The 57,671-nt window shown below is 33.9% G+C and carries 44 protein-coding genes (2 of these 44 cut by a window edge); 30 read left to right on the top strand and 14 right to left on the bottom strand.

Annotation, left to right across the window (positions count from 1 at the left end):
* Positions 1-106, bottom strand: partial view of a response regulator gene (locus L3049_RS16860; protein WP_275110991.1) — the 5' portion only. The gene continues 257 nt to the left of window position 1, outside the view; 106 of the gene's 363 nt are visible here — the first part of the coding sequence; it begins with the start codon at positions 104-106; the stop codon falls past the left edge of the window.
* Between the two features lie 533 nt (positions 107-639).
* Between L3049_RS16860 and L3049_RS16855 the strand changes: the two genes are divergently transcribed.
* From L3049_RS16855 to L3049_RS16785, 15 genes are all read left to right on the top strand, one after another.
* The gene (locus tag L3049_RS16855; RefSeq protein ID WP_275110990.1) at positions 640-4,989 is read left to right on the top strand and encodes a CusA/CzcA family heavy metal efflux RND transporter; all 4,350 of its coding nucleotides are present in this window, start codon (positions 640-642) and stop codon (positions 4,987-4,989) included.
* Between the two features lie 11 nt (positions 4,990-5,000).
* Complete coding sequence (locus L3049_RS16850) at positions 5,001-6,125, top strand: efflux RND transporter periplasmic adaptor subunit (protein WP_275110989.1); 1,125 nt, start codon at positions 5,001-5,003, stop codon at positions 6,123-6,125.
* A gap of 95 nt (positions 6,126-6,220) precedes the next feature.
* Positions 6,221-6,844 (top strand): methyltransferase family protein, encoded by a 624-nt coding sequence (locus tag L3049_RS16845; protein ID WP_275110988.1) that lies wholly within the window; start codon positions 6,221-6,223, stop codon positions 6,842-6,844.
* A gap of 3 nt (positions 6,845-6,847) precedes the next feature.
* Positions 6,848-7,735, top strand: coding sequence for a LysR family transcriptional regulator (locus L3049_RS16840; RefSeq protein WP_275110987.1), 888 nt, complete (start codon positions 6,848-6,850; stop codon positions 7,733-7,735).
* A gap of 141 nt (positions 7,736-7,876) precedes the next feature.
* A complete protein-coding gene (locus tag L3049_RS16835; protein ID WP_275110986.1) occupies positions 7,877-8,740 on the top strand; it encodes a YeiH family protein in 864 nt (287 codons plus the stop codon).
* 360 nt (positions 8,741-9,100) lie between these two features.
* A complete protein-coding gene (locus L3049_RS16830) occupies positions 9,101-9,604 on the top strand; it encodes a nitrogen regulation protein NR(II) (protein WP_275110985.1) in 504 nt (167 codons plus the stop codon).
* 498 nt (positions 9,605-10,102) lie between these two features.
* Positions 10,103-10,654 (top strand): carboxymuconolactone decarboxylase family protein, encoded by a 552-nt coding sequence (locus tag L3049_RS16825; RefSeq protein WP_275110984.1) that lies wholly within the window; start codon positions 10,103-10,105, stop codon positions 10,652-10,654.
* Between the two features lie 184 nt (positions 10,655-10,838).
* Positions 10,839-11,492, top strand: coding sequence for a DsbA family oxidoreductase (locus tag L3049_RS16820; RefSeq protein ID WP_275110983.1), 654 nt, complete (start codon positions 10,839-10,841; stop codon positions 11,490-11,492).
* A 30-nt stretch (positions 11,493-11,522) separates the two neighbouring features.
* Positions 11,523-11,858, top strand: a complete 336-nt coding sequence (locus tag L3049_RS16815; RefSeq protein WP_275110982.1) for a DsrE family protein — start codon at positions 11,523-11,525, stop codon at positions 11,856-11,858.
* Between the two features lie 341 nt (positions 11,859-12,199).
* Positions 12,200-14,569 carry a PAS domain-containing hybrid sensor histidine kinase/response regulator gene (locus L3049_RS16810; protein ID WP_275110981.1) on the top strand — a complete coding sequence of 790 codons (2,370 nt, stop codon included), beginning with the start codon at positions 12,200-12,202 and terminating at the stop codon, positions 14,567-14,569.
* A 140-nt stretch (positions 14,570-14,709) separates the two neighbouring features.
* Positions 14,710-15,825, top strand: coding sequence for an aminotransferase class I/II-fold pyridoxal phosphate-dependent enzyme (locus L3049_RS16805; protein WP_275110980.1), 1,116 nt, complete (start codon positions 14,710-14,712; stop codon positions 15,823-15,825).
* Between the two features lie 338 nt (positions 15,826-16,163).
* Positions 16,164-17,495 (top strand): cytochrome ubiquinol oxidase subunit I, encoded by a 1,332-nt coding sequence (locus L3049_RS16800; RefSeq protein WP_275110979.1) that lies wholly within the window; start codon positions 16,164-16,166, stop codon positions 17,493-17,495.
* A gap of 2 nt (positions 17,496-17,497) precedes the next feature.
* Entirely contained in the window at positions 17,498-18,571 is a 1,074-nt protein-coding gene (gene cydB, locus L3049_RS16795) for a cytochrome d ubiquinol oxidase subunit II (protein ID WP_275110978.1), read from the top strand.
* Positions 18,572-18,587: 16 nt separating this feature from the next.
* On the top strand, positions 18,588-18,899 hold the full coding sequence (locus L3049_RS16790; protein WP_275110977.1) for a hypothetical protein: 312 nt from the start codon (positions 18,588-18,590) through the stop codon (positions 18,897-18,899).
* A 406-nt stretch (positions 18,900-19,305) separates the two neighbouring features.
* Positions 19,306-25,290 (top strand): carboxypeptidase-like regulatory domain-containing protein, encoded by a 5,985-nt coding sequence (locus L3049_RS16785; RefSeq protein ID WP_275110976.1) that lies wholly within the window; start codon positions 19,306-19,308, stop codon positions 25,288-25,290.
* A gap of 436 nt (positions 25,291-25,726) precedes the next feature.
* Here the strand turns inward: L3049_RS16785 and L3049_RS16780 are convergent, their stop codons facing one another.
* From L3049_RS16780 to L3049_RS16735, 10 genes are all read right to left on the bottom strand, one after another.
* On the bottom strand, positions 25,727-26,458 hold the full coding sequence (locus L3049_RS16780) for a LytR/AlgR family response regulator transcription factor (RefSeq protein WP_275110975.1): 732 nt from the start codon (positions 26,456-26,458) through the stop codon (positions 25,727-25,729).
* Entirely contained in the window at positions 26,451-27,524 is a 1,074-nt protein-coding gene (locus L3049_RS16775) for a sensor histidine kinase (protein WP_275110974.1), read from the bottom strand. The genes L3049_RS16780 and L3049_RS16775 overlap by 8 nt, the downstream gene beginning before the upstream one ends.
* A 56-nt stretch (positions 27,525-27,580) precedes the next feature.
* Entirely contained in the window at positions 27,581-28,801 is a 1,221-nt protein-coding gene (locus tag L3049_RS16770) for an ABC transporter permease (protein ID WP_275110973.1), read from the bottom strand.
* Positions 28,802-28,827: 26 nt separating this feature from the next.
* Positions 28,828-29,586 (bottom strand): ABC transporter ATP-binding protein, encoded by a 759-nt coding sequence (locus L3049_RS16765; RefSeq protein ID WP_275110972.1) that lies wholly within the window; start codon positions 29,584-29,586, stop codon positions 28,828-28,830.
* A 144-nt stretch (positions 29,587-29,730) separates the two neighbouring features.
* Entirely contained in the window at positions 29,731-31,041 is a 1,311-nt protein-coding gene (locus L3049_RS16760; protein ID WP_275110971.1) for an efflux RND transporter periplasmic adaptor subunit, read from the bottom strand.
* Positions 31,042-31,210: 169 nt separating this feature from the next.
* Positions 31,211-32,545, bottom strand: coding sequence for a TolC family protein (locus L3049_RS16755; protein WP_275110970.1), 1,335 nt, complete (start codon positions 32,543-32,545; stop codon positions 31,211-31,213).
* A gap of 284 nt (positions 32,546-32,829) precedes the next feature.
* The gene (locus L3049_RS16750) at positions 32,830-34,053 is read right to left on the bottom strand and encodes a hypothetical protein (RefSeq protein ID WP_275110969.1); all 1,224 of its coding nucleotides are present in this window, start codon (positions 34,051-34,053) and stop codon (positions 32,830-32,832) included.
* Between the two features lie 277 nt (positions 34,054-34,330).
* A complete protein-coding gene (locus L3049_RS16745) occupies positions 34,331-34,801 on the bottom strand; it encodes a hypothetical protein (RefSeq protein ID WP_275110968.1) in 471 nt (156 codons plus the stop codon).
* Between the two features lie 164 nt (positions 34,802-34,965).
* Positions 34,966-35,508 carry a DUF4348 domain-containing protein gene (locus L3049_RS16740; protein ID WP_275110967.1) on the bottom strand — a complete coding sequence of 181 codons (543 nt, stop codon included), beginning with the start codon at positions 35,506-35,508 and terminating at the stop codon, positions 34,966-34,968.
* 256 nt (positions 35,509-35,764) lie between these two features.
* A complete protein-coding gene (locus tag L3049_RS16735) occupies positions 35,765-36,718 on the bottom strand; it encodes a tetratricopeptide repeat protein (RefSeq protein WP_275110966.1) in 954 nt (317 codons plus the stop codon).
* 368 nt (positions 36,719-37,086) lie between these two features.
* Between L3049_RS16735 and L3049_RS16730 the strand changes: the two genes are divergently transcribed.
* The 12 genes from L3049_RS16730 (at position 37,087) to katG (ending at position 49,625) form a co-directional block, all read left to right on the top strand.
* Positions 37,087-37,329 carry a hypothetical protein gene (locus tag L3049_RS16730; protein ID WP_275111111.1) on the top strand — a complete coding sequence of 81 codons (243 nt, stop codon included), beginning with the start codon at positions 37,087-37,089 and terminating at the stop codon, positions 37,327-37,329.
* Positions 37,266-37,451 (top strand): DUF3788 family protein, encoded by a 186-nt coding sequence (locus L3049_RS16725; protein ID WP_275110965.1) that lies wholly within the window; start codon positions 37,266-37,268, stop codon positions 37,449-37,451. Before L3049_RS16730 ends, L3049_RS16725 begins: the two co-directional genes overlap by 64 nt.
* A 52-nt stretch (positions 37,452-37,503) precedes the next feature.
* Positions 37,504-38,217, top strand: coding sequence for a TerC family protein (locus L3049_RS16720; protein WP_275110964.1), 714 nt, complete (start codon positions 37,504-37,506; stop codon positions 38,215-38,217).
* A 58-nt stretch (positions 38,218-38,275) separates the two neighbouring features.
* Complete coding sequence (locus L3049_RS16715; protein ID WP_275110963.1) at positions 38,276-39,040, top strand: SOS response-associated peptidase; 765 nt, start codon at positions 38,276-38,278, stop codon at positions 39,038-39,040.
* Between the two features lie 218 nt (positions 39,041-39,258).
* On the top strand, positions 39,259-39,861 hold the full coding sequence (locus tag L3049_RS16710; RefSeq protein WP_275110962.1) for a rubredoxin-like domain-containing protein: 603 nt from the start codon (positions 39,259-39,261) through the stop codon (positions 39,859-39,861).
* 213 nt (positions 39,862-40,074) lie between these two features.
* Positions 40,075-40,692: a hypothetical protein gene (locus tag L3049_RS16705; RefSeq protein ID WP_275110961.1), complete on the top strand. Its 618-nt coding sequence runs from the start codon at positions 40,075-40,077 to the stop codon at positions 40,690-40,692.
* A complete protein-coding gene (locus tag L3049_RS16700) occupies positions 40,689-40,979 on the top strand; it encodes a winged helix-turn-helix domain-containing protein (RefSeq protein WP_275110960.1) in 291 nt (96 codons plus the stop codon). Before L3049_RS16705 ends, L3049_RS16700 begins: the two co-directional genes overlap by 4 nt.
* A gap of 53 nt (positions 40,980-41,032) precedes the next feature.
* Positions 41,033-42,388 carry a cell envelope integrity protein CreD gene (creD, locus tag L3049_RS16695; protein WP_275110959.1) on the top strand — a complete coding sequence of 452 codons (1,356 nt, stop codon included), beginning with the start codon at positions 41,033-41,035 and terminating at the stop codon, positions 42,386-42,388.
* A 150-nt stretch (positions 42,389-42,538) separates the two neighbouring features.
* Complete coding sequence (gene xrtK, locus L3049_RS21680) at positions 42,539-43,072, top strand: exosortase K (protein WP_425440822.1); 534 nt, start codon at positions 42,539-42,541, stop codon at positions 43,070-43,072.
* Complete coding sequence (locus L3049_RS16690; protein ID WP_275110958.1) at positions 43,056-45,857, top strand: MSEP-CTERM sorting domain-containing protein; 2,802 nt, start codon at positions 43,056-43,058, stop codon at positions 45,855-45,857. The genes xrtK and L3049_RS16690 overlap by 17 nt, the downstream gene beginning before the upstream one ends.
* 243 nt (positions 45,858-46,100) lie before the next feature.
* Positions 46,101-47,069 (top strand): DUF6695 family protein, encoded by a 969-nt coding sequence (locus tag L3049_RS16685; protein ID WP_275110957.1) that lies wholly within the window; start codon positions 46,101-46,103, stop codon positions 47,067-47,069.
* Positions 47,070-47,411: 342 nt separating this feature from the next.
* Positions 47,412-49,625, top strand: a complete 2,214-nt coding sequence (katG, locus tag L3049_RS16680) for a catalase/peroxidase HPI (protein ID WP_275110956.1) — start codon at positions 47,412-47,414, stop codon at positions 49,623-49,625.
* Between the two features lie 252 nt (positions 49,626-49,877).
* On the opposite strand, the gene L3049_RS16675 is transcribed toward katG, so the two are convergent.
* Positions 49,878-51,938, bottom strand: coding sequence for a TonB-dependent receptor plug domain-containing protein (locus L3049_RS16675; RefSeq protein ID WP_275110955.1), 2,061 nt, complete (start codon positions 51,936-51,938; stop codon positions 49,878-49,880).
* Between the two features lie 318 nt (positions 51,939-52,256).
* Here L3049_RS16675 and L3049_RS16670 point away from each other — a divergent pair, with 318 nt between their 5' ends.
* Both L3049_RS16670 and L3049_RS16665 read left to right on the top strand, forming a co-directional pair.
* On the top strand, positions 52,257-52,637 hold the full coding sequence (locus L3049_RS16670) for a VOC family protein (RefSeq protein ID WP_275110954.1): 381 nt from the start codon (positions 52,257-52,259) through the stop codon (positions 52,635-52,637).
* Positions 52,638-52,715: 78 nt separating this feature from the next.
* Positions 52,716-53,153, top strand: coding sequence for an SRPBCC family protein (locus L3049_RS16665; protein WP_275110953.1), 438 nt, complete (start codon positions 52,716-52,718; stop codon positions 53,151-53,153).
* A 59-nt stretch (positions 53,154-53,212) separates the two neighbouring features.
* Here the strand turns inward: L3049_RS16665 and L3049_RS16660 are convergent, their stop codons facing one another.
* Positions 53,213-54,820, bottom strand: a complete 1,608-nt coding sequence (locus L3049_RS16660) for a dipeptidase (protein WP_275110952.1) — start codon at positions 54,818-54,820, stop codon at positions 53,213-53,215.
* A gap of 206 nt (positions 54,821-55,026) precedes the next feature.
* Here L3049_RS16660 and truA point away from each other — a divergent pair, with 206 nt between their 5' ends.
* The gene (truA, locus tag L3049_RS16655; protein ID WP_275110951.1) at positions 55,027-55,833 is read left to right on the top strand and encodes a tRNA pseudouridine(38-40) synthase TruA; all 807 of its coding nucleotides are present in this window, start codon (positions 55,027-55,029) and stop codon (positions 55,831-55,833) included.
* On the opposite strand, the gene L3049_RS16650 is transcribed toward truA, so the two are convergent.
* Positions 55,830-57,671, bottom strand: the 3' portion of a protein-coding gene (locus L3049_RS16650; protein ID WP_275110950.1) for a PAS domain-containing hybrid sensor histidine kinase/response regulator. Its footprint extends 297 nt past the window's final position; only the last 1,842 of its 2,139 coding nucleotides appear in the window; its start codon lies off the right edge, out of view — the gene reads right to left on this strand; its stop codon occupies positions 55,830-55,832. The two genes, truA and L3049_RS16650, sit on opposite strands and share 4 nt — an antisense overlap.

The raw sequence follows: 57,671 nt of genomic DNA, 5'->3' as shown, positions 1-57,671 counted from the left end.
CTTGCAAACCATCTTCTTTTGTGGTTACATCAAATGAATTTTGTAGAAATCGAACCATTAATTGGCTCATGGAAGGTTTGTCGTCAACAACTAAAATTTTCTTCATAAGTGAATATTAAATTGCTTTCTAGTGAAAGCATGAGTCTGATTTAATTAAATAGCGATTTAATTCTAATCCTTTCAGATATAAATTCTACAACCAATTTACGGCAGAATGCCTTTTTTGTTACTTTTTCATACTATAAACACAAGAAATTTCATTCAAAAAAAACACGCATACACATAACCTGTTTGTGCTGAAAACAATATACGTTTAATAAAAATTAATATTTTTCACATTAATTATTACACCACTCACACTAACTTAACTCTTATTAGTCTAAAATCTAATTGAATCACCAGATTTTTCTACCAAATCATAATTTATCGATTTACTTAACAAAAAACAAATCATTTCACCCTTATGTTATATTTTCATAACATTCAATATTATTAATAATTCTTTCGCTTGGTTCATTTAGAAGAGTTCATCAACGAAAAATTGAGAATATTCTTAATTGATTTCAATTAAACTCAAAATTTTATATAATAATCCTTAAATTTAAATATCATTATTTATTACTAACAATCACAAGCCCAATGTCAATGTTAGAAAAGATCATCAATTTCAGTATCCGAAATAAACTTATTGTAATTCTATTTACGCTCTCTATTGTTCTATTTGGATGTTACTCAATTTTAAAAATCCCAATTGGCGCTGTTCCCGACATTACCAACAATCAGGTTCAGGTAATTACTACTTCGGGAAATCTATCCACACAGGAAATAGAGCAATTCATTACCGCTCCTGTTGAGTTGGAAATGGCAAACCTTCCTGGAGTTGAAGAAATTAGATCAATTTCGAAATTTGGCTTATCCGTTGTTACCATTGTATTTAATGATGAAATTGGCACTTATCTTCCCCGCCAACTAATTGCAGAAAAAATTAAGGCAGCATCAGCGAATATTCCTGAAGGGTTTGGTTCTCCAGAAATGGGACCAATAACCACTGGATTAGGCGAAATTTACCAATACATACTGGATGTTAAACCCGGATTTGAAAATCGATATTCTGCAATGGATTTACGAACTGTTCAGGATTGGATTGTTAGAAGACAATTATCCGGAATTTCAGGAGTAGTTGAAGTAAACAGCTGGGGCGGATTTTTAAAGCAATACGAGGTCGCAATTGATCCAACTCGATTAAGATCCATGGATCTTAACTTGATGGAAGTTTTTGAAGCTTTACAAAACAACAACAGCATTTCTGGTGGTGCCTACATCGAAAAAACCAATCAATCCTACTTTATCCGTGGCGACGGGCAAGTAAAGTCCATTCAGGATATTGAAAATATTGTGGTTAAGAATAACAGCGGTATTCCCATTTTGGTTAGAGATATTGCCACGGTTCATTTTGGATATGCCAATCGTTTTGGAGCTATCACGGCAAACGGTCAGGGAGAAAAAGTTCTGGGTCAAGTCATGATGCTGAAAAATGCCAACTCCAAATTGGTGATTAATGAAGTAAAGGATAGAGTTGCTGAAATCCAGAAAAATCTGCCCGAAGGTGTTTTTATTAATCCAATATTAGAGCGAAGTGAATTAATAGGCAAAACCACGACTACTGTTGTCGAAAATTTGGTTTTGGGTTGCTTGATTGTAATGCTAATCGTCTTTGTATTACTTGGAAATATACGATCGGCATTGGTTATTGCTTCAATGATTCCTTTGGCACTTCTCTTCACGCTTTCCTTGATGTACATTTTTGGTATTGATGCTAATTTAATGAGCTTGGGAGCTCTCGACTTTGGAATTATAATTGATGGAGCCGTTATCATTGTCGAATACATTGCCATTCGGATCAATGTGAAAACTGATGAATTCAATCAAGCAAACAAAGAAGAAAAGAAAACCCTTATTGATAAAATCACCTTTACCGGAGCATCCAAAATGATGAATTCTGCCATTTTTGGGCAAATAATTATTCTCATCGTTTTTATTCCAATTCTATCTCTACAAGGAGTGGAAGGTAAAATGTTTAGACCAATGGCTCTTTCGTTTAGTTTTGCGATAATTGGTGCTATGATATTAGGCTTTACTTGGCTTCCTGTTGCCTCTTCCCTCTTCTTAAAACCTGAAAAAAAAGGCAAATGGAATATTGCGGATAAAATCATGAATTTAACCTATCAATCGTATATTCCCGTTATGAAATGGTCTTGCGGTCACAAGAGATTCGTTTTAGGAGCCTCACTGGCAGCACTTATTTTTACGGGTGTTTTGTTCTCGAAAATGGGAGGTGAATTTGTTCCTACACTTGATGAAGGTGATTTTGTGATTCAACCGGTTCTAAAAACAGGCACTTCTCTGTCAAAAACCGTTGAAATCTGCACCCAAATGGAAAACATCCTAATCGATAGTTTTCCCGAGGTAGATCAAATTGTTTGTCGTATTGGAGCAGCCGAAGTTCCAACAGATCCAATGTCGATGGAAGAAATTGATATGATTATAAAACTAAATCCTCGACATGAATGGACGTCCGCAAAAAATAAGGAAGAACTGGCAGATCTATTTAAAGAAGCTCTATCGATTATTCCCGGCATTGAATATGAGTTCACTCAGCCTATCGAAATGCGATTTAATGAACTATTGACAGGAGTTCGTGAAGATATTGCCATCAAGCTGTTTGGTGAAGATTTGGCATATTTAAATGAAAAAGCCAGTGAGATCAAGAAATTAATTGAAGATGTGCCTGGTGCGGCTGATATTATTTTAGAAAAAACAGAAGGATTGCCGCAAATGAGCGTAATCTACAAACGCAATAAAATAGCTCATTATGGTTTGGATATGAAAACGCTAAACTCCTATTTGGCAATGGCTTTTGGAGGAGAATCTAGTGGCAGTGTTTTCGAAGGTGAAAAACGTTTCGAACTAGTCGTTCGACTTCAAAAAGAAAATCGGGTGGACATCGAAAATGTTCAACAATTAATGATTCCTCTCCCAAATGGAAATCAAATTCCTATGAACGAACTGGCCGACATCTCTTTCTCGGAAGGTCCTGCAAAAATATCCCGTGAGAACACACATCGTATGATGTCGGTTAGTGTGAATGTTAGAAATCGTGACTTACAGTCAGTCGTTGAAGACATACAAAGTAGAATTGAGGGTACAATTAAACTGGAACCGGGAAATTACATTGTTTATGGCGGTCAGTTTGAAAATCTTCAGAATGCGTCTAAGCGCTTACTGTTTGCTGTTCCACTTGCCTTACTTCTGATCTTTATCTTCCTGCACTTTGCTTTTGGGTCGTTTAAAGATGCAGCTCTAATCTTTACCGCGGTTCCCTTATCTACCGTTGGTGGTGTTCTTTTTTTATGGATAAGAGGTATGCCTTTTAGTGTATCTGCAGGAATAGGCTTTATAGCTCTTTTTGGCATTGCAGTTTTAAATGGAATTGTGTTGATTGAACATCTTAAAGATTTGCAAGAAAAAGGAATGACCAGTATGCGAGAATTGATACTCACTGGCACAAAAGATCGACTTCGTCCGGTAATGCTAACAGCTGCGGCGGCGGCAATGGGATTCTTGCCAATGGCTATTTCGACAGGTGCTGGAGCTGAAGTACAACGCCCTTTGGCAACTGTCGTTATCGGAGGTCTTATTACATCTACCATGCTAACTATGATTGCCTTGCCTTTACTATTTGAAATCTTTTATAATGTCATCGGCATTCAATGGAGACCACTTCGATTCATCCGATCTAAATCTGCAATTACCGGCATCCTCATTGCCTTTTTATCGCTTACGGCAACTGCACAAACGAAGGAATTGAGCCTTGAAAATGCAATTGAAATTGCAATGGATAACAATAAGCAACTTCAAGCTTTCAAACTTGCCATAAAACAAAGTGAAGCCTTAAAAGCAAGTGCTTTTTCTATAGACAAAACATATTTCTATTACGAATACGATCAAAACAACATTGCGGAAAATGGTCATCCTCTCAAAATTTTTGGTGTAGAACAAACATTTAGTTTCCCAAGTGTTTACAGCGCACAATTGAAGGTGAATAAAAGAAATGTATCAATTACGGAAACCAATTATTACCGACAAAAACAGATGGTTTCCAAAAGTGTATCTCAAGCATATAATCAAATCCTCTATCTGCAACACAAACTAAAAGTATTTTTCAAAATAGACTCTTTATATACTAATTTTAGAAAAAGTGCTGAGATCAGATTTGAAAAAGGAGACATCAGTCAGATAGATTTATTAAATGCCAAGGCCAAACAACAACAAATAGCTACTGTTATCCAACAACTGAAGCACAATCTGGATATCGCCAATGAAAAAATGAAAGCTATTTTGCAACAGGATAGTGCATTTACAATTCCACTGCAGGAATTGAATAGAATTCCTATCGAGAACAATCTCGTTGAATCTAGTTCCGATTTACAAATTATGAAACTACAACGCGAACAACAATATGCCTTGCTTGGATTAGAGAAAAACAAGCTACTTCCAGATATTTCACTTGGCTATTACAGAGGAAGCAATAAGTATGCTAAGGCTCAAACCTACCAAGGTTTTCAAATTGGATTAGCAGTGCCACTATTTTTCGGAGAACAAAAAGCACGAATAAAAGCCAACAAAATTGCCTTAGACATTAATCAAAACATGCGAAGTAATTTTCTAATTAATCGCGAAGCAAAACAGGAAGAATTGCAAATAGAGTTGATGAAATTTGAAGAATCCATCCAAAACTATGAAGATTCAGGTCGGAAATTGAGTGAAGAAATCATAAGAATAGCTCAAAAATCATATCAAATGGGTGAACTGGACTTTTTCCAGTATGTTGTAAGCATTGAAAATGCATTAAATCTGACCCTAAATTATCTCGATAATCTTGCTCGGTACAATAATCTTGCTCTTGAAGCCAACTATCTTAATAAATAAAACCTAATATCATGAAAAGCTATATCCTACTCGCCAATATACTATTAACAATGTGTTTTTTTGCATGCAAGCCAAAAACACCTCCCATTAATCCCATCATTAACGAGAGCGAACAATTAATTCAGATTTCCAAGCAACAATTCATAACCGAAAAAATGGAAATTGGCAGGGCGACTACGCATTGCTTTGAGGACTTAATCTCCTGCAACGGATCCATTTCAGCACCTCCAAATGGAATTGCCAATATAAGCACACCTATTTCAGGTATTGTAAAGAGTATTCATTTCACAACTGGCGATTATGTGAAAAAAGGTCAAGTGTTGTGTCAAATTGAATCCAATGAATTGATTTCCCTTCAGCAAGATTTCGCGGAAATCTCAGCCCACATTCCAAGTATTAAGGCGGCTTACGAAAGAAACAAAGCGCTGTACAACGAAAAAATTGGCGCCAAGAAAAACCTTAACTCCTCTGAAAGCACCTACAAATCAGCAAAAGCAAAATATGAAAGTTTAGAGTTGAAATTAAAGATTTTACATCTCGACACAAATAAAATAAAAGAAGGCGACTTTTACTCTTCTCTTTCATTAACAGCTCCAATAGATGGCTTTATTACCAATTACAATATGATTCTTGGTGAATTCGCCGAACAACAAAAATCCTTACTTGAAATTGTGAATACCAATCTGCTCCAAGTTCAAATTTCGGTATTCGAAAAGGATATTCAACGGCTAAAAATAGGACAGATTGTACATTTTAAAACCCTAAGTAATTCTGATAAAATACATACCGCACATATAAGTGCAATTGGAAAAGGAATCGATCCGAAAACTAAAACCATTCTCTGTTTGGCTAAAATTGAAGAAGAGGCAAAAGGGAAATTATACAATGGATCATTTATCGAAGCTGAAATTATTACAAATGAAAAAGATGCAAAGGCACTTCCGAGTCAGGCAATTCTTAAATCAGGCCCCGACCGATATGTTTTTGTAATTGATAAAAGTGACGGACAAAACTATTATCTGCGCAAAGAAAAAATAAAAACTGGAAGTGAATCTAAAGGATTTACAGAAATTGTAGGTTCTCAAAACCTAGCTAAGATTCTGACTAAAGGAGCTTACAACATTTCCCTTAATTAGAGATAATTGATAAAAAGACCTTTTTCCGATGTATATCATTTAGAAAGTAAGAAATAGTTCTCTTTCAAACAGAATCTATTTCTTACTTTTACCTGATGATTTCAACACAACATCTTCTCCTCTCATTATTATTAGTACTCTGGTGCATTTTTCACAGCAGTTTAATTTCCAACCGTTTTCTCGCATATATTGAACCAAAATTGGGTAAACACTTTCGAACTTATCGGATACTTTACAATTTGTTCTCTCTGATTACATTTCTACCACTTATTTTGTTTTCCTATTCATTAAAAAGTGAAATGATTTTTGACTGGTCGGGATATTTTCAAATTGGCCGTATACTAATCTTACTAACCTGCTTTTTTCTGTTTTTTGCAGGTTCGAAATCATACGATTTATTATCCTTTTTAGGCTTTCGCCAGATTCAGCAATCAGAACATCATAAAACAATGTCTGATGATGGAAATTTAAGCACTGCAGGAATACTCAGCATCATTCGTCATCCTTGGTATACGGCAACTTTTTTATTTATTTGGTCAAGAAATATAGATATAAGTGCATTAATTGTAAATGCAATATTTAGCATTTATCTGATTGTTGGTTGCTATCTGGAGGAAAAAAAACTAGTCCTCGAATACGGAGAGGAATATCGAATTTACCAGCAGAATGTATCAATGCTATTTCCCTGGAAATGGTTGAAAACAACACTAATTGGATAAAATATGGATTATCGTGATGAAGTATTTATTGCAGTAGCAGAAAACCTTAATTTCTCAAAAGCAGCCGAAGAACTATTCATAAGCCAACCTGCAGTTACCAAACACATTAAGGAGTTAGAAAGCAAATTAGAAACTGCTCTTTTCGAACGAAAAGGAAACAAGGTTTACCTAACTAAATCGGGTAAATTGGTGTATCGTAGCCTTAAACAAATCAAACAGCAATACCGTGATTTGGATTACGAACTGGGCAGATTAAGCGAGGCATTTAATGGTTCTTTACGGATTGGTGCCAGCTCAACCATTTCTCAATACCTTATTCCATCGGTTATTGCATCTTTTCATAGGCGTTATCCAAAAATAAAATTGGATTTATTCAACGGTAATTCTTTTGAGATGGAGCAAAAACTACTCGATAATGAAATTGATTTGGCTTTGGTGGAAAATGAAAAATCTAATTCGAACATCAAATACATGGATTTTTTGGATGATGAAATTGTTGTAGTTACAGGAACACAAAGTGTGTATGCCAAACGCAAAAACATTAAATTAAGCGATATCCAGGAAATACCTTTGGTGCTTCGCGAAAAAGGCTCTGGAAGCCTTCAGGTAATTCAGAAAGCCCTTGCCAAACAAAACATAGATCTGGAAAAATTAAACATTCTAATTCACTTGGGAAGTACCGAAGCCATTAAAAATTTCCTTTGTAATTTTGATGGTATTGCCTTGATCTCAGAAAAGTCGATTGAGAAAGAAATAAAGCTAAAAAGTCTTTGTAAACTAAACGTTAGTGAATTGAATATTCATCGAAAATTAAGAATGGCATTGCGTAAAGGACCTGAATTAAAAATTCCTGGATTATTTATTGATTTTCTGAATCACTATAACTTTTAGCTATAATTAATAACATTTTACAATTTCCACAAGCTATTAATTAGCTGTATTTTTGTTTTACAAAACAAAGAACAAAAACGAATGCAGCTATTCTCTAAAAAATCAAGTTATCTATTCTTCATTGGGATTATTCTCTGCTTTGTGCCAGGATTTTCACCGGCGATTGCTTTAATTATGGGACTCTTCTTTTCCATGTTTGGAATTAAAACCAATCGGTTTACCAAACACACATCTTCAGTATTGCAAGCTTCCATTGTACTAATGGGTTTTGGCATGAATCTAAGCATGGTAATGGAAGCATCAAAATCAGGTTTTGGTTTTACTGCAGTTTCGGTAATTGCAACCATTAGTATTGGATTACTATTGGGTAAACTTTTAAGGGTTGAGAAAGCAACCACCATATTAATTGCTGCAGGAACGGCCATATGCGGTGGCAGTGCAATAGCTGCAGTTGCGCCAGTAATTAATGCAAAAAACAAACAGGTTTTGTTCGCAATGGCAGTTGTTTTTGTTCTTAATTCGCTCGCACTAATGCTATTTCCTATTATTGGTCATTATTTTGAAATGAGTCAGGAAACATTTGGTTTTTGGTCTGCAATCGCAATTCACGATACCAGCTCAGTAGTAGGTGCATCAGCAGCCTATGGAGAGCAAGCTTTAGAAATTGCCACTACCGTTAAATTAACTCGTGCACTTTGGATCATTCCTGTTTCAATTGTATTCGCAATTTTCAATAAAAACTCTGACTCAGGTAAAATAAAAATACCTTGGTTTATTGGAGTCTTTGTATTGGCAATTATAGTTGCTCATCTGTTCCCTCAATGGCAAGAAGGTTTTGCACATTTAAAGTGGTTAGGCAAAAAAGGAATGGTCATTGCTTTACTATTTATCGGTTCAAGTATTTCTGTTTCTGAAATCAAGGAAACGGGTGGTAATACTTTTTTATTGGGAATTATCACTTGGATTATAATCGGAGGATCATCACTCTATTTCTTGCAATTTTAGATCAAAAGAATTACACTAAATCAGCAATTACATCTGGAACACCTTCCATGACATTCTATTAATCTTCCTTTAGCATGTTAAAACTTTACAAGCAAAGACTCCGATTTCTAATTCACTTGTAATTCGAGACAATACAAAAACATTTGTCTCAAAAGCATTTCACTCCAACTCTACTAAGCCAATGAGTGAACAAAAAAATCCACTCTATTCTCTTACATAAATACCATTAATCAGATTTTATGTGAAATAAATCACAATAGATTTTATCTTTCCATAATATTTTGAAATTATCATAAAATTACATAAATTAGATAAAACAATTCAAATCCTATTTGAATCAAATAATTTCGCTGACAAAAAATGCAAACTGACTTAACACATACCAATGAGCGCTTTAGTGTCTTGAGTGAAGACAGTGAATTTCTAAATTTAATTCTCAATAATATTAGCTCATGCATTATGCTTTTAGATAAAGATCTAAAATTAAGAGCGTACAACAATCCTATGCTAAGCATATTCTCTAATAAAAGAGATGAAAATTTAATGTATCGAAAGTGTGGAGATGTAATTGGATGTGCTTATCAAATAGAAGAACAGAAGCTATGTGGTACTACTAGTATGTGCCGCACATGTGAATTAAGATTAGCAGCTCTTCATTCTTACGTTAATAATGAAGCTATTTTCAGAGAACACATTACCAAACCTTTTTTCGATTACGACGGAAAAAAAGAAGATAAAGATTTACAGTTTTCAACACGATTGTTTACCTATAAAAAGGAAAATTATATCATCATTATTTTAGAAGATATTACACCTTTAATGACCATGAAAAAGAAGATGGATAAACATTTAAATACTACTTAAATTAAGAAAACTACTACACCACAATAATTACATCAGTGAAGAGAGGAATACAAAAAATTGTGTTCCTCTTTAATTTATTACAATGTCTCGTACTCCTTTAGCTTTCAACAAAATGTAACACTATGGAGAATATTCCTGAAAACAATTGCATTCGAAAAGCTTCAAAAGCTACATACAAGGCAATTTTATAGTATAAATTCTCAACGTACTTTCTCCGTTTAAGAGGTAAAAACAATGTTTTAACATTTTTTAGAAATTAAAACTTGCAAATTACTAAGCGTACGTTTAGATTTGTCGCATCAATTATTAATTAAGAAAACACTTATTGATTTCGATGCAAGGATTTTTTATGGCTACTAGTTATTTTGAACAACAAGCCTTAGGCGATTGCATCGAAAACGCATTTGAAAATTTAAAACATTTTTTTTATTCTTAATCTAAGCGACTGCATAGATTAAGATAACAATCAAAAAATTATAATAAATTAAAGAAAAAATCATGACTACATTTAAAATTCACACAGTAGAATCAGCACCAGAAAACAGTAAGCCTTTATTGGAAAATTCGCTAAAAGCATTTGGAATGCTACCCAACTTACATGCAATACTAGCCGAGTCTCCAAGTACTCTTGAGGCATATCAGATACTTCATAAATTGTTCGAAAATTCTTCATTTAATAAAGAGGAATTAACCGTTGTATGGCAAACTATAAATGTAGAACACGAATGTACTTATTGTGTTCCTGGACATACAGGTATTGCTAAAATGATGAAAGTTGATGATGCGATTACCGAAGCATTAAGAAATGAAACCGCAATGCCTACTGAAAAACTTCAGGCATTACACGTTTTTACTCTTGGCCTTGTTCGTAAAAGAGGAACTGTTAGTGAGGCTGAATTAGAGGATTTCTTTTCTGCAGGATACGAACAACGACATGTGTTGGAAGTTATTTTAGGTTTATCACAGAAGGTAATTAGCAACTACACAAATCATATTGCAGAAACACAAATTGATGCTCCATTCAACAAGTATGCATGGAAAAAGCAATAAAATAACATCTGAAAATATGAGAATCATTTAACAAAATTCAGAGTTCAAAAAAAGAATCTCAATAATCGCCATTCCAGAAATACTAGACAGGAAAAAGAATCAAAATATAACAAATATGAATTTGTTTTGAACATTTGGCTTGAATTCTCCATAAATTAGGACTGATGATTAAAATACAAATAAAATGAACAACAAAATAAAACTAGACATCATTTCAGATGTGGTTTGCCCGTGGTGTATTATTGGGTACAGACGATTGGAGCAAGCCATATCAGAAATGGGAATACAAGATCAAGTTGAGATTGTATGGCAACCTTTCGAATTGAATCCCGATATGCCACAAGAAGGAGAAGACATTCTAGATCATGTAAAACGCAAATATGGTAGCTCTCCTGAAGACTGGAAGCGTTCGCAATCGAATATGGCAAATCTAGGAGAGGAAGTTGAATTCACATTTAATTTCTTCGAAGGGAAAAGAATTGTTAATACCAGAGAAGCGCATATTTTACTTGATTACGCAAAAGAATTTGGCAAGCAAACCGAATTAAAAATGCGTTTATTTGAATCGTATTTTAGTGAAGGAAAAGATGTCTCTGATAGACAAATATTAGCGGAGGTAGTTCTAAAAACAGGTTTAAATGTTGATGATGCAATTGCTAAACTTGATCAAGTAGATGCTCGTGAAAAAACACTAAGACAAGAGTCTTTTTGGAGAAATGCAGACATTACCTCTGTACCAACAATTGTTTTTAATCGATCGAGCACACTTAATGGAGCTCAATCTGTAGATGTATATAAAAAAGTATTAGCTGACTTGCTTGAACAAAAAGAACTATAAACATGTCGTTTAAAATTACAAAATAACAAGATGGACAAACTAAACATACTTTGGACAACAACCAATAAGGAAACGGTAACAAATATGATTTCAATGTACTCAACCAATGCCTTAACTCAATCTTGGTGGAAACAAGTCAACGTAATTGTTTGGGGTGGCTCTGCAAAATTAATAGCTGAAGATGTTGAGATTCAAAACGAAATTCAAAAGATGCTAAAAGTAGGTGTTTCGATAGAAGCCTGTCTTGCATGCAGCGATGGATATGGGGTAACCGACACTCTAGTACAACTTGGTTTGGATGTGAAATATATGGGGGAACCATTAACAGATTACATCAAAAAAGGTGAAAAGATTTTGACTTTGTAAACAAATATAAACCTGATTTATTAAATGAAATATTAGTTTGTATCCACACCTAAAAACCTCACCATTAGAATGATTAAGAGATAGGCAATATTATATTCCTATCCCTTTTTCTTCTTTAATTTTTATAAAGCTCTATTAAATTTTCAACTAAACGAACTCGGTTATTTCAGATAAATACTTTCATACTATCCCAATTATTGATTTGTATTAAATCATAGATCGAAAACTTGCGATATCTATTTCAGACTTGCTTATCTTTTGTATTTATTGTAATTTAAAATACTTGTTGCCTTATTCAATAAGACAAAATAATACACACAACTGCACACTACCTAATAAATATGGAGAATTTACATGCAAAGTCGAAAGAGGAATTGATTGAACAAATTCACCGCTTAACTGAAGATAAAAAAATTATAGCACAAGCTATAGATTCACAGACTGATACTTTTTTTGTTTTCAACCCCGAAACTGGAAAAGCCATCCAATGGAACAAAGCATTTAGCACCTTATCTGGATATAGTCATAAAGAGATAGCTAAATTGCCAGCTCCAATATCCTATTACAGTAAAGATGATTTAAATAAGGCTTCTAAATTCATCAATGAAATAAAAAATAAACAAACTGGCATAATTGAATTGACCTTAATTTGCAAGGATGGAAGTAAAATTCCTACAGAATATAATGTTTCTGCAATAAACGATCCGAATGGTACACCTAAATATTTTATCTCTATTGGAAGAGATATTCGAGATAGAATAAAAATAAAAAAAGAACTTAAAAAAAGGGAAGCCTTTTTAAATAGCGTGATTGATCAAAATCCATATGCTATGTGGATATCTGATAACAAAGGAAATTTACTACGTACTAATAAAGCTTATTGTGATTTACTAGTACTTACAACTGAAAACCTCATTGAAAACTACAATATTCTCGAAGATAAAACGGTAAAAGAACAAGGAGTTCTTGATCATGTAAAAGCCGTTTTCCAAAAAGGTAAAATTGCACATTTCAATTTGAGGTATAATTCAAAAACAAAGAAGAATTCAAAAAGGAAAAATAATATTGGATTGTTTCTGGAAGTGACTATTGCACCCATAACAAACAGTAAGGGGAAAGTGACAAATGCCATAGTAATCTGTAACAATATCACCGAACAAAAACAAGTTGAACATAAGTTTCTGGAAAGCGAAGAAAACTTGTTGGATGCTCAAAAAATGTCGCACCTAGGATATTGGAAATGGGACGTAACAACAGGAAATTGTGAATGGAATGCAGAAACATACAAAATATTTCATCTGGACCCAGACGAATTTACGCCTCAATTAGACTCTATAATGAAACTGTCTCCTTGGCCAGAAGATAATGCCCGAGACCAGGAAATTATACAACGAGCCATTGATAAGAAAGAACAAGGCTTCTTCGAACAACGATTTCTTCGTCCAGATGGAAGTACAGGATTCTACTCCTCCACTTTCAGAGGCATTTGGAATGACCAAGGTGAATTGATAACTATGGTAGGTACTATTCTTGATATCACGGAACAAAAGAAAATTGAACAGGAATTAAGAAAGGCTAAAGAAAAGGCTGAAGAAAGCGACACTCTTAAAACAGCATTTCTTGCAAATATGAGTCATGAAATTAGAACTCCAATGAATGGAATTCTAGGATTTGCTGATTTGTTAAAAAGCCCTGAATTAACTAGCGACCAACAACAGAAATACATTGATATTATCGAGCAAAGTGGAAATCGAATGCTTAGCATTATTCACGATTTAATTGACATATCAAAAATAGAAACAGATCAGGTTGAGATCATTAAGGAAAAAACGGAACTTAACCAGATCATGGATAATCTTCACTCTTTCTTTAAACCGGAGGCGGATAAAAAAGAACTTGAGCTATATCAGTCAGCACCCCTAACAGAAGAGGAATGTATTATTGAAACGGATAAAACAAAACTAAGCCAAATCTTAACCAATCTAATCGGAAATGCTATTAAATTTACAAGTACAGGACAAATTAAATTCGGTTATACCAAAGAAAATGACAATCTCTTGTTTTATGTAAAAGACACGGGTGAAGGTGTACCTTTTGAAATGCAAGATATTATTTTTGAGCGCTTTCGTCAAGCTGATACAGCTCCGTCTAAGGTCGTTGAAGGAACAGGTTTGGGCTTACCAATCTCCAAGGCTTTCGTAGAAAAAATGGGAGGTACAATTTGGCTTGAATCAATTAAAGGGAAAGGTTCTAGTTTTTACTTTAGATTACCTTACATTAAACCTAAGAATAAAGTACAGCTTCCAAATATCAAGCATAATTTTGCAGAAAACATGCAAAAAGACCTAACTGTTCTTGTTGCAGAGGATGATGAAATCAGTTTTCAATACCTTAAAGAACTGCTAAGTCAAGCAAATATTAATGTTTTGCATGCTCCTAATGGTGTTGAAGTTATTAAATTATGCAAACTTCATGATGATATTAACTTGATATTAATGGACATTAAAATGCCTATTTTAAATGGACTTGAAGCAACCGAACAAGTTAAAAAAATTAATGCTAAACTTCCTGTTATAGCACAATCAGCTTATGTTAGTATTAAAGATAAAATAAAAGCCAAAGAAGCTGGATGCGACGCTTATGTAGAAAAACCTATTGACAAAGATGATCTTTTTTCTCTAATTGAAAAATATACAAAAGATAAGATTTAGAAATTTATAACTTCTCTATTTTTATAAAAGCCTTTGGATTATCAAACTTGTTGGTAAATTTTAATAAACCTGGAAGCACATACCCTATTGATTCAGTCCTTTTTAATATCTACATTGAGATTGAAACCTAACCTACAATTATGAAAATCAATCATTTTATACTCGAAAGGTATTTTGCCAAACATGAATTTACTGCAAAATATTTACTTTCTAGTTCCGACTGCGATGGATATGCGCTAAAGTATGTTCTTGATGGCGCCTCAACTGAAGAATTGGCTCTTTGGGAAAACATGACACTTGGTTATACCGAAAGTGAGGGTAATCCACTATTAAGAGAAATAATATCAACCAACTACAAAACACAATCTATTGACAACATTATAGTTGCAACACCTGGAGAGCTAAATTTTATAAGCATGAATGTTCTCCTCACTTCTTCTGATCATGTAATAACTGTTGCTCCGTGTTATCAATCCTTATACGAAGTGGTAAAATCAATTGGAAGTGAACTTTCTAACTGGTATCCAAGCCAAAATGATTGGACTTTTGACACAAAAAAACTAGAGCAACTAATAAAGCCAAACACGAAACTTATTATTCTCAATTTCCCGCACAATCCTACGGGAAGTTACCTGTCATTAGATCAACTTAATGAAATTGTACGAATTGCAAGAGAGAACAATATTTACATCTTCTCGGATGAAATGTACCATAAGTTAATGGTAAGCGACATGCTGGAATTGCCACCGTTGTGTGATCTATATGAAAAAGGCATAAGCCTTTGGGGTGCATCTAAAACTTTTGGTTTAGCGGGATTACGAACAGGTTGGTTAGTTAGTCAGGATAAAGAATTTCTCGCACATGTAGTTTCTTATAAAGACTATTTAAGTATATGCAATAGTGCTCCAAGTGAAATATTAACAATTATGGCATTGAATAATATGGATCGCTTCCTATTACCTAACCTAAAGAAGGTAAAACGAAACATTTCTTTGTTTTCGGAATTTGCTAAAAATCAGAAGGTGATAGAAAACTTTGTACCTCCACGTGCAGGTACAACATCATTTGTAAAATTGAAAATCGATTGTTCTGCCTTAGAGTTTAGCGACCACTTGGTAGCTGAAACAGGTATCATGACTGTGCCAGCAGAAATGTTCGAGTATGAAGGCAAATACATCAGAGTTGGCTTTGGAAGAGAGAACTTCCCTAAAATGCTGGAAATCTTAGAAGAATACTTCAAGAAGTTTCACTCCTAATATCCTATTGAAAAATTAGAATTATTAAAAACGAACAAAACATAAAGGTTCGGGACTAGTTCCTGAACCTTTTTTATTTCACATGATACACAGTTTGTCTTATAATTTGGCACTAACATTATCATCATTTTATTATGTACCGTACGATTAAGTTTACTTTCAAGCTAATAAACCTCACTTCAACCCATTACCTTTCACACGAAGTAAGGACTATCGTTCTTAATAAAACCTAAGTGAAATATACACATGAGAGATAATTCACAAAAAGAAAAAATATCATTTCTCTTTGATAACAAAATGAATAAAAACCCTTATTTTTAACGCTTAAAAATAAGGATATGGAGGACATGATATTTTATGATAGATTGCAGTTTGCATTTACTATCACATTTCACTATATATTTCCACAATTAACAATGGGACTATCTTTAATGATAGTCTATTTTAAATGGAAATATTTAAGAACTAAACTTGAAAAGTTTAACAATGCGGCAAAATTCTTCATGAAGATTTTTGCCATTAACTTTACCATGGGCGTTGTAACAGGAATTCCAATGGAATTTCAATTTGGTACCAACTGGGCTAAATTCTCGGAACTTACTGGCGGAATTATAGGACAAACCTTAGCTATGGAAGGTATGTTTTCATTTTTTCTCGAATCTTCCTTTTTGGCCCTTTTCATTTTTGGTGAAAAACTAATGGGGCAAAAACTACATCTTTTAACGGGGTTCTTAGTCTTTTTAGGTTCCTGGGCCAGTGGTTACTTTATTTTAGCGACCAATGCCTGGATGCAACATCCTGTTGGTTACGAAATTTTAGAGAATGGGAAATTCGTATTAACTAATTTCTCGGCCTTATTCAGTAATCCTTGGTTGATACCTGCCTTCTTACACAATCAGTTTGCATCTGTTGTAACCTCATCCTTTGTTGTTGCCGCTATAGGTGCTTTTTATGTATTGCGAAATAAAAATCTGGAATACGGAAAGTTATTTTTAAAGACGGGAGTTATTTTCGGTTTTGTTTCGAGCATGCTCGTAGCTGTCCCAACGGGAGATTGGAATGCTAAGAATGTAGCCAAATACCAACCTGCTGCTTTTGCCGCAATGGAAGGAATTTTTGAAACCGAAGAAGCAGGTGCCGAAATCGTACTTATTGGTCAGCCGAATATGGTTGAGAAAAAGATAGACAACAAAATTGCCGTTCCTAACATCTTAAGCTTTTTAACTTATCAGGATTGGAACAAACAGATTCCGGGAATGGATCAATTTACAAAAGAAGAATTACCCGATAATATTCCTGCTCTCTACTACTCCTATCATATTATGGTAGGATTGGGTACTATATTCATTGGATTAATGGGCATGGCACTATTCTTTCTATGGAGAAAAAAACTCTATACAATGAATACATTGCTTTGGGGCATCATGTTCGCTTTCCCATTTCCATATATTGCAAACATGACTGGATGGTATGTTGCCGAGCTAGGACGACAACCCTATTTGGTATATGGATTATTAAAAACCGTTGATGGAATCTCTCCTACCGTTTCATCAGGCAATACTTTATTTACCCTATTGGGATTTGTTGGTTTATATATGCTACTGGGCTTACTGTTCCTGGTCTTGGTTGGAAAAACAATTCATAAAGGACCGGAAACTCAAACACATTAATTATGGAATTATTTTGGTACACAATGATAGCTATTGTTTTAGCTGTCTTCTTCATATTGGACGGTTACGATTTTGGAACAGGAATTATTCATTTGTTTTTTGCTGAAAAAGAAAAAGACAAAGAGGTAATTGCAAAAGCCGCAGGGCTTTTCTGGGACTCGAATGAAGTTTGGCTGGTAGCTGCCGGAGGATTGCTTTTTATGGCCTTCCCGACCTTCTACGCCTCTGTTTTTAGTGGTTTTTATCTTCCTTTAATCATTGTCCTGTGGTTTATTATTTTCAGAGCAATAGGTTTAGAATTAAGAAGTCAGTTTAACTTTCAAATGTGGAAGGATATTTGGGATAAATCGTTTGGTGTTTCGAGCTTACTGCTAACGCTGTTTTTTGGTATTGCACTTGGAAATGTTATTAGAGGAGTAAATTTGGGCGGTGTTGAAAATGGTGTTTCAGCTTACGAAGCTCACTACTTTTTCCTACCCTTATGGAACAGCAGTTTTAGCCCTGCAGGCATTCATCCGGGAGTTATCGATTGGTTCACAATTGTTATTGGAATAATTGCTGTTGTCACCTTATCCATTCATGGTGCCAATTGGATTATCTTGAAAACTGAGTCATCGATTAATGAAAAATTGAAGTCGGTAGTTTTGAAGCTTAACATTGCGCTTTTACTACTTACAATTTTCTCAATTTCTATTTGGCATATTATTAAGCCAGAGCCATTTTCAAACTTTACGGATAATCCACTTCTGATCATTTTCCCAATGATTTACCTTAGTGGATTAGTTGGTACTTTTTTCATTAAAAAATTCAAGAAAGCTGTTTATGCCTTTACCTGTTCATCGCTAATTATTCTTGGCGGCATAACTTCTTCCTTGGCATCTATGTTTCCAGTAATTTTACCTTCTACAAATAGTGTAAACGAGTCCTTAACCATATACAACACCGCCACATCGGAATATGGATTAAACGTTGCTTTTGGATGGGGAATTGTTGGTTTTATACTCCTTATTGTTTACTTCATTGTTCAGAAAAGATTCATGGGTGGAAAAATTGATAAAATGGATTACGGGCATTAATATTTCGAACCAAACTATGACAGATACACTGATTTCTTTACTAAGTATTCTTATTGGAATAATTGGAGCCAATAGCACTGGGCTATTTTTCAAAAAGTATTCCTTTGGATTAATTGGAAACACCATTGCCGGAGTTTTCGGCAGTGTTTTTTTCATTAAATCGATTGGTCGATTAGGGTTTTCGCCACAAGCAATCATGGAAACAGGTAGTATGAATACCAACTTGTTTGTAATTAATTCTCTAGTATCCTTTTCTGGTGGTCTTCTTGCAGTAATTTTACTGAGCAAACTGGCAACAAAATTCAACAGGTCGGATAGAATCAACTAAATTCCCCTGCTACCTCACGATTATATCGTGTAGTTACTATATCCAACCACTCAATTATAGCAAAGCTTACAAAATAAACTCACTCTGGTAAGTGAATTTTAAAATTACGACTCATACTCAAATTTATTATTTTCACTTACCACATAATACAATCGTTCGATACAAAAAGAGAAACCTATTGGTATAAAAAAGGAACTTATCAAACCACCTCTATTCCAAAATCCCGTTAGTACTCCAAAGTACTTCACGTCTCTTAAATTCGCTCATTTTAGAAAAATAATGCCTTCCTTTTTTTTAATCATAAACATTGATTATTTTAAACACCCCAAACGGCATGAAAAGTTCCTGTATTTATTTTATGGAATTTTTGAGCTATCTGCATCTTAAAGAAAAAGATCATAAAACTATGAGACAAAAAACTATACTAATCATCACCGTAATTATTACATTATTAACTTTTAACAGCCTTTCTTCTCTCGCCCAAAAGTTGCTAAATAGTAGATCAACCAGCCCTTTCACTTATATCTATAAGATTAAGAATACCGAAGCTAAAACCATATACAAAAATGAAATATGGCAAATTAATGATTCTTATTATCATACTCTTGTTGATTCATTTCCAACCAAGGATATATATGAAAAAAAATTACCATTTGGACATTATTTGAAAATATTTGCAGAGGAAAATGAACAAAAAATCTCAATTTCTACAATTCAAAATTTTGAAGTCTTTATCGTAAAAAATAATACTGATTTACTATTTCAAGTTTTTGATTTAAATGGAAATCTCATTTCTAATGCAGATGTAAGAATAAATAAAAAGAAACTTTATTTCGATGATAAATCAAATTCTTATCTTGATAAAAAATCGAATCAGAAAGGTCTTCTATCAGTAACACACAATGGTTTTACTGCATATTCTAAGCTTTCCAGAAAATACAACAATTCAGGTTTTAATAGAGTTAAAAGAAAAATAATTTATGGCACTCCTTTAAAATATGCTTGGACCCCCGTTAATTACATTATACATTTACCAATAGATGGATATAAATCGATAAAAAATAGTTGGGCTCAAGGTACAATTGCTAGCACAAAACAGTTTTTTGTTCGTTTGTACGAAATAGTAGCTTGTTTATTCGATGACTATCATTGCAATGATTATTATGGTGACAGTTTTGAAGATAAACATGAAGGCTATCTGGTTTTTAGTAAGCCAAAATATCAACCAAATGATACAGTAAAATTCAAATCTTATTTGACAAATAAAAAAGGAAAAGCCATAAACAAACCTGTTCATATTGTACTACGAGGATATGGCAAGAAAATTAAATTTCCAATTTTACAAGCTTATAGAAATGGAGCTTACGAATCACAATTTGTTTTGCATGATTCATTGCAACTTCAGTTAGATCGAGATTATACTCTTTCTTTGGAAACTGAAAATTTAGATTCCTACATAAGTAACAAATTTAAGTATGAGGAATACGAATTATCGAGTACGCACCTAAAATTAAGACTTAATGAAAAAACTCATTATAAAAATCAGTCATTGAGTTTGTTTGTAAAAGGAACGGATGAAAATGATCTCAACCTTCAAGATGCAGAAATCGAATTAACGATCACAACTTTATCACTAGACAAGTATTTTTCCAATCATGTATTTATTCCTGATACATTAATTCATAAGGAACAAAAACTTGAACCATCAGGCGAAACTGAAATTTTGATTCATGATTCAATATTTCCGAAAGCAAATTTCTCCTATCAGATAAAAGTAAAAATGCTTAGTTCTGAAAATGAAGCAAAAACTGAAACAGAAGAACGTGAATATAAATATTTCACAGAAGAATTTGTAGGTGAAATAATAGCAGATTCAATACAATTCAAATGTCTTAAAAACGGCTTGTCAATTAAGAAACAGGCAAATGTATTTTCCTTAGATAATTTTGGAAATCGAAATAAAATAAATTCCGAAGTAACACCATTTAGAATAGCTCTTTCCCCTTACTACAATTCTTATATTTTAGAATCTGATAGCATAAGTAATACTGTGGATATTAGCGAAAAGAGTGCAATGTTGCAGTGTTACTCTGAAAGAACTTCAGATTCAATCAAAATTCAAATTGTAAATCCAAGAAAAATCCCATTTACCTATCATATATATCAACACAAAAAAGAAAAAGAGAGAGGTTACAACAAAGCTTTACTCATTCACAAACAAATTAATAGCAAACAAAACTATTTTGTTTGTGTGAACTATATGTGGGCTGGAGAAATGAAACAGGAAAACTACAAAATTCCTTTGATGGATAAGCAACTTACTATATCCGTTTTACAGCCAAAAATTGTTTATCCAGGTCAGGAGTCACAGATAGAGCTTACAGTTACCAATGAAAATGGAAAGCCTGTTGAAGGAGTTGATTTAACAGCTTATGCCTTGACTAAAAAATTCAATTACAGCGCTCCCTCTCTTCCTTATCTTGGAAAACAAAGAAAAGATAAAACAATAATAAATCAATTCTCCAATTCAAATACTCATGATCACAATAGCATTAGTCAGTCATTAAATTACAACACATGGAAAGCGCTTGCAGATCTTGATTCAATAGAATACTATCGATTTATTTATCCTGAAAAGGAAGTATACAGGAGCGAATATCAAACAAATGACTCTGTAACACAATTTGCTCCATTCGTTTTTAAAAATGGTCAGATAGATCCTATTCATGTAATTTATATTGATAGAAAACCAGTGTATTTTAGTTGGTCCACAAACATGCGCCCATACTCATTTGCCATTGACAGTGGATATCACCAAATTAAACTTCGAACCACTGACAAAATCATTACAATGGATAGTGTGAGCTTTAAAAAAGGCTATAAACAAATTATCAGCCTTGATGAAGATCTCTCCTATCATAAAGTAAGGATTCAAAATACAGGGGATGGATTAACTTACGGTGAAAGGAGAACCCTCTACAATTACATTTTCCCATATAGAAATAGTTTTGGGGACAGACTTGCCTATCTAGAACAAGAAGATAATGTTCAATTGTTAACACCTTCAAGAAATAAGCATTTTCGAAATCATTTTGCAGGACCAATTAATGGTGAGTTAACTTTCAATTTGATTGATAGCTTCAGTACAAATTTTAAGCACGAAAGATTTTTTGAATATGACTTTGCTCCCAATTTGTTAAAAATGAGAGAAGCCAACAGTAATAACAGATATCCAAAAATCTTAACAAACATTAATCCTGAAATTAGATTAAATGATAGTGTTCTTTCCAAGTCAGACATTATGCAATTGTGGCGTGAAAAGATCAATCAAAAAAGAAGTCAAACACCAAGATATACTTATCCACGTTCAACATCGAGCGGAGCTGGCAGATTAAAATTTACTATTCAAGCTAAGCAAAGGACAACTGAAAATACTCCTTTAAATCTGCTGTTATTCAGATACGATAATCATGAATTCCTAAGGGTTTATCCGGGTAACACAAGTATAATACATCAACTAAAACCTGGATTTTACAAACTATTGTTCTTTTACCCAGGCAGTAAATACAATGTTATAGATTCTTTAAATATTCAGGCGAACGGATTGAATTACTATCAATTTGATGAAGCTCTCAATTTAAAGAAGGATTCATTTAGCAAGAAGGTTAATTCACTAATTGAAAAAACAGTATTCAAGCCTAAACCATTTTTAGGAGAAGAACAAAAAGAACTAAAAAATATTTTCAATTCATATCAGAACCAATATCACTTCACCGGCGATGGTGAGTATGTAGAAGGTTATGTAACTGCTGTGGATGATGGTTTAGAACTTCCGGGAGTTACTGTAATAATTAAAGGAACAACCTTTGGAACCGTAACTGATATTGATGGCCATTATCGCCTAAAAATCCCGTACAATAATACAAGTTTACTCTTCTCCTTTGTTGGGATGAGACAGCAAGAAAAGCAAGTTGGCTACGAGAAATATATCAATGTTAGTTTGGAATATGAGAATCTTGCAATGGATGAAGTAGTGGTTGTTGGATATGGAATAAGTAGAAAATCAGTCATGACTGCATCATCCATAGTGTCAGTTAGCCCAAACAGTTTAAACAAAGGAATTCCAGGTGTGAGTGGCAATATTTCACAAACTTTACAAGGAAGAGTAGCTGGTGTACAAATAAACTCACAAGGCAGTGGTGTTTCAATATCCATACGAGGTGCAACAACCCTAAATTTTAATAACAAACCTCTTTACATCATTAATGGACAAATTTTCGATGCCGATATATCTGAACTAGATCAAAACTCAATTGCTAACATTCAAGTTTTAAAAGATAAAAGCGCAACGGCATTATATGGTGCTAGAGCAGCAAATGGTGTTGTAATAATTGACACACAAAATGGTGCTTTTAAAAGTACAAATTCTGCAAAAACAAAAGGAGCCGATTACAATCAAGAGTTTTATGAATCTGCTTCACAGGCAAGCTCTATTCGCAACAATTTCTCCGATGTAGCATTCTGGCAACCTAATTTAATAACGAACAAAAAAGGGAAAGCAACGTTCAAAGTACGATTCCCTGATGATGTCACAAGTTGGGATACATTCTTTTTAGCAATGAATGGAAATAAACAAACCGGACAAAGCCAAGACAGAATAAAATCATACAAACCATTAATGGCAAAATTATCTGTTCCACGATTTATGGTTGAAACAGACACATGCTTGGTACATGGTAAAGCATTAAATTACACCTCCGACTCTATACATATTAAAACCAAATTTGAACTTAATGATAGCATTGTTAGCCAGAAAAGCGGGTATTGTGTCAATTCCACGAGTCACAATTTACCTTTAATTGCTTACCAAGATTCAATATCACTAAAATATGTATTGGACAAGGAAGATGGTTATTTTGATGGTGAGTTGAAAAGTATTCCGGTCTACCCGATGGGATTAAAACAATCGAAATCGAGTTTTCATGTTTTGGATAGAGATACAACCCTACAGCTTGATTTTGATGAAGTATTAGGTAAAGTAAAATTATATGCACAAGCTGACGTTCTGGAAGTCATCAAAGGAGAAATCAATCATTTAATCAATTACAAATACCTTTGTAATGAACAAATTGCTTCAAAACTGAAAGCTTTAATGTCAGAGTTGCATATAAAGAATTACAAAAATGAAAAATTTAAATCGAATCGTAAAGTTCAGAAATTAATAAAACTCTTAGGTAAAAATCAAAAACGAGATGGGCTTTGGGGATGGTGGAAAAATTCAAGTGAAAACAAATGGATAAGCCTTCATGTACTAGAAGCAATTCTTCAAACTGAGGCAAATGGATTTAAAAATGATATCAATCAGAAATACATCACAGATCGATTAGTTTGGCAATTAGAAGAAACTAGAGGTACGAAAGAGAGAATACAAATTTTAAGAATTATGCGTCTCTTGAATGCTCAAATTAATTATGGAGCTTACATAAATAGTTTAGAGAAGAAAAAACTAGATTTTAATTCTAAGTTACACATCATGGAATTAAAACAAATGTGCAATTTACCTTATCAAATTGACTCTCTAAAAAATTATCAACAAAGTACATTGTTTGGTAATCTGTTTTATACTGATACCTGTAAGAGTGATCATCTTTTAAATAATGATATTCAAAATACAATTTTAGCTTATCGAATTTCAAAACGAGATTCATCTACAAATAATTCAGTATTAAGAAAAATTAGAAATTATTTTTTCGAATCAAGAAAAGAAACGAATTGGAGAAACACTTATGAATCGGCACAGATAATAGAAACGATTTTACCAGACCTACTTCAATCAAAGGGTAGTATCAACAAAGCCAAAATTATTTTCTCAGGAGATATAAATAAATCCATTACCAAGTTTCCTTTTTCAATGGTTATAGATCCATCCAAAAAAATCACAGTAAACAAATCAGGAGATTTCCCAGTTTATATAGGAAGTTCGCAAACCTTCTGGAATGCATCTCCCTTAACCAATAAAGGTGATTTTGAAATCAACACCTATTTTAAAAATAATACTTCAAATCAATTAATGGCAGGTAAAGAAGTTACTTTAACTGCTAAGGTGAAACTTAAAAAAGATGCTGAATATTTGATGATTAACATACCTGTTCCGGGAGGCTGTTCGTACGCCGAAAAGAAAAACAGTTATTGGAATGAATCTCACAGAGAATATTACAAAAATGAAACCGCAATTTTCTGTCAACAATTGAAAAAAGGAGAATACACCTTTGAAATAAAATTATTACCAAGATACACTGGAAACTATCAATTAAATCCTGCTAAAATTGCACAAATGTATTTCCCAATATTTAATGCTAATAATGAAGCTAAAAGAGTTATAATAAAATAGAATTACTTCATTACCACACAATACAATCGTGTGGTGATGAGATCTGTTCACCTACGGTTTATTTTGATAACGAAAAGTCCTATGGCAACAATGCTCCATACTATAAAACACTCTCAAAATAGATTGTTTATATTCCAGCTTGCACTTAATTCCATTGTATCTTTTTGTGGTGGTCTTCTTGCAGTAATTTTACTGAGCAAACTGGCAACAAAATTTAATAAAACTGATCAAATCGATTAATAAACAAATCCTTACTAAACAAAAGACCAACTCCTGGCGACTTGGTCTTTTTTAATTATTAGATAATTACAATAGCCTGTTTCAATTTGTGTATTTCATTCAACAATCTTAATCATGTTCGGAAAGTAAAAATCCGACCAGCTCTTTGCGAATTTTAATAGTGTGTTTTGCAAATGTGATGGACTATTTAGGTAGACTAAAGAAACTTCTTTTTTACAAATTCATCAAAAGTATCCTTATACTGCTTGCTGATTGGAATACGTTCTTTCCCAAAAAGAATGCGGTCTCGCTCTATGGTCTTAATTTTATCGAGATTCACAAGATAGGAACGATGTATTCGCATAAATCGATCTGTTGGTAGCTTTTCTTCCAAAGATTTCATTGTGGAATGAAATACAATTGGTTTTATAGATGATTCAGTATAAAGTTTCACATAATCTTTAAGCCCTTCGAAGTAGAGTATTTCTGAGTAATCAATACGTTTAACTTGGTAGTCAGCTTTTATAAATAAGTAGTCGTCGTTTTCAGCTGAATCAATATTCGTATCTGTATTTGCAGGACTTATTTGTTTGAAATATTTTTTAGCACGATTAGCCGATTCTAAAAAGATCTCATAGCTTATTGGTTTTAATAGATAATCGAGTGCTTCTAGTTTAAAACCATCTAATGCGTATTTATCGTATGCAGTGGTGAAAATTACCTTACAATTTTCATCTAATATACGTGCAAATTCTACACCCGTAAGGTCAGGCATTTGAATGTCCAAAAATAAAAGTTGAACAGGATTTACTTCTAAAAACTCCATTGCATCAATGGGGTTATCAAAACTATTTTTCAGATCTAAAAAAGGCGTTTTTTGAATATAACTTACGATTAGGCCTAAAGCTAAAGGCTCATCATCAACGGCTATGCACGATATCTTATTCATAAGTGTAATTTAAGGGAACCTTTAAGTGTATGGAATAAACACCCTCCTTATCAGATTGTATAAGTTGAGCTTTATCGCCATATAATAAATTGAGTCGACGTTTAATGTTTACAATACCCAGACCGCCTTTCTCGCTAACAGCTTTATTTGCCTTATCCGCTATGCTATTTTCACATGTAAATAAAAGCATATCTCCTTCGGTTTTAAGCGAAATAGATACAAATGATTCAGAGCGATAGCTAATGCCATGCTTAAAGGCGTTTTCAACAAATGTAATAAAGATCAATGGAGGTATTTCTACAGACGGAACATCATCTTGAATGTTTACAAGTAATTTAACTTTCGACGTTAACCTTTGTTGCATCAGGTCAATGTAGTTTTGCATAAAGACAAATTCCTTTTTCAATTCAACGGTCTTGATATCAGAGTCGTAAATTAAATAACGCATTAAACCCGATAATTTTTCAACTGCTTTTTGAGCTTTATCTCCATCAATAGCAATTAATGCGTAAATATTATTGAGTGAATTAAAGAAGAAATGAGGACTGATTTGATTTTTCAAAAAAGCCAACTCAGTATTAAGTCGCTCCTTTTCTATTTCTTTTTGTTCCTCTTGAATGCTTTTGGAACGTTGCAGGTTTGCCATGCCGGTGCTAAAACCAAGCACTACTATCATTAAAAAGAAATTGTCGACCAACTTAGGATGCATACCAAAGCGCTTTTCCTTTAGTATCCTGCCACTTTCATTTAATCGCTCTGGTCTTAAATAATCGGATTCTAATAAATTATATAGGTATTGCGATGCATATAGTAATAGAATAGCAAAGAGCACTATGACTATAAAAAAGGATACTTTTCTTTTTCTAAAGAAAAAGCGAGGCGTTATGGTTAAATAATTGACATAAAATGCTATAATCATGAAACTTAACTGATAATAGTAACTATTTATCCAAAAAATAGCACGACTATTATCTCTATCAAATACAAAAATTGGAAGAATTAAGAAAAGCAGTAAGCCAATTATATGTGGCAACCACTTTTCTAATTTATTTTTATAAATATTCATATTGCAAAATTAGTATTTTTAAAAATTGTCTGATAATAAGCCAATATCATATTTCTTTATTCGTGCCTTAATGCTTCAATGGGCTCCATTCGAGCTGCTTTTCGAGCAGGATACCATCCAAAAAACACACCAATGAAAGTACAAAACAAAAAGGATAATAGAATAGAATCTACTGTAATTAATACGGGCCATCCCAATGCACTTTCTACAATATTTGTTGCAGTAATACCTAATACAATACCAATTATGCCACCCAAAACGCTCAGCATAGTAGCTTCTAAAAGAAACTGACGTAAAATATCTTTGCCCTTACCACCAATGGCCATTCGTAAGCCTATTTCACGTGTTCGTTCGGTAACCGACACATACATAATGTTCATAATTCCAATGCCACCTACAATTAAGGATATGCCCGCAATGGAACCTAACAAAACCAACATCATTTCCGATATCGCACCAAAATTGCTAATGAGTTCTTCTTGAGTTCTGATTTCAAAATCATCATCTGCGCTCTCTTTTAATTTATGAGATGCGCGCAACAGTTCAGTTATTTCAGCACTTGTTTCAGTAATCTTATCTTCCGATCTGGCCGATATAACAATAGCGCGTAAAAACGTTTGTCTGTTAATACGTTTCATTACCGTTGTATAAGGTGCAAGTATCATATCATCCTGATCTTGCCCAAAGGTATTGTTGCCTTTCTCCTTTAAAGTACCAATGACTTTAAACGGAATGTTATTAAATCGTATACTTTTACCAATAGGATCTTCACCATCGGTAAATATATTCTCAATTATTGTTTGTCCGACCAAGCATACCTTAGCAGCCTTTTTTATTTCTGCCGAAGTGTAAATTCGTCCAGTTTCAACTTCATATTTTTTAATTGAAGGATACTGCTCATTTCCGCTATAAATTTGAGTAGGCCAGTTATTGGAACCATATACAATTTGACCGCTGCCATCCATCTCGGGAGATATGGCACCAATCAATTCGCTGTTATTTTCCAAATAGTGAACGTCGCTAACCTCCAATTTTTGTGAATCGGATTGCCCTTGATTTACGCCACCACGGTTTTGACTTGCCGGCTTTACACTGATAAGATTGGTTCCCATTGAGGAAATTGTTTCGCGAATACTTGCATTCGATCCCTGGCCAATGGCTAGCATAGCAATTACAGCAGCTACGCCTATTACAATGCCGAGCATGGTTAAAAACGAACGCATTTTATTTCGTATAATGGCTGCTATGGCGATCTTAAATAAATTAATCAGTCTCATTGTTTTTAATTTTTATTGCGAAAAATCTAATTGCCAAAAGAATAGACTTCTTCTTTTAATTGAGCAATAACATGAAGTGCATTTTGTCTGTTTGTGATCAGGTCGTCTTTAATAATAAGACCATCACGAAAAACGACATTTCGCGTGGTAAATTCTGCAATCTCTGGTTCGTGAGTAACAAAACAAACGGTCATCCCATTCTCATTTAATTCCTGAAAAAGAGCCATAATCTCAAGAGAAGTCCGGGTATCGAGATTTCCTGTTGCTTCGTCTGCAAAAATGACCACCGGATCGTTCACCATTGAACGAGCAATAGCAACTCTTTGCTGTTGTCCACCCGACATTTGGTTGGATAAATGTTTCATTCTATCTTTTAAACCAACGGCAATTAATGCTTGCTCTGCCTTTTCCCTTCGTTCGACACTGCTAATTAGTGGGTTGTACAACAAAGGCAATTCTACATTCTCAAGTGCCGATGTGCGTGGTAAGAGGTTGTAGGATTGAAATACGAAACCTAATTTTTGATTCCGAATATCGGCCAGCTGGTTTCTATTTAATGATTTCACATTTATGCCATCCAAAAAATAGTCACCTTCAGAAGGCAAATCGAGGCATCCTAGTATATTAAGTAAAGTTGATTTACCAGAACCACTTGTGCCCATTATGGCTACAAATTCGCCCTTTGAAATAGATAAATCTACACCTCGTAAGGCCTTTACGGTTTCCTCGCCAGCCTGATAAATCTTATGCAAATTTTTTATTGATATGATTTCATTCTTGTTCATTAGTTTCTCTTTTTAATTCAAATCTGAAGGCAACATTCAAGGAATCCTGATTCCATGTCTTATTCCTTTCCCCTTTCGTAGGTGTACTTCAGGTTGCATTCACCTTTGTACTTTCACCTTTATACTTTCACCTTTGTACTTAATTTAACGAGGACCGCCTCCCTGACCACCTTTACGTTTGGGTCTTTCTTGAACAAAGGGGCTTTTTTGTTCCTCATCTTTGTGAGAGGCAACTGCCGCCTCAGAACCATCGGCTAATTCAAAAGAAGTAACAAGCACATTCCCTTCCTCTAAGCCTGATATGACTTCAATATTTGAACCATCATCAATGCCCACCTCAATTATTAGCGGACGCATCTGATCACCATCTTTCACCCAAATTCTTTTGTGCGAATCATCTAATTCCTCCATGTCTCTTCTTGGAGGCTTAGGTCTACTTTCATCATTCCTTGTATTGGACTCATTCAAATCTGATTTTTCTTTATTTTCTGATAAGCCACTCATATAATCATGCATCAATTGTTGGTTCGGACTAAAACGAGTCGCCTTTCCTGTTATTAGCAATACATCATTAGCTTCCTCAACATAAGTGGTAATGCTTGCTGTCATTCCTGGTTTCAATTTTAAATCAGGATTGCTTACCGTAATAATTACGATATAGGTAATTACATTTGATGATTCGTTTGGCTGTAATCGGATCTCCGATACTTCACCCTCAAAATTAAGATCGGGAAAGGCATCCACAGTAAACTCAACACGTTGTTTTTCTTTTACCATGCCTATATCTGCTTCATCAATATTCGCTTCCACTTGCATTTCCTTCAAATCATTCGTAATCGTAAATAGTTCAGGTGTATTCATGCTGGCAGCAACGGTTTGTCCTTCTTCTACTGCACGATTAAGAACAATGCCATCAATAGGAGAATAGATGGTAGCATAGCTTAAATTACGAGCAGATCTATCCAAATTTGCTTTTGCAGATTTTACAGATGCCTTGCTTTTCTTTAAGTTATAAATTACCAATTCGTAGTCGCTTTGCGCTAAAAGGTCTTTATCAAAAAGAACCTTCATTCTTAGGTAATTGGAATTTTGATAATCATATTCTGCTTGAGCCTTATCTAAATCGGCTTGCGCAGTTTCAAGACTCGATTGCAGTGTAGATTTATCCAGTTCAGCAATCAATTGGCCCTTTTCAACAACGGTATTGAAATCAACATAGAGTTTTTCAATAACTCCCGATACTTGTGTTCCAACTACAACCGTATTGGTAGCTTCCAGTGTTCCCGTTGCAGTAATGGTATTGCTTAGCGATCCTTTTTTTACAATTTCAGTTGCAAAAATATATTCATGATCCCTTTTTTTCCATGAAATATAGGTGATTGATACGATAGTAAGTAAAAGGATACCTAGTACCGGTAGTAACCAATTTTTGTGTGAAATATTTATCATTTTCATATCTAATTCTATTTAGTGACTTTTAGAAAGCTTGCAAATTTTGTTTGGCTATCAGAAAATGTCAAGAACAAGGCTTTCGAAGCTTTTGAAGACAAGGAATTTACTTCTGTAAATGACTGCTTCAGAGGCGAGAGCAACGCAGTTATTGGCTTTTTCTTAGGGCCTATGTTTAAAATAATATTGTATTGCCTATGTAATAATCAATAATTTTATTTTGCAGTAAGACATTATATTTTGCTTGTGTTAGTTTGTTTTCAGCGCTTACTAAATTGTTTTTTGAAGTCAGAAAGTCAACTGAATTGATCATGCCTTGAGTAAACATTTCATCGGAGAGCTGGTAGGATTCAATTTCTGCATCGTACTGTTCTTGCAGTGCTAAATAGTTACTACTTGCTATTTGAGAATCAATACAAGCCTGTTCTATGTATTTTCGCAGATCGTTTTTTAAATCTACTAAAATAAGCTCCTCATTTTGAGTTTGGATATTCGCAATGGTCACATTGGTCTTTACTTTTTTTCGTTGGAAAATTGGAATGGATAGCGAAAGGCCAATAGATGGGTTGATCTTATTGGAAAACTGATCGCCAAAATTAACATCCGTCATATCGGAACTATACCCGCTTCCAATACTTCCCCCCAAGGACAATTGTGGCAAAGCTCCAGCTTGTGCAATTTTCGAATCCATTTTAGCACTTTCTAAGTATAATTCAGCCGATTTGATTGTTGGTTGTATCCCTAAAGCAATCTTGTAAATTAAGTTAGCGTCCGATTCAGATGCAATTTTTAGCAAAGCATCAACATTCGGTTCTTGTATGCTAAATGAATCGTTAATGGGCATATTCATTAGTTGCATGAGCGCAACGTAATTTATTCGAAGTGTATTTTTTGCATTAATCACTAAAGCCTTATCTAAAGCATATTGCGATTTTATATTTAAAAAATCGGAAGCCGAAATAATTCCTGCCGACTTACGTGCTTCTGCCAATTCAAATTGTTTTTTAGTGGATTGAAGTTGAGATTCGGAGTTTTTAACATTCTCAATGGTAAGCAAAGCATTAATATATGCTGAAAGTATATTTAAGCTAATTAATTCTTTTTGTGTTTGAATATCCGTTTCTGAAGCAGCAAGATTCGTTTTATTTTGAGCAATGGTGTTTTTCAGTTTTGCTCCATTATACAGGGTAATTTCAGAATTTAAGGAAACTGAAAGCTTAGAGCTTGAATTTTGCTTCCAGCTTCCACCTGTATCGCTATTCTCGTAACTTCTAGATGAATTTAATGTTTGGCTCCCATTCATGAATAAATTAGGTCCACGTTCCGCTTTCGATTGAGCCAAATAAGCATTTTGGATGCCAACACTATTACTTGCCCTGCTTATTTCGGTGCTATTTTCCCATGCGTATTTTATGCAGGCATCTAATGAAAAAGGCTGTTCTTGTGCCTGTATAAATTTAGGAATAATGCTTAGTACAATAATCTGAACTAAAATGAAATGCTTTATCATATAACCTTTGTTTAAATTTCAAAACAAAGATTCATGTAATAATTGTGCCCATCAATTCATTTAGACCACTGCGGCATTATTTTAGAAGTTTGACCTTTTTTTATCGATGAGTGTTTTGGGAAAACAACTCAACTATTGCTGTTTTCATATGTATCTGAGATACTCCTATGGGTCAATTGCACTTTTTTGTAGATTGCTACGGGGCTTGTTAATTTTCTTGGGCTCTCAATAGATTTCGAAATGCTCGTCAAGGCCAATGGTATTTTAGGTTTTGTTATCTTTAGTTAATTTTCCCTCCAAAATTCATACAAATATCTCTCTTCAAATATTTGTTCCTTACTCTCAATATCAAAAATTTGAATTGAAGTAAGAAGTTCTTCCACATATGTGTATTCTATTCTTTTTAAAGATCCATAACCATAATAATCAATTGCAGAAATGAGTAGTCTATTTTTATTATAGTTCCATTTCTTTACCATTGATTTTTTTCCATTTTCTAGATGATATTCCCCTATCCTTTTTCCGTAAGAGTTATAAACCTTTATAAAGCTATACTTTTCTTTGCCACTTTTATCAATTACCTTTTGTTTAATCTCATTACCCAGAGAATCATATTCGAATACTCTTTTTTGAATACCGCCATTAAAATCACTTTCATATGTTGATTTTGTATTACCAACATAAATGAACGTATCAATTTTAACTCGATCATCTTTAAAATCATGATATGTTAGAGAGGTTTCTCTCATTAAACTGTCATATTTCCATATAAGCTTAGTCTCAAGAAAGTTACTCTTATAAATTTTTTGTCGAACTTTATTTCCATTCAAATCATAATCATAAATTGTTGTGCTACTATATTTTGATGTAATATACCTTTTCTCAGTTGGTAAATTACACTTATTGTATTTGTATATAGTGGTATCAGCCTTTCCATTATTATCTGATCTGATTTCCTTTATTACGTTACCAAGTGAATCATGAAAATAATTTATCATCTTATCTTTAACTATATTTCCATTTAGATTGTATTGCGTAATATTCACTTGCTCTCCTTTATTTATTAACTTCCCACGCTTATAGGTAAACAAGTATTCTTTTTTTAATTTTACTTTATTTGGCGAAGTATTTATTGATTTTGCCTGTAATTGTATTATATCATCATAATTGACTTTCTCCGTTACTATATCTTTCACAATAGCGTGAGTATAAAAAGGCAATTGTGGGAAATACTTAGAAACAAAAAATAAAATAAGAATCGTTATCGGGTAGATAATCCATTTTCTTTTTCCTTTTAACACCAATAGAAGTATTGAGAGTAATATCACAAATTTTAATATAGCTGTGAAATAGAAATGGTACTTCAAATTATCAGGGAAAAGTGGATTTGAAAAATAGATATTTTCATATATCAAATTATATGTATGTAAAACAATATCTAAGATTAGATAAACTATAACTATTATTCTAAATATCTTAAATGCTTTATCTAGTTTATTCTTTGTCACAATGTTGATATTTCATTAAACGGTCTTGCTAAGTTTCTTGTGCTCCTGATAGCTATCGGGATTAAAGTTATTGTCTTATCTACCGACCAACGGGAGATCACGAAAAAAAGTGAGTAATGCACTAAGTAAGCAAGCCGGTTAAATTTACTTTTTATATTTTGAGCAAGACAAATTTACAAGGCTTGCTGGTGTTTATTAATTGAGCAAAACTTACGAACTGCTCGTCACCGCCCATGAAATTTAATTTTTGTTATAGCCAGTTTATTTATTCTTTCCGCTAAGTACATATTCTTCTAAAGATGAATTGTTCTCTAATAATTTTAAAAATGTAAGAAACTGAAATTAATCCCGCTAGTAGGAATAGTACATTGTCAAAATTCTTCAATTCAGTATTAAAAATTGAATCAGTTAGTATTAATACAACTGTCAATAATAGAATGTAATTCGGGATTACTCCTTTTATTGAAATTTCATTATTTACAATTCGACCTTTAATCATCATAGGCAACCAGGTTCTTGTCGAGAAAACTTTACTCGTTCGAGATAATTCAAATTCTCCATTGGTAACTCGCCCTTCATATAAACCCTTACTCGATTCTTTTAAGTCTCGATAAAATGCTTTTGAGAACAAAAAGAATGGGAATATATAAGTTGGAAATTCATTAAATGACAATAGTCTTTGTTTCAAAGACCTTTCAAGAAACGCTTTATCTTTATTTGAATGTATTTTTGATTTGAAAACAATCATTTCTACTTCTTCTTATTAAATTGGCTATAACGGTCTTGCTAGGTTGCGTGGGTGATTTATAACTGTCACCTTATCAAAACCGCCCAGCGTTTATTGTTTTTGTTACCTTATCTAGTTGAGCGTCATCGCCCATTAATTTTAACTTTTGTTACCAGTATTATTTTTCAATCTCCTAATTGCTCTTTAGCTGTCAAAAACCATTTGCCATTGAATCCTTTGAAATAATATTTCGCATCACCACCAGTTTCAACTCCATACCAGTGCAATAACCTCTCGTTTGATGGTCTAAATTTCAATTGAAAATTATCATATATCTGTGTTCTTTCATTAGCCATTTCGAAATAAAATGGATCATATTTCCATTTGGATTCACTAGTTTGAATTGTATCAATTTTACCACCTAAATCTACGTCTCCATTCGAATTAATTTTCCAGGTAATATATTTCAATGGAAATTTAATTCTCCTCTTTTGAAAAACAGAATCTGTCATGAAATTCCAAAAGAAAGAGTTAAATTCTTCATTTTCAAAAGTTGTTTTGTGAGCTTCCTCATTGCGTTCTTTTAACAGTTTTAATTCACTAGATACTTTCTCTAATTCATAGGATAAACTGTCGATTTGATTTTTAAGTTTGCTCTCAATTTTTTGAGTGTCATTTCCACATGAAACGAAAATTAGAAATAGGATTAGTAAATATGATTGCTTCATTTTTTTAATATTACTGGTAACGGTCTTGCTAAGTTTCTTGGGCGATTAAAGGAGTTTCCTTATCAAAGTGCCAAGTAAGCAAGCCGAATAAATTTACATATTATTTTATTATGGATTGGTTGGTTAATAAAATTAAGAAAGCATTTAAATAGGAAAGGGGAGAGTTTGGCTTGCTGGTGTCATTAATTGCACTTAGCTATCAATTTGCTCGTCAACGCCCATGATAATTTAGCTTTTGTTAGAAACTGTAGTTTTTTCATCTATGTTTATTTCGTATTTTTTTTAGCAATTTGTATTCATCAATATTGGCACCTAATTCTTCTGCTTTGTCAATCATTCTACACGCTTCATCATACTCCGAAGCGTCGTTAAAAACTAATGCTATATTACAATAATATAAATATTGTGTCGAGTCAAGTTCAATTGCCTTTTTAAAATCAAGTATTGCATTGCCATTTTCACTTAATTTATAGTAAAGCAATCCTCTATTGTTATAGAAATAATCATTTTTATTATCTATTATGATCGCAGTGTCTAGTTCAATTTTTGCTAATTCAAGTTCGTTTACATATGCGTAGCTTTCAGACATTCCAAAGCGAAGTGTTGGGTTGTCTGGTTCAATTGAAATAGCTTGTTTAAAAAGATGAATTGATTTAAAGTAATCTTTTTGATCTTTAGCTTCGAATGCTTTATTACTCAAGGATTCTGTTTCTTTGAATTTGAAATAATAAGACAATTCTATTACATGCGCCTTATCAACATTATATCTATCGTACCATTTTCTTGGGACGAAATTTCTAGGATCATTGTTAAAGTCAATGTCGAATAGGGGAACAATCAATAGACAAATTAATATCGAGGTTAAAGTTATTTTTATACTTCCCCTTAATTTGAAAATTAGATTTATGAAGGTAGAAATAAGAAAAAATGGTATAATTATTAATCCGAGGTAATCCCCAAAGTTATAGTATAAGTATTTTGATAAAATGATTGGAGTAATAACAACAATCAATGATTTTAATAAGAGATCTATTTTGTCAACGTTTTTCTTTTTAAAACTTTTAATTATACTAGCAATGAAATATATAAAAATACCAAGTAAACCAAATGCAAACAAGGTACTTCCACCAGCGTTGTCATTTATTCTTAAAATGATTCCGACGGGTGCAATTCCTAATGAAATAAAAAATAAGATATCTGCTATCCTCATGCTATTGTTTCTAACTTGTTAGAATGTGCAGTATTGCACTTATTTCTACTATATCAAGTATAAAAGTGCACAATACATGCCATATAGGGATGTATTGTACAACTTTTTTTTTAGTTTTTCAATTTCAAATCTACAAAACAATAGGTGTTTGGCAAAGTAAACAGAAACCTATTTTATAGTAAACTAAACGGAGGGGTTAGCTGCCTAAATTAGAAGATTTCCCAAACACCTTTAATGAGACAGAACTATTTATCTGGAAAGAAAACATCCTACTTTCTTTGATTTTTTTGTATCAAGCTCAAATCTTATTTATCTTTAGATGAGCAATTTATTATCAGTAAAATAAACCAAGTAAATACCTAAAAAACATGGACATTAGCATATTTACAGATAAGACAGTTGAACCTACGCAGAAAGATTTACAAAAAGAGTTGGGCTCACTTTATCCACTTTGGGAACAAATTGCCGAAAGTGTTCGGGAAAAATATCCAAATCCAAAAGAAGAAGAGCTATCATTTACCTTTTGCCACGTAAAAATTTCTTTAAAGTGGCATTCGTCTTCGGGCAAAAAGCAAGCGATCAAATTATGGCAAGCAATATCACGCAAGTGATTAAGGAAGACTTGGCCAATGCTAAAAAATATGTCGAAGGAAGAGGTGTTAGCATAGAGGTTCACAATTCCGACTTACTAAGTGACATCAACCAGCTGATTGACACTAAACTTGCTAACTAATCTATCATTTCAGCAGACTACAGAAAACAAATAACATTCTTAAATAAATAGCATGATCGACGCAATTATACCCTTGCTTTCCCTTATCGCATTAGAAGTGATTTTAGGGATTGACAACATCATCTTTATTTCCATATTGGCAGACAAATTACCCGAGAATCAACGAGACAAATTACGCTACATCGGAATTGGTTTGGCAATGGTTCTTCGACTTGCCCTTCTTGCTTTTATTTCCTGGATTTTAAAACTTGACTCAACACTATTCAATATTTTTGACATTGATATTTCGGGGAAAGGCCTTATTCTTTTGGGTGGTGGCATCTTCCTGATTTACAAAAGTACCAAAGAGATTTACCACAAAGCAGAGCTAGAGGAAAATGGTGAATTGGCAACAAAAACAGGGAGTTTTATGCGCTTGCTAACCGAAATAATTATTCTTGATTTGGTCTTCTCTATCGATTCAATAATCACCGCAGTGGGAATGGTAAAAGAGCTTTGGGTAATGTACACCTCTGTTATTGTGGCCGTTATCATCATGCTAATTGCCTCAAAACCGATTGCTCATTTCATACAAAAACACCCATCCTTTAAAATATTGGCCTTGTGCTTTCTCATGATGATAGGCGTTTCCTTAATTGCTGAAGGTCTGCATTTCGAAATTCCGAAAGGATATATTTACTTCTCGATGGCCTTTGCCTTTATTGTGGATATCATTCAAATGAAAACCGTTAAACCAACAATTAAATCGAAAACAAAGGAGGTATAAAAAGACACAAAGTGAACTTCATTTTTACTTTCTTCCAATCCCCTCCTTACTTAAACATATGTGTTACGATATTCAGGCCAAATTAGAAGCTCAACTAAAAAGAGCACGTCGCATGAATCAAAAGGATGTGATTCGTGAACTAGAGACAAACTTGGAGCCATACATCACGCAATGGCATCATGTTTCAGGCTTTTCTCATCCAAGTTTGTTGATTTATACCAACGAAACACCTGCTCTTCCCTCTCCCGCTTCCTGGGGCTTAATTCCTGAGTGGACAAAAAATCAAGAGCAAGCTAATAAACTACGCAAAAATACCATTAATGCACGTGGCGAAAGTATTTTTGAAAAGCCATCTTTTCGAGATTCTGCAAAACACAAGCGTTGTTTAATTACAGTTGATGGTTTTTACGAACATCATCATCGTGCTAAAAAGTCATTTCCTTATTTTATCCGTAAAGCGAATGGAAATCCGATTACTTTGGCAGGACTTTGGTCGGAATGGTTAAACAAGGAAAGTGGAGAATTGCAACGCACCTTTAGTATTGTTACTTGTAAAGCAAATTCATTATTAGCTGAAATTCACAACAACCCAAAACTTGCAGGTCCCAGAATGCCATTAATTCTGGATGAAGATGAAGAAGACAATTGGTTACAAGCAATCAATAGCAAAGAAGATCAACAAGAAATTCAAGCCTTAATTCGCCCATCGGAAGAAGAACTAATTGCATATACTGTTAGACCCTTAAGAGGGAAAAATGCGATAGGCAATACGCCAAAAGCCTCTGCTGAATATTACTACGATGAGCTAAACACCCTCTTTTAAAACACAAACGAAGCACAATCAACCCAATAAAACACAGTTAATATTGACTATTCACCTGCTTATTTCCTCTAAAGTGTCCAACAATTTGGAATGAAATTTAAAAAGATTCTAAAACAATTTTCAAGGAGTATCATAATATTTTTTCACAACTTTAAAAGCAGTAGTAAAATAGATTGCTTATTGTAAATTTTACTGGAGTAAATCCCTAATTTATTGATATGAAAGAAGAAAAAGAGCAAGAGAAACTTTTTATTTGTAAGCCATGTGGCTATGTGATGAAGGAAAGTGAACTAGAGGACATCTGTCCTGCATGTGGCCTGCCTAAAAAGGTTTTCGAACAGTATAAAGAAAGAATGTCGCCAGGCAGAAGTAAGATTTTACATTTAGATTTACATCCTATTGCCGTGCACTTTCCACAAACCTTGCTTGTTTTCTTGTTACAGGCATTACTAATAAACCTTATTTTCCCAGATTTTTTTCCTGAAGTAATGTTAGGTGCAGCACGTTTTGCTGGAGCTATTTTTCCTTTTACTGTTGTTGCTGCTTTTATTAGCGGACTGGTTGATGGAAAATTACGATTCAAATCGGTAACAACACCAATCTTAAAAAAGAAAATTGTTTACAGCATAATTATGACAATTGCCGCCATGTTTACCCCATTTTTAGTATGGCACAACATCGACGATTTAAATTCTAAATTATTGTTAATGCTATGTGGATCGATTGCTCTTTTTTGCGGCATTGTATTGGGACATGCAGGAAAACGATTAATGAATATTGGAATGGGTGGAGCAGTTAAAATTTGGGGCCGAAAGTTCTAAACAACTCATTACATAACAAATAAACAACACAAAAGAGGACTTTCCAAAAATTGGAAAGTCCTCTTTTTTAGTGTACCATATCCGTATCTAGAAACTACTCCTCATAAAGTAAAATAGAACATTCATTGCACAAAAAATAATGTGATTTCTAAAATTAATCTTGCAATTAAATATTTTTTACTTACATTTACTTTGAATTACAAAGTACTTTCCATGGATCAAGAAAAATACATAGAAGATTTAAAGGATATCAAAGAGATGATGAACAAATCATCTAAATTTATATCCTTGAGTGGCTTGTCTGGCATATCGGCAGGTGTAATAGCATTAATAGGTGCTTATTTTGCCTGGATAACAATTTATTCTAAAACTGGATATCAAGATTTTAACCGAACTCTTTTAAATATTGATCAGTTACTAGAGTTACTGACTATTGGATTTGTAACATTGCTACTTGCATTAAGTTTTGGAATATTTTTCACCCGACTAAAGACAAAAAGGATAAAGCAAAAAGTATGGGATTCTCAAACCAAAACACTTCTAATTAATTTGTTAATTCCATTGCTGAGTGGTGGTGTATTTTGCCTGCTACTTTTAATAAAAGGATACGTTGGATTAATTGCACCACTAACCTTACTATTTTACGGTTTAGCATTGGTTAATGCCAGTAAATACACAATAAGTGAAATTCGTAGTTTGGGAATACTTGAAATTTTACTAGGTTTGATCGCAACTTATTTCATAGGATATGGTTTAATTTTCTGGTGCATCGGATTCGGTCTGCTACATATCATTTATGGAATAATAATGGAGCTAAAATACAAGTCGTGAAAGAACTACTCAAAGAACTAAATAAAGCATTCGAAAACCGAATTCGACTGGGTATTATGTCGGCTTTGGTGGTGAATGATTACCTTGATTTTAACGCCCTTAAAAATTTGTTGGGCGTTACAGATGGTAATTTGGCCAGCCATTTAAAATCGCTCGAAAAAAGCGAATACATTCGAGTGCAAAAGGAGTTTTTAGATCGAAAACCAAATACGAAATATTCTGCATCGGAGGAAGGTAAATTGGCCTTCGTAAAACACATAAAAGCCATAGAGCAATTGCTTAAATAATTTTTTTTCTCATTTCACTTTGCATTTCAAAGTACTTTTAAACCAATAAAAACATGAACAATCAACAATCCACAGTAGAAAAAGTAAACGGTTGGGTCAAGAATTCCGTAGGTCTTAAATTAATAACCATCACTATTTTAATGCTTCTTTTGCTGATTCCAGCAAGCATGATTAAGTCCATTATTAGTGAACGAGAGAACATGAATCAATCGGTACTGAACGAGGTGAGTCAGAAATGGGCAGGCAAACAACAAATTAACGGTCCGGTGTTATGCATCCCTTTGGTTTACGAGTATGCAATTGAAGACGAAAAGGCAGACACAAAAATAATTACCAAAACCAAACACCTCTATTTATTACCAGAACAATTATCAATTAATGGTAAAATAGAACCTGAAAAATTAAAAAGAGGAATTTATGAGGTGGTTGTTTACCGAAGTGCTTTAAACATATCAGGAAATTACAAGTTGAATTTAAAGCTTGATACTGAAGGATTAAAAGAGATCAAATACGACAAAGCTTTTTTGACCGTGGGCATTTCGGATCTTAGAGGAATCGAAGATGAAATTGTAATGAATTGGGGAAAACAAAAATTAAACATACAGCCAGGCTCTAAACTAAGCGACATGATTAGCTCTGGTGTGAGTATCGATTTACCCAATATTAAAGATCAGATAGATCAAAGCATCGATTTCTCTTTCCAGTTGAATTTACAAGGTAGTCAGAATCTTTCCTTTATTCCGCTTGGAAGCACAACTGAGGTTGATTTACAATCGAGCTGGTCGTCCCCTAGTTTTAATGGAAACTTTATTCCAGACAACAGAGAAGTTAGTGATTCTGGCTTTACGGCCAATTGGAAAGTGCTGCAGCTGAATCGAAATTACCCACAAACATGGGTAAATAAAAACATGTACAAAGCAATGCAATATTCTGCCTTAGGAGTCGATTTAATTATGCCTTTAGACGATTATCAAAAATCGATGCGTTCGGCCAAATATGCAGCCATGACAATCGCACTTATTTTCCTAATTTTCTTTTTGGTCGAGATTTTAAATGGTCGTAAAATCCATCCATTTCAGTACGCACTTGTAGGTTTGGCCTTGTGTCTTTTCTACATCTTACTGATCTCTATTTCGGAGCATTCCAACTTCAACATCGCTTATTTAATTTCAGCCAGTCTTACTTCGCTCATGATTTTACTTTATGCCAAAAGCGTATTCAAATCGAATAAGTTTACGGGTGTATTAAGCGCTACAGTACTTGGCATTTATGGTTTTCTATTTGTCACCCTTCAATTAGCCGATTATGCTTTATTAATGGGAAGTATTGGTTTAGCACTGATATTAGGTATTACCATGTATTTCACCAGAAACATCAACTGGTACAAACTAAATATGGAAACCGAATAAACTAACAACATATGAAAATCCAACTGTCCATAATTCCTCTCCCCTCTGCTCGCAAATACTGCCATTTCTATATTTTCAGTATAGAATTAGGTAAATGGTATTGGGATTATGGCTTTGGGCTTAGGTTTTAACCATTGAATTTTATACCCGATGAAAAAAAATAAAAATCTAATTTATTATCTGCTGATGATAGGAATATTTATCCTTTTTAAGTTCTGGTTCATTTATGCCGACAATAGCAGTTTAGCTTTTATTCTGAAACCAACGAGCAAACTTGTTGGTATAGTAACAGGTTCTTCTTCCATATACCTCGCCGAAAGTGGTTACTATTTTCAGGATACAAACATCATCATAGATAAATCGTGCTCAGGATTTAATTTTTGGTTATTGTGTTACTCCATGCTGCTCTTTTTAATCTTTAAATCATTACAAAAGAACTCACACAAACTACTTGCAATTCCATCAGTCATGCTTGGTGCCTATATATTGACAATACTAGTTAGCACTTCACGAATTTATGTAAGTCTTACAATACAAAATTCACTAATCAACTTTTTACAAATCGAGCAACATATTATTCATGAAGCAATTGGCGTAATAACCAATTTAACCTTCTTAGTTCTATTCTTCGCCGCGACAAAAAATTATTCAACAAAACTTGAATTAAATGAACAACTTACTTAATCCCAAATGGCTTTTAGTTATAAATACACTTCCAATAACAGTGCTTTTTTATCTATACCTCTCCAAGTTTACCATTATCAAAAGTCTCTTGAATGTTGATAATATTAAGCTTTGGAAGTCTTTTGGAATATCCTTAGGTATTTTAAGCATCCTTAATTTATTGTACGCACTCTATTTAATTCTAAAAAAGCAAAAGGTATCGGCCATCTATGGTTTTATTGCCCTTGTAGCTTACATTTCCTTTATCTATTTGTATGGATCCAATTCGCGTGATATTATTCCATTTTCGATTCCAAGATGGATGATACCTGACGATATGATTCTATATGTTGGCACCTTTCTGATGCCAACATTAATCTACTCATTATTCATCCTAGTATCACATTTCACCTACAACACTCAAAACCGTAATCCTTGGAAAAGTTTTTCTGCCACTCTACTAATTCCTTTAGCATGGTATCTAATCTCACAAATAATACTTCCATTATGGAAACCCCTTGGTGCTAATTTCAGCACTCATACAGTAATTATATTTGTTATTATCGGAACTGTTGCCTTTCTATTTTTCCTAATTAGAGGGCTGTATATCCTTGCCAGTAAGAAAGCTGACATTTGGCAGAACTATCAATTAGCTTGGAAAATTCCCATTTCAATGGTTTTACCATTATTGGGTTTAGCCCTAAATAATGGACGAATATCCTCCTTTTTAGGTACTGGAATTTTTGGTGATTTTAATAGTATCTGGTTTTATATTCTTACCGTGGTAAACGGCATTCTAATTTGTCTACCTAATTTAGAAAATAAAGGCTACAGATTATCTTTATTCATTGGAAGAAGTATCGGTTTTTCGTTCACCTTTTACTTTTTCTTAGTCTTTTTACCCTTCCTACCCTTATCAATCATAGCCATTATTGCATTCGGATTAGGTTTTCTAATGCTAACACCACTTCTATTATTCGTATTACACATCAATGAGCTTTCTAAAGATTTTACCTATTTACTCTCCTACATTTCCAAAACTAAATTACGCTTAATTTCACTCCTTGGTTTTTTAATGATTCCAGCTTTTATTACCCTTACCTTTTTACAGGATAAAAACACCTTACATGAAACTCTCGAGTATATTTATACGCCCAACTATTCAAAATCCTATAATATTAATAGATCTTCTCTACAAAATACACTAGATATTGTAAAACAACACAAAGACCGAAATGGGGCTCCAATATTTGGAAGCAAAGTTCCTTACCTATCAACTTACTTCAACTGGTTAGTTTTAGATAATCTTACATTATCTGATAAAAAAATTAATACAATTGAAAATGTTTTTTCAGGAACTACTCCATTTAACTTACGATCCGAGAACATAGTTAATGATCAGGTTAAAATCTCAAATATTAGTTCAGAAAGCACCTATGATACAACTCAAAATACTTGGAGAAGTTGGATTAACCTAGAAATAACCAACCACAATAATAAGTCTGGGTTTTCCGAATATGCTACAAGTTTTAATTTACCGGAGGGTTGCTGGATTAGTGATTACTATTTGTATGTAGATGAAAGAAAAGAAATGGGGATTTTAGCTGAAAAGAAATCCGCAATGTGGGTGTTTTCTCAAATAAGAAATACGAATAGAGACCCAGGCATATTGCACTACTTAAGTGGAAACAAAATTGCTTTTAGAGTATTTCCTTTCGCAAAAAACGAAATAAGAAAAACCGGTGTTGAATTCATACACAAAGGTCCAATCGAAATTACTATTGATGGCCATACGGTAGCTCTAGGAAAAACAATTGAGGATCATAATGACAATTTTGAAAATGAAAATTTAATTTATGTCTCAGTACAAAATAAAAAGAGTCTGGAACAAATTAAACGCAAACCCTATTTCCATTTTTTAGTAGATGTTTCAAACGGCAATGACAATAATTATTCAATTTTTGCATCACGCATAAAACAAGTTATGCAGAAGAACAAAAGGCTTTCGGCAGATGCGAAAATTAGTTTTGTTAACAGCTACACAAACACAATGAATTTCGATTTAAATTGGGAACAATACTTTAACTCAAAAAACTTTGAAGGTGGTTACTATCTGGACCGAGCAATAAAACAAACCCTTTTCGATTCATATAAAAACAACAGCAACTCCTACCCAGTTATTGTGGCTGTCACTGATTCGATAGATCAGGCCATTCTCGATCAAGATTTTTCAGATTTCAAAATGGCTTATCCCGATTTAAATGTTTTCTTCCACATAGATGAATATGGTGATTTGCAGGCACATTCGTTACATTCAAATCCCAAAATAATACAATCTTACCCAATCAAATCAATAGGTAACAATTCAGTCTGTAAATTTTCAATGGCAAATAATAAGTCTAGATATCTTGCAAACAACAAAGAAGCTAGTATTATTCTAAAAGAAGATATTCTAAACTTTTCAAAATTTAAAATAGTCAAAAAGAATTGGTCTACAGCACTTTCTCTCCAAGGCAAGTGGACCTCTCAAGTCTTTCATCCGGAAACAACAAATTTAGATTGGATAAATCATGTAAGGGGCAGTTTTTCATCGAAAATAATGACACCTCTAACATCCTACCTTGTAGTTGAAAACGAATCGCAAAAAGAAATGTTAAAAAAGAAACAAGAACAGGTACTATCTAGTAATAAGTCACTAGATCTTGGCGAAGACACCCAAAGAATGAGCGAACCAAACCTGATAACATTAATGATACTACTTTTAACTTTTTTAGGGATTAAAAAAAGCAAGCAGTTCATGAACTGAACCAGCGAGCCAAATAATTGAGTTTGCTTAAAATATAAACTTATTTGGCACATTACTCACTTCTCTGGTTAGAAAGGAAACAACTTTATTCATATAGCTATCGAGATAGCAAATTATGATTATATTGGTAAAATATTGGCAATACGCTTGATTACTGCTAACGGTGAACTACTGAAGTCAAACATTGATGTGTTTTTTGCCAATTTATTGTTTGAAGTAGAAAACTTGAAAATATAATATCTAATGCCTAAAAATAACAAATGTGCCGGTTTTGCCATTGCAATAGCATGGCCTGAAACCTATTGCAAACAGCCAGGCTATTGGTATGATCGTTTTACTAATTTATTAGGTTTTAGTAACAACCATTATTACAAAGTAGGCCACGCAGCATTAGTTCTTATAAGCTCAGAAACTAAAAAATGTCATTATTTCGATTTTGGTAGATACATTACCCCTTTTCAGCACGGCAGAGTTCGAAGCGAAATTACAGAGCATGGGTTAAAAGTGAATACTCTTGCTCAAATTTCGAAAGATGGACAACGAATTGAAAATTTTAATGAAATACTAAGAGAATTACAATTAAACCATGAATGTCATGGAGAAGGGGCTTTACATGCTTCATATTCCTTAATTGAGTTTGAAAAGGCATATCAAAAAGTTCTGCAATTACAGCGAAGAGGTCCAATTCAATACGGTCCATTCAAATACAAAGGCAGTAATTGCTCACGCTTTGTAAATACTTCGATATTATCTGGTGAACCACAATGGAAACATGCCTTCAGGCTTAAATACTTTGTCCCATTAACACCAACACCACTCAACAATGTAAATGCGTTGCCAAACAAAGTAGTGATTCCAAAACTTCTAAAAACAAAGGCATTTTGCCCAGCTCCAATATCCGACAAACGGAAATTAAAACTCACATTAGAAGAGCCACCAAAAAAGAATAACATACCAGACAATGCGATTTGGCTAAGTGGTGAAGGTTCAGGCTCATGGTTTGTAGTAAATCAACATTTAAAAAACTATCAAATTTCAAGATATGGCCCCGAAGGAGATTTAGAATGCAAGGGCTTATTTAAAATCGCTGGCTATAGTCATTTTGATCTAAAATTACCCTTTAAGATTGATTACCTAAGTCATTGTGAGAGAGTCATAATTAATCAATCCAATAATTTAATCGCACTTACTAGAATAGCCGATAAGAACTAAATAAATTCACTAGGAATTAAATTTAGCTGACCAGTCTTTTTCTTTCCAAGTTAAGCTTATCAAAGTAGATTCTATTTGTTTTTAGTTGACCCGAATATCATGGTAAAAACTCTACAAAAAGCAATTATAAAATACGATTTCCGAAAGTGAAAATAAATTTAAGTTTGATGTATTAATCCCCTAACACACTACCACCAATAGCCATCGAAACTACCACTGATCTAATCATTTATCATTTTAAAAAAAACAGAATACTTCGACTAATAAATTCTAAAAACAATCAGACGGTCTGCCTAATATTTCGTAAATTAATTAACAAATTATTAATTTAAAACATTAATCATGGAAAATCAGTCAGACAACAGAGGTAAATGTCCAGTTACTGGAGCAACCGGAAAACATAAAATTGGTGGTGGCGGAACAAAAAATCATGATTGGTGGCCAAAACAGTTAAAACTAAACATTCTTAGACAGCACTCCTCCCTATCAAATCCAATGGGGGATAATTTTGACTATTCCGAAGAATTTAAGAGCCTTGATTATAAAGCGCTAAAAAAAGATCTTCATGAATTAATGACTGATTCTCAAGAGTGGTGGCCTGCCGATTTTGGTCATTATGGACCATTTTTTATTCGAATGGCCTGGCATAGTGCGGGAACATACCGCACAGGCGATGGACGTGGTGGAGCTGGTACAGGTCAACAACGTTTCGCTCCTTTGAACAGTTGGCCCGATAATGTAAATCTTGATAAGGCACGAAGGTTACTATGGCCCATTAAACAAAAATATGGTAAAAAAATATCTTGGGCTGACTTGATGATACTTACAGGAAATGTAGCTTTAGAATCAATGGGCTTTAAAACCTTTGGATTTGCAGGTGGTCGTGAAGATGTTTGGGAACCAGAAGAGGATGCTTATTGGGGATCAGAAACAGAATGGCTTGAAGATGATAAGCGTTATGATGATGAAAAAAAAGATTTGGATAATCCTCTTGCCGCTGTGCAAATGGGACTTATTTATGTAAATCCTGAAGGTCCGGGTGGTAATCCTGATCCTATTGCAGCTGCTAAAGATATTCGAGAGACTTTTGCACGTATGGCAATGGATGATGAAGAAACCGTTGCTTTAATTGCAGGAGGTCATACTTTTGGTAAATGCCACGGAGCAGATGACGCTAGTCATGTTGGACCAGAGCCAGAAGCTGCGGATATTGAAGAACAAGGTTTAGGATGGAAAAGTTCATTTGGCTCAGGAAAAGGCAAAGACACAATATCAAGTGGTATTGAAGTAATATGGACACAAACTCCAGCCAAATGGAGTTACTATTTCTTCAATAACTTATTTAAATATGACTGGGAATTAACAAAAAGTCCGGCAGGGGCAAACATGTGGGTAGCAAAAAATGCGGATGAAGAAATGCCCGATGCGCATGACAGTTCCAAAAAACATCGTCCTACAATGTTAACAACCGACCTATCCTTGCGTTTCGACCCTAAATATGAAAAAATATCAAGACGCTTTTATGAGCATCCACTAGAATTTGCTGATGCTTTTGCTCGTGCATGGTTCAAATTAACCCACCGTGACATGGGACCAAAGACGCGCTATTTAGGTTCTGAAATTCCAACAGAAGAATTGATATGGCAAGACCCAATTCCTCCGGTAGATCATAAATTAATTGACAATGATGATATTGCAAACTTAAAAACCAAAGTTTTAAAGTCTGGACTAACAGTTTCTCAGTTGGTTTCTACAGCATGGGCTTCTGCGTCTACGTTTAGAGGCTCAGATAAACGAGGTGGTGCAAATGGTGCACGTATTCGTCTTGCTCCTCAAAAAGATTGGAAAGTAAATAGCCCTACTCAATTAAAAAAAGTACTGAAAACATTAGAAGCTATTCAAGATGAATTTAACACTTCTCAATCAGGCAATAAAAAAGTATCACTTGCCGATCTAATTGTTTTAGGAGGTTGCGCTGGTGTTGAAAAAGCAGCTAAAAATGCAGGTTTTAGCTTAAGCGTACCATTTACTCCTGGTCGAATGGATTCGACTCAAGAACAAACCGATGTTGAATCAATTTCATTTTTGGAACCGGTTGCTGATGGTTTCCGCAATTATTTACAAAAGAAATTTGCGATGCCTACTGAAGATTTATTGGTAGATAAATCTCAATTACTAAACTTAACAGCTCCTGAAATGACAGTCCTCATTGGTGGAATGCGTGTTTTAAATACAAATTTCGATGGTTCAAAACATGGTGTTTTCACCGATCGACCAGAAATTCTAACCAATGATTTCTTTGTAAATTTACTTGACATGAGCGTAGCTTGGATGCCAAATTCCGAAACAAAGGAATATTTTGACGGACGTGATCGCAAAACAGGTAAAATAAAATGGACTGGAACGAGGGTTGATTTAATCTTTGGCTCTAATTCCGAACTTAGAGCATTGGCAGAAGTTTATGCCAGTTTCGATGCGAATGAAAAATTTATTAAAGACTTTATTACTGCTTGGAATAAGGTAATGAATCTTGATCGATTTGATTTAAAAATTTAAGGTAAACAAAACGTAAAAACTTTATACAAAACAGGCGGGCTTATTAGTATTTAGGTGCTTATAACCTGCTTTGTTATTTGAATAAACTGACAGCACTTTAGCTGCCTTCAAAGATCATTTTTATATCAAGCTTTGCATACAAGAAGTAAGGATACCTCAAAAAAATGAGGCTGACCAAAAGAATTCAGAATCTTACGAAGTAGATTCTTGCTTTTGGAACAGCCTCTATTGTTTTATTCTAGAAGTAAACCTCTACAAATCAAGATTCACCTTCACTCCTACTCGTAACCATCTGCCCGGTTGCGTGATGTTGCCTCTATCGTAATAATCTTTATCCAATAAATTAGAAGCCTCAGCATATAGCGTATAGACAGGTCGTTGATAATAAATACGACCATCCATCAACCAAAAAGGAGAATAGCTACGCTCCTCTCCGTAAGTGCTATTGGCTTTATCGTAATAAAGGTATCCACCTTCGCGATCTTGATACGAGACACTCCATGAAGCTCCCAAATCACCCCAAATCACATGGTCGGCAGTAAGACTCAACTTGTGTTTAAGATTATCCAACACATACTGAGATATAAACTCATCGGAAGATTTATCCATATTCAGATAACCATAAGTCATTTTCAGACTCTTCAAAGGAAAGTCCTCACTCCAAATTACTCTTGGATACAGTTGTGTCGAAAATTCCAGTCCCAGCGTATTTATTTCCGTTAGATTCTGACTTTGCCATTTATCTTCTGCATTCTGCTTCACCCAATCAATCATATTAGTCCCCTTGCGATAGAAGATGGAAGCATGTGCCCTAAATAAGTGATTGTTAAATTTGAATCCACTTTCCCATGTGGTTGCCTCCTCCGGTTCAAGGTCTGCATTTCCAATGTTTGTGGGACCTGCATAGTAAAGATCTGTAAAGGTAGGCATACGCAAAGAGTGATTCAATGAAGCATACCATTTCAAATTTCCTTTTAGCTGATAACTCAGATCCACACCTGGATAAAAGTTAAAGCTCCGCCCCAAATCAGAATTCCAATTTGCCATGATTCCTGCAGAAATGGTTAATCGATCAAAATAAATGTTGTGCTCCAAAAAATAACTCAAATTTGTACGAGTGTGCTGTTTTGTAAAGAAAGCTCCGGTCTCTCCGGGCACCTTCATTGGTTCATCCATCTCCTCGCCTAATACATTACTCCAAATGTTCTCTGATCTGAATTCCACACCAGTCGCACTCTTTCCCAAAGCCCAGTTAAAGCTGGTGTTCAAATTTGTGCCATAGACATCCGTTAAATGGTAGTTGTGAGACGAATACCACGAAGCAGGATTGCTTCGGAATAGTTCAAACCGGTCCTGATGGCGGCGCCAATAAACAACGGGGGTAAATTTCACCTTGCCTTTTGTGGAAAAGCGCAAACTAGCGAATGTGGTTTTATTCTCCTCGTACTGATTTGGGTACGCAGGTGTATAAAAACTATTGGCTCCAAATCCCTTGGTATTGTATCCCAACTGAAGATCCAGATCTCCTTCGGAAGTCGTTAATTGTCCCTGATAAAAAAGATTTGTAGATGTAAAGTCAGTATTCTCAATGTACCCATCACTGGCTTTACGACTCAGAGCAAGGTAGGATTTAAGAGGCCCTGTAAGATATGTTGTTCCTGCTGATAGGGAATAAAATCCATCTTCTCCAACACTTGCAGCAAGCTTTAAATTATTTTTATTTTTGGTGCCGGTAATAAAATTGATCGCTCCGCTAAACGCATTGGGACCGAAGACTCTAGCGCCAGGTCCTTGAAGAATTTCAACACGCTCAATACTTTCCAGATCTACCGGAAGATTCATGCTTAGGTGACCTGTCTGGGGATCGGTGATATTCACTCCATTTAACAGAATCATTGTTTGATCGAAACTGCCTCCGCGAATACTCACGTCGGCCTGCACTCCATGATTTCCTCTCTGTCGTACATCCACATTCAGCAGATGCTCCAAAAGATCCTGCACACTCTGTACCGGTGCGGCATTAATTTCATCTCTCTCCATTACGGTTACCACTCTGGCAACCTGAGAGTATGTTACGGGTGTTCTCAATGCACTCACAACCACCTCATCCAGTTTCTGATCCTGGTTTACATAGATGATTTCTGTTTGAGCACTAGCATTTTTAAAAGTGGCGATACTAAGATATGTCACTACAAGACAACCTATTGTGATTTTTAGTTTCAGACTTTGAAACACACTATAGCCCTTATGACCCCACCTTTTAAAACGAGACACCTGAGAACATCTCTCTGATTCGATTCTCAATTGTTCCATTGTTATTCTTTAAAATAAAAACATAAATAATGATTAATTACCATTCGTTCTTCCAATCATTTCTGATTTTAAAACAAAAGACAAAGATATCTGATTTTATTTCCCATCCAACATCAAAAAACTATCCTATAGCATGAAAAAACAAGTTACAGAGCTATTTCATTGCTCTTTTATTTACTTAGAAATTAATTTTTCGCAACTTGAATCAATGAATTAAAATTTGGCGACAAGATTAAAATCCATTTCACAAGTCAAATACCTTAGGTTTTCAACATTTTTTCTGATATTGAATAAACATTCTTATTAAGCCCTCATCTCATGAAAATAAAGCTAACCAGTGTATACGTAAACAATCCAATTAAGGCTTTTCATTTTTACACCGAATATATTGGCTTTCTTGAGCATATGTTCGTACCTGTTGCTTCCCTAGCCATAGTTGTTGCTCCCGAAGATCGAGATGGTACTGCATTACTTTTAGAGCCAAATACACATCCTGCGGCAAAAACATATCAAGAGGCTATGTATAAGGATTCTTTACCCGTAATAACTTTAAATGCGATTGATGTTCATGAAAAATATGAAGAATTAATAGCTAAAGGGGTTACATTTACACAGAAGCCAACAGAATCAAAATGGGGTATTTCTGCAATTTTTGAAGATACCTGTGGTAACCTTATCCAAATTCACCAAGACCTATAAACATCCAAATAATTCTTTTAATATTTTTTGTATCTTACTACGTAACAAGCTATTCACCTACACATAAATTGAATGTAAATGAAATATACAGATGAGATTGAAATTAACCAGCCAATTAATAAAGTTGTTGAACTGTTCGATAATGAGGATAATTTATTTAAATGGATGAATGGTCTTCAATCAATAGAACATTTGGAAGGCAAGCCTGGAGAAAAGGGCTCTACAACCAAAATGCTTTTTAAAGAAGGCAAGCGTGAAATTGAAATGATCGAAACCATTCTCGAAAATAAACTTCCAGAAGAATTTACAGCAACTTACGAAGCTAAAGGAGTCTACAACCTTGCTAAAATTAGTTTCGTTTCACTCACTGATAGCAAAACCAAATACCTAACTGAACAAGAATTTCAATTGAAAGGATTTATAAAATTAATTGGCTGGCTTATGCCTGGGGTATTTAAAAAGCAGACCAATAAATATTTGAAAATGTTTAAAGAATTTGCAGAAAACCACGAATAGAAAAAAGCCGTTTGAAAGATTATTCAAACGGCTTTTTATATGCTAGTTCTGAAATTAGATTAGAATCCTAAGCCGAACTTTCCCCAATATTTATTTTCTAATTCTTTCCAACGAAGCATTGTAGCTCCAGTGAAATCGCGGGTAAATTTATTCAAAAGAATTTTAGCTTCATCTTTCTTACCTTCTTTAAGTAATTTCTTAATTTTTACTTCTAAGGCTTCCGCATCTTCAAAGCCTTTGTTTTCGAAATGAGCAACATCAGCCATCATTTCTTCGCGAGTATTCTGCCATGCAAGAGTTGCCAATTTATTTGCTTTACGATAAGCCCAAATTGTAGCATCAGCGCGGTAGCGCTTTTGTCCGCAATAGTTAAATGACTCAGGAAGTTCAGTTGTACCAGCGTAAATTGGAATTCGTGGACTTTGACCAGGATTGTCGAATGAGAACCAAGCTACACCACCAACTTCATCAGGTAACCAATCTCTCAATTGAGTAACAAATGAATAAGAACACCACGACACCGCAACAGTTCTTTGATATTCAACAGAACCATCTTTTAAGTAGTTATATAATTTTCGATTATTTCCATTTGGCCAAGGATGAGCATTTAGAGCAGTTATCGTATCTACACCAATAACTTCTTTTTTATCATTTTTCTTTTTCTTGATCACCTTAAGGTTCTGAGTCATGTCATACTTAGTTCCTTCATAAGTTTCTCTATACATTGCCATGACATCTTTCACAGAGATTTTATTGTCAGGTTTTACTGAAAATGGTAGTTCATCAGCTTCAAAATCAAGATTCAAAGAAGGAGCAAAGTGATTTAGAATGAAGAATTCGCGAATTTTAAATGGTTTATCAACACCACCATATACTTTCCAAAATTTAAATTCTTCTTTGCCATCCCATCGTTCCAATTCCTTTGCTACAGAAAAAACATTATCCGAATACATAAAGTAATCCTTATTTTTCTTTTCAATAATGCCAATTCTTGAGATGTTAGCAGAAACACCAACATGACCATCAGGAATACGTTGAGCAGCCCAAACACCACCAATATTATCAGGACCTTCACCAAGGATTTCTAATTGCCATACTTCTTTCTTGTCAGCAATAGTGATACACTCACCCCAGTCGCCGTAACCATGCTTCTTGATAAGTTTACCTATTAGTTTAATCGCATCACGTGCTGTTGTACAACGTTGTAAAGCAATTCGTTCTAACTCTTCAATTAGAAACATGCCATTTTCATTTACGAGCTCTTCTGGGCCAACAAAAGTTGTTTCACCAATAGCAAGCTGTTTTTCGTTAAGACAAGGATAAGCTGTGTTCAAATAAGCAAAAGTTGATTCTACCTGATCAATTTCGCCTGCAAGTTTCATTTTTCTTTGATCCCAGGCTGTCTCAGTTTTCAAAGTCCCTTTATAAACTTTGTGAGTTGCTTTTTTATCAAATTTTTGTGCTTTTTCAAAAGTTAACCAAGTACGGTAACGGCCATCACAAGTGTGACTCGTAATTACTGATCCATCAGTAGTTGCTTTTTTGCCAACCATTATACTGGTACAACTTTCACCAAAAAATGGATCATTAACCTGATCCAAAACCGATTGAGCTTGAACACTTGATACTGCAAGCATTGCCAGTAAAGCAAAAAATATTCTTTTCATTCTTTATGTTGTTTAAATTAGGTGTTCGATATAAAATCGAGCTCTAATATAAGATATTCCCAATAGATTATTCTCCCCTGTTTGCTATTTAAAAACAATACACAATCACCAATCTTAAAAAAAGAGTTCAAATTCAATTCTCAAAAGAATAAGTTAATGATACCTTTGCGCAGCAAAACATTTCATCATCAGATAAAGTAAATATCGTGAGGTACTTTTTTCACATAGGATACAAAGGAACTGAATACAAAGGCTGGCAACGTCAAAATAATGTAACAAGCATTCAGCAAGTTCTTGAAGACAATTTATCTAAATTACTAAAAGAAAAAGTCGTTTGTATCGGTTGTGGCAGAACAGATGCTGGTGTACACGCATCCCAGTATTTTTTTCATGTCAATACCGACAAAATATGGAACAATAATCATCTTTTTGCCGTAAATAAAATTCTTCCACCGAGCATTTCGGTTTACGATGTTTTTGAAGTCGACCCTAAGATACATGCACAGACAAGTGCAAAAGAAAGAACCTACGACTATTTTATTCACACCAAAAAAATTCCATTTTTAAATAACATTAGCTCATATTACGATATTCATCCAAATGCTGGATTAATGAGTAAGGCAGCTTCAGTGTTATTAAAATATTCTGACTTTAGAGCTTTTTGCAAATCTCCAGACAGCCACAATCATACGCGTTGTGATATCTTTTCAATCCAATTTTTCAGCAATGAAGATCAAACAAAATTTCGTTTACAAATAACAGCCAATCGTTTTTTAAGAGCAATGATTCGAATTTTAGTTCATGAACTAATTGAAGTAGGAATTGGTAAAAAAAGCATAGTCGAATTTGAAGATATGATTCGCAATAAAACAGCTCCTAAATTTCTTAATTTGGCCTTTCCACAAGGATTGTATTTGTCACAAATTGCTTATCCTTTTCACAAGTCTTTGGCAAATTCAGACTATTGTCCAATGACAAAAATTGATCAATGGATCTTAATAGAGCCAAACTAATTTACATATTTTTCAATTTTTGCAAACAACTCATCTGGATTTATTGGTTTCGTAACAAAATCATTCATGCCTGCTTCTAAAACCTTTTTCCTGATTTCACTAAATGCAGAAGCCGTAATTGCAAGTATTGGAAGCTTCACAAACCTCTCTTCTTTTAACTTACGTATGTTAATTGTAGTATGATATCCATCCATAATTGGCATTTGTAAATCCATCAAAACCATATCGAAATTACCAGTTTTAACTTTATCAAATGCGATCTGACCATTCATAGCAATTTCATAACTTATCTCCCACTTTTTCAAAAATTGCTTAATGATTAAAATATTCATTTCATTGTCTTCAGCTACCAATACATGCAGACCTTTTACCTTATCAATATCTTTTATACTCTCTGTCGTAAAACCGACTTTTGGCATAGATTTATGACTAATCGAAAGATCTAAATTCACCATAAAAGTAGTTCCCTTTTCAGGCAAACTCTCTACAGAAATAGAACCATTCATTATCTCAATTAGTTTTTTTGAGATCGTTAAACCCAATCCTGTTCCGCCATATATTCTCGTCGTATTAGAATCAGCCTGAGAAAAAGAATTAAATATTTGATCTTGCTTATTCATTGGGATTCCAATTCCCGTATCGCTTACCTGAAACTGTAAGTTCACTATGTTCTTATCTACACCTAAAAATACCACTTTAATTTTCACAGAACCTTTTTCCGTAAATTTTATCGCATTCGAGCATAAATTATTCAACACCTGCGAAATTCGCATCGGATCACCAATTACATGTGCAGGAATTTTAGGATCAACATCAACAATCAGATCTAAACCTTTCTCTTTTGATTTAACTTTAAAACCAGAAGCAATATTTCCTACTAAACTTCTAAAATTAAAGTCTACAGCCTCTAAATCAACTCGTCCAGCTTCAATCTTACTAAAATCAAGAATGTCATTAATTAAAGTCATTAGGTTATCTGCTGACAACTTTAAAATGTTTAGATTCTGAATTTGATCTTCTCGAGGGTCATCTTCTGAAAGTAGGTGGGTAACACCTATCACCGCATTCATCGGTGTTCGAATTTCATGCGACATTGTCGATAAGAATTGAGCTTTAGCCGACGTTGCATCTTCGGCCTTCTCTTTCGCTAATATTAATTCTTGTTCTACCGCTTTGCGCTCCATTAGGTCATTAAGAACAACAAATAATACATTACCATCCATTAAATTAACAGAGTTAAGGGCAACCTCAACTGGAAATTCCGTTCCATCTTCTTTTTTATGTATCCAATCAAACTTATTAAAGCCATTAGATTTCCCCTTCTGAATCATTTCCATTGCTTTTACTTCAGAAAGCAAGCCATCTGGCTGAAACTCTGGAGAAAAATCCAATACATTTCTTAAAAGAAAATCTTCACGTTTTTTTACACCGAACAGATCCAAACAAGCTTGATTACATTCTATAAATTGTGCTTTCTTAATTACCAAGTATGCAACCGATGACTTTTCAAATATTAACTTATACTTTTCTTCATTTTTCTTGTTCTCAAGTTCCAATCTCTTTCGCTCTGAAATATCTTTAAATGTTCCTGTAAGCCCATTAATATTTCCATCCACATCAGATGTTGCTCTTACCGTCAACTCACACCAAACAAAACTTCCTTCATTGGTTAACAGTCTAAGCTCATTAAACCCACGATGAATTCCACCTGAGATTAACTCTCGAACTTTATTTTTACACCCTTCAATATCCAAAGGGTGAATAAAATCAAATGTTTTACGACCAATACTGCTATCTATCTTAAAGCCAGTAATTTTCTCCCACATTGGATTTAAATA

Source organism: Labilibaculum sp. DW002 (assembly GCF_029029525.1).
Lineage (GTDB): Bacteria > Bacteroidota > Bacteroidia > Bacteroidales > Marinifilaceae > Paralabilibaculum > Paralabilibaculum antarcticum.
The sequence above is the reverse complement of the archived record's forward strand: the minus strand, read 5'-3'. Positions and strand labels throughout refer to the sequence as shown.

Excerpts from the sequence above, each read along its gene's own strand:
- L3049_RS16825 (WP_275110984.1), top strand. The coding sequence starts at position 10,103 with ATGACTACATTTAAAATTCACACAGTAGAATCAGCACCAGAAAACAGT.
- L3049_RS16690 (WP_275110958.1), top strand. The coding sequence starts at position 43,056 with ATGAACAACTTACTTAATCCCAAATGGCTTTTAGTTATAAATACACTT.
- L3049_RS16745 (WP_275110968.1), bottom strand. The coding sequence starts at position 34,801 with ATGATTGTTTTCAAATCAAAAATACATTCAAATAAAGATAAAGCGTTT.
- L3049_RS16855 (WP_275110990.1), top strand. The coding sequence starts at position 640 with ATGTCAATGTTAGAAAAGATCATCAATTTCAGTATCCGAAATAAACTT.
- L3049_RS16715 (WP_275110963.1), top strand. The coding sequence starts at position 38,276 with ATGTGTTACGATATTCAGGCCAAATTAGAAGCTCAACTAAAAAGAGCA.
- L3049_RS16770 (WP_275110973.1), bottom strand. The coding sequence starts at position 28,801 with ATGAGACTGATTAATTTATTTAAGATCGCCATAGCAGCCATTATACGA.
- L3049_RS16815 (WP_275110982.1), top strand. The coding sequence starts at position 11,523 with ATGGACAAACTAAACATACTTTGGACAACAACCAATAAGGAAACGGTA.
- L3049_RS16805 (WP_275110980.1), top strand. The coding sequence starts at position 14,710 with ATGAAAATCAATCATTTTATACTCGAAAGGTATTTTGCCAAACATGAA.
- L3049_RS16740 (WP_275110967.1), bottom strand. The coding sequence starts at position 35,508 with ATGAAGCAATCATATTTACTAATCCTATTTCTAATTTTCGTTTCATGT.
- L3049_RS16810 (WP_275110981.1), top strand. The coding sequence starts at position 12,200 with ATGGAGAATTTACATGCAAAGTCGAAAGAGGAATTGATTGAACAAATT.
- L3049_RS16675 (WP_275110955.1), bottom strand. The coding sequence starts at position 51,938 with ATGGAACAATTGAGAATCGAATCAGAGAGATGTTCTCAGGTGTCTCGT.
- xrtK (WP_425440822.1), top strand. The coding sequence starts at position 42,539 with ATGAAAAAAAATAAAAATCTAATTTATTATCTGCTGATGATAGGAATA.
- L3049_RS16800 (WP_275110979.1), top strand. The coding sequence starts at position 16,164 with ATGGAGGACATGATATTTTATGATAGATTGCAGTTTGCATTTACTATC.
- L3049_RS16830 (WP_275110985.1), top strand. The coding sequence starts at position 9,101 with ATGCAAACTGACTTAACACATACCAATGAGCGCTTTAGTGTCTTGAGT.
- L3049_RS16755 (WP_275110970.1), bottom strand. The coding sequence starts at position 32,545 with ATGATAAAGCATTTCATTTTAGTTCAGATTATTGTACTAAGCATTATT.
- katG (WP_275110956.1), top strand. The coding sequence starts at position 47,412 with ATGGAAAATCAGTCAGACAACAGAGGTAAATGTCCAGTTACTGGAGCA.
- L3049_RS16735 (WP_275110966.1), bottom strand. The coding sequence starts at position 36,718 with ATGAGGATAGCAGATATCTTATTTTTTATTTCATTAGGAATTGCACCC.
- L3049_RS16785 (WP_275110976.1), top strand. The coding sequence starts at position 19,306 with ATGAGACAAAAAACTATACTAATCATCACCGTAATTATTACATTATTA.
- L3049_RS16765 (WP_275110972.1), bottom strand. The coding sequence starts at position 29,586 with ATGAACAAGAATGAAATCATATCAATAAAAAATTTGCATAAGATTTAT.
- L3049_RS16660 (WP_275110952.1), bottom strand. The coding sequence starts at position 54,820 with ATGAAAAGAATATTTTTTGCTTTACTGGCAATGCTTGCAGTATCAAGT.
- cydB (WP_275110978.1), top strand. The coding sequence starts at position 17,498 with ATGGAATTATTTTGGTACACAATGATAGCTATTGTTTTAGCTGTCTTC.
- L3049_RS16730 (WP_275111111.1), top strand. The coding sequence starts at position 37,087 with ATGGACATTAGCATATTTACAGATAAGACAGTTGAACCTACGCAGAAA.
- L3049_RS16820 (WP_275110983.1), top strand. The coding sequence starts at position 10,839 with ATGAACAACAAAATAAAACTAGACATCATTTCAGATGTGGTTTGCCCG.
- creD (WP_275110959.1), top strand. The coding sequence starts at position 41,033 with ATGAACAATCAACAATCCACAGTAGAAAAAGTAAACGGTTGGGTCAAG.
- L3049_RS16840 (WP_275110987.1), top strand. The coding sequence starts at position 6,848 with ATGGATTATCGTGATGAAGTATTTATTGCAGTAGCAGAAAACCTTAAT.
- L3049_RS16720 (WP_275110964.1), top strand. The coding sequence starts at position 37,504 with ATGATCGACGCAATTATACCCTTGCTTTCCCTTATCGCATTAGAAGTG.
- L3049_RS16670 (WP_275110954.1), top strand. The coding sequence starts at position 52,257 with ATGAAAATAAAGCTAACCAGTGTATACGTAAACAATCCAATTAAGGCT.
- L3049_RS16665 (WP_275110953.1), top strand. The coding sequence starts at position 52,716 with ATGAAATATACAGATGAGATTGAAATTAACCAGCCAATTAATAAAGTT.
- L3049_RS16845 (WP_275110988.1), top strand. The coding sequence starts at position 6,221 with ATGATTTCAACACAACATCTTCTCCTCTCATTATTATTAGTACTCTGG.
- L3049_RS16780 (WP_275110975.1), bottom strand. The coding sequence starts at position 26,458 with ATGAATAAGATATCGTGCATAGCCGTTGATGATGAGCCTTTAGCTTTA.
- L3049_RS16705 (WP_275110961.1), top strand. The coding sequence starts at position 40,075 with ATGGATCAAGAAAAATACATAGAAGATTTAAAGGATATCAAAGAGATG.
- L3049_RS16685 (WP_275110957.1), top strand. The coding sequence starts at position 46,101 with ATGCCTAAAAATAACAAATGTGCCGGTTTTGCCATTGCAATAGCATGG.
- L3049_RS16775 (WP_275110974.1), bottom strand. The coding sequence starts at position 27,524 with ATGAATATTTATAAAAATAAATTAGAAAAGTGGTTGCCACATATAATT.
- L3049_RS16850 (WP_275110989.1), top strand. The coding sequence starts at position 5,001 with ATGAAAAGCTATATCCTACTCGCCAATATACTATTAACAATGTGTTTT.
- L3049_RS16760 (WP_275110971.1), bottom strand. The coding sequence starts at position 31,041 with ATGAAAATGATAAATATTTCACACAAAAATTGGTTACTACCGGTACTA.
- L3049_RS16790 (WP_275110977.1), top strand. The coding sequence starts at position 18,588 with ATGACAGATACACTGATTTCTTTACTAAGTATTCTTATTGGAATAATT.
- L3049_RS16710 (WP_275110962.1), top strand. The coding sequence starts at position 39,259 with ATGAAAGAAGAAAAAGAGCAAGAGAAACTTTTTATTTGTAAGCCATGT.